The organism is Synechococcus sp. 'PEA 65AY6A-5F PE A', assembly GCF_047462575.1.
In the GTDB taxonomy this organism is placed as follows: Bacteria; Cyanobacteriota; Cyanobacteriia; order Thermostichales; family Thermostichaceae; genus Thermostichus.
The window spans coordinates 1-56,166 of record NZ_JAOALE010000016.1 but is presented as its reverse complement, the minus strand read 5'-3'; the positions used below and the strand labels follow the sequence as shown (position 1 = coordinate 56,166).

Genomic DNA, 56,166 nt, shown 5'->3' with positions numbered 1-56,166 from the left:
CCTGGTTTACCAGTCCGTTGAAGCAGCAACTCCGAGAAGTGATTCTCGGAAGCTCTCGTCTACAGCCCGTCAGGGCTTAGCGGGAGAGGATGTCACGAGCTGCCAAAAGCGGCAGCCGACGACCGCTAGACTGAGATTGTTGCTTTGTTGAAGCTTGCCGATGGGCTTTCTCCTGTCTGCCGAACAAGTGCTTCAGTTCGTCACCAACCAGTGGCAGGATCCCTATGCTGTTTTGGGGCCGCAGCAGATAGAGCAGGGGGAGACGTCCTTCTGGCTGGTGCGGGCCCTGGTGCCCAATGCCAAACAGGTTTGGTTGGTAGAACGCGCCACTGGGCAGGCCTACCCCATGCAGCCGCTGCATCCAGAAACGTTGTTTGAGCTGTGCTTTGCGCCTGGCACGCCGGTTCCAGACTACTTTCTGCGGGCGCAGCGGGTCTGGGATCCGGAGGGCCAGCACTTGGAAGAGTGGGAGGATCCCTATCGCTTTCCCCTGGAGAAGGTCAACCACATCGGTGAGCTGGATCGCTACCTCTTCAACGAGGGCAACCACCACCGCATCTACGAGAAGTTGGGCGCTCATCCCATCAGCGTAGATGGGGTTCAGGGAGTCCACTTTGCCGTCTGGGCTCCCAACGCCCGCAATGTCAGTGTCATTGGCGACTTCAACCACTGGGATGGCCGCCAACACCAGATGAAGCGGCTGGGCGAAAGCGGCATCTGGGCGGTGTTCATCCCTGGTGTTGGGCCAGGAGCCGTCTACAAGTACGAGGTGAAAACTGCCTGGGGGGATATCTACGAAAAGTCAGATCCCTATGGCTTTCAGCAGGAGGTGCGACCCAAAACCGGCTCAATTGTAGCCGACCTCCACACCTATACCTGGCACGACCAGGAGTGGCTGGAAAAGCGGGCTGCCACCGACCCCCTGCGCTCGCCCATCTCGGTGTACGAGGTGCATTTGGGATCCTGGATGCACGCTTCCACGGAAGACCCCCCCGCTGAGGGGCACCTGGTGCCGGTGGAGCAAAAGCCCAACACCCGCTTTCTTACCTACCGGGAGCTGGCGGACAAATTGATCCCCTATGTCAAGGAGCTGGGCTTTACCCACATCGAGCTCTTACCCGTGGCCGAGCACCCCTTCGACGGCTCCTGGGGCTACCAGGTTATTGGCTACTACGCGGTAACCTCCCGCTACGGCTCGCCCCAAGACTTCATGTACTTTGTCGATCGCGCCCACCAGGAAGGGATCGGCGTCATTGTCGATTGGGTGCCGGGGCATTTCCCCAAAGATGGGCATGGGCTGGCCTTTTTTGACGGTACCCACCTCTACGAATATGCCGACCCCCGCAAGGGCGAGCACAAGGGCTGGGGCACTTTGGTTTTCAACTACGGCCGCAACGAGGTGCGCAACTATCTAATAGCCAATGCCCTCTTTTGGTTTGACAAATACCACATCGACGGCCTTCGGGTGGATGCGGTGGCCTCAATGCTCTATCTGGACTACGACCGCAAAGAATGGATCCCCAACTGCTACGGCGGGCGAGAACACCTGGAGGCCATCGACTTTTTTCGCCAGCTCAACACCCTTATTTTCAAGTACTACCCTGGCGTTCTTTCCATTGCCGAGGAATCCACTGCCTGGCCAATGGTAACCTGGCCAACCCATGTGGGTGGTCTGGGCTTTAACCTCAAGTGGAACATGGGCTGGATGCACGACATGCTGGATTATTTCCGCATGGATCCCTGGTTCCGCCAGTTCCATCACAACCTAGTGACTTTCAGCCTCATGTATGCCTTCAGTGAAAATTACATGCTGGCTTTTTCCCACGATGAGGTAGTGCACGGCAAAAGCCACATGTTGGGCAAAATGCCAGGGGATATGTGGCACAAGTTTGCCAGTTTGCGGGCCCTCTACGGCTACATGTTCACTCACCCTGGCAAGAAAACCCTGTTCATGGGCATGGAGTTTGGCCAGTGGAACGAGTGGAATGTTTGGGCAGATCTAGACTGGGAGCTGCTGCAGTATGAGCCCCACGCCAAGCTGCGCCACTACGTAGCCACCCTCAACCATCTATTGCGCTCGCAGCCAGCTCTCTACACTCAAGACACCAAGCCAGAAGGGTTCCGCTGGATTGACTGCAGCGACCATCGGGGCATTATCTCCTTTATCCGATATGGGGAGGATCCCAGGGAGTGGCTAGTGGTAGTCTGTAACTTTACGCCGGTGGTTTGGCCGAATTACCGCATTGGCGTGCCGCAGCGAGGGTTTTACCGGGAACTGCTCAACAGCGACGCGGTAGAGTTCTGGGGTAGCGGGGTTGGCAACCTAGGGGGCAAGTGGACGGATGACTGGCCCTACCACAACCTGCCCTACTCGCTTGAGCTCTGCCTGCCCCCTCTTTCAACCTTGGTGCTGAAGTGGCAGCCGCCCCAGCTGGCGGAGGATTCAGGCGAAAACAAAGCTATGCTGGAGTGAGTACGGCCTTCCCGCCTCATTGCCATGCGAGATCTGCTGCGCGACATCCTTCGAGACTATTCTGGCTTTGTGGAACTGCGCTACCACAGCAAAGTCTTTCGCAGTGTCACGGCGGAAAAGGGGCGCATTGAGCGCACAGCGGTTCGACGGCGCTCAGGTGTGGGGGTGCGGGTGCTAGAAGCCGGCACCTGGGGCTTTGCCGCCACCGGGGATCCCTCGCCAGCAGCCATTCGCAAGGCCATTGCCGAAGCTCAGCAAGCGGCCCGCGCCAGCGCCGACTGCCGCAGGCAGAAGCTGAAGGCTTTGCCCAGCGTATCCCTGGCCCAGGGGGAGTTCTGCGAGCCCGGCGTGGAGGAGGTGGTCAACAAACCCCTGGAGGCCAAGATCCAGTTGGCTCTGGAAACAGAAGCCCAGGCGCGCAAGTCTTCCGCCCGCATCACCTCCGCCAGTTGCACTTACAACGAGATCTACGAGGAAAAAGCCATTGTTACTACGGATGGGGCGGATGTGGCCTTCCGGCTGGTGCGCCCTGAGCTGCGGATCCAGGCGGTGGCCGAGGCGGATGGCCAACTAAGCAGCGGTACTGAGTCCATTGGCGTGACGGGGGGGTGGGATTGCCTTTTTCGGGCGGATCCCTTGCAGATGGCGGAGAAGGCGGCTGCCACAGCCGTCGATCTCCTCTCTGCAGGCTATGCTGAGGGGGGATGGGCCACGGTCATCTTGTCCCCTTCCATCGTGGGGCTGCTGGTGCACGAGGCCATTGGCCACACGGTCGAGGCGGATTTTGTCTTGGCCGGCTCGGTGGCAGCCGGCAAGCTGGGGCAGCGGGTGGCCAGCGAGCTGGTTACTCTCAAGGACTCTGGCCGTTCTGAATTTATGCCGGGGGCAGGGGGAACGCTGCCTGTGGACGATGAGGGCGTCCCCACCCAAACCACCACCATCATCCAGAACGGCATCCTGGTGAGCTACCTGCACAACCGCGAAACGGCTGCCCACTTCGGCGTCGAGCCCACCGGCAATGCCCGCGCCTGGGAGTACGCCGATGAGCCGCTCATCCGCATGCGCAACACCTATCTCGAGCCGGGATCCCAGACATTGGAGGAGATCATCGCCAGCACTCCCGACGGCTACTTCCTGGATGGGGCCAGAAACGGGCAAGCGGACTCCACGGGCGAGTTCATGTTTGGCGTGGAGCGGGCCTACCGCATTCGCAATGGCAAGCTGGCGGAGCTATTGCGGGGAGTCACCATCACCGGCAATGCCTTTGAGGTGTTGCAGTCAGTGGACGCTGTGTCGCGAGATTTCCTTTGGGATCTCGGATCCGGCCACTGTGGCAAGGGCCAGCCAGCCAAGGTGGATGCCGGCGGGCCCTACATTCGCTGCCGTGCCATTGTGGGGGGCCGACAGCCTGCTTAGCCCTCACCCCCAGCCCCTCTCCCAAAGGGAGAGGGGAGTTAGGGAGCAACTCTTAGAACCAGCCGGTCGGCTTCCCACTGCTGGAAGAGGCGGAGGACGTGGCCGGCTCTCTCGCGATGGTCGGCCAAGATCTCGGCGCCGGAACGAGCTTGCTTGGCCAATGGCAGCAGCAGCTCCACCACCTGGTAGCGGCTAGAAGCGATCATCTTGCCCGGGATGCGGGCGATGGGCCAGAAGATGTCCATCTTTTGGGTCACGATCTGGGCCGGATCCACTTTGCCCAGCAGATCCGAAAAGGGGATCTTTTGATCCCAGTAGCGCACCTTGCCGTACTGGAGAAAGAGGGGGTTGAGCTGCCAACGGGAGCTTTGGAAAAACTCGGGAGTAAAGGGATCCCAATGGGCCAACTTTTTGCCCTGGTGGCAGCACCAAAAGAGATTTTGCGTGTGGTAGAGGGGCTCCAGGTACTCGATGACCCGCAGTTGGTCAATGCGGGCAAGGGCCTCGTAGCGGCGGTGGAACTCCGGGTGGGTGGCGGCAATCAAGGGCCTGGCGTTCCAATAGTCCAAGTAGGGGGCGACATCGATAAACTCCAGTCCCGCCTGGGCCACCAGGTCGGGGATCTCGCCAATGTCAAAGGGGATGTCGTTGGCGTGGAAGAAGTTATCGACGATGTTTTCATCTGGTAAGTAGTACTCTTCGTGGGCCTTGGCGTGCCGGGCCAGCAGGGAATTGGGATGGGCTGCCTTTAATAATTGCCGCACAAATTCGATCTTTTCCGGCGTGGCCGGTGGGGTAATCCCCAGCAGCTCCAGAGCGCGGCGAATGCGGTAGAGGTGCCAACGACCAGAACGGTTGTAGAGCATCAGGGCCATTACCCCGTCGGGAGCCAGGCGCGAGGCCAAGTTCTTTAGGGCCTTGACGGGATCGGCGGTGTGGTGGATTACCCCGTAGGAGCTGATCATGTCAAAGCTTCCCTCCGGCCAGGTGGAGGGATCCATGAGATCCCCATAATGCACCGAGCAGTTGCGCAGGCCGTGGTACTTGATCCGCTTCTGGGCAATCTCCAGGGCTGGGCGGCTGAGGTCGATCCCTACCACGGCGCCATATCCGGGGTTGCTGGCGGCGATGACGTGCATCTCCCAACCAGTGCCGCAGCCGGCCACCAAAAACCTGGCCCCAGTGGGCTCTTGCAAGGTGCGGGTGCGGGCATATTGGGCCAAGGTATAGCTGCCCAGGCTGGAAAAGCCCTCAAAGGGCTGGTCGTAAGGAATAGGGGGATAGGGGAAGGTTTCGTACTGGGCTTGCACTGCCCGTGTAATCTCGGCTTCGGTAACCAAGAGGACTTCCTCCTGCGTACTTCCCTCCCAATCCTATGGCTTTCTCAAGGGCTGGAGGGGAAACCTGCTGGCTAGGCCACTGCCAAGCTGTGGGCAGCTCGCCGGTAAGCTTCTTCCAGCGTCTCTGCCAAGGTGGGGTGAACATGCACCAGGCGGGCCAGCTCTTGCACCGTGGCGCGGCGGGCGATGGCCTGGGCTGCCTCGTGGATGAGATCGGCGGCATGCGGCCCAAAAATGTGGGATCCCAGCAAGAGGCCCGTCTCTTTATCAAAGACCAGCTTCACCATGCCCTCAGTCTCGCCAGCAGCAATGGCCTTGGAGTTGCCGCCAAAGTAGGTGCGCACCGTGCCTACGCTATAGCCCTCGGCTTTGGCCTGCGGCTCGGTTAGCCCCACAAAGCCCATCTCCGGATGGGTGAACACCGCCGCCGGGATGCTCAGGTAATCCATGTAGGCAGGGCGGCCACAGATGTTTTCCACCGCCACCCGCCCCTGCGCTGCCGCCGCGTGGGCCAGCATCATCTTGCCCGTCACATCCCCAATGGCCCACAGGTGGGGCAATTCGGTGGCCATGCGGCTATCCACCGGCACAAAGCCGCGCTTGTCCGTAACAACCCCCAGCTCCGCCAGGCCCAGCCCTTCTGAGACCGGGATCCGCCCAGCGGCCACCAGGCAGCCATCCACCTGCAGCGTCTCCCCGTTGGAGAGGTGGATCGTCACCGGCTGGCCGGGGATCACCTGCTTGGCCAGCACGCCCACATAGGTCTGGATCTGGCGGGGTTTAATCAGCACCCGCTGGGCCAGGCGGGCAATGTCGGGGTCAAAGGCCGGCATCAGGGTCTCCAGCGCCTCGATGAGAATAACTTGGGATCCCAGCGCCGTGTAGACGTCGGCAAATTCCTGGCCGATGTAGCCGCTGCCGATGATGGCCAGCCGCTCCGGGATCCACTCCAACCGCACCGCCTCGTCGCTGGTAAACACGGTGCGGCCATCCACCTGGATCCCCGGCGGCACAAAGGGTCGAGAACCCGTGGCCAGGATCACATCCCGCGCCGTGTAGGTCTGGGATCCCTTCTCTTCCTGGACTTCGACCGTTTGTGGCCCCGCCAGCCTGCCCCGCCCCCGCAGGATTGTTACCCCCAGCTTCTCTAGGGAGCGGGTCATGTCGGTGCGGATCTTCTCCACCACCTGGGCAGCATGGGCAGCAATGGCTCCTCGGTCGGCCTGGACGGATCCCACTTGGATGCCCAGCTCAGGGGTGTGTTGCAGTTCCCGCAGGCGTCCGGAGGCGGCCAGGAGAGCTTTGGAGGGGATGCAGCCGCGGTTGATACAGGTGCCGCCCATTTCCGCACCTTCGACGATGGCGGTTTTGAGGCCGGATTCGACGGCATGCAGCGCCGCGCCATGGCCGCCGACGCCAGCACCGATGATGATCAAGTCAAAATCAAAGCTCATGGCGAGACTTGGATAACCGGTGCCTCATTTTCTCATCTTGTTGGCCTTCCCAGGAACCTGGCTGAGAGCATCCAAACCATGAGGTAGCATAGGGTCGCTTGCCCAGTTGACAAGAGGCTGGCGGGGTGGGAACGGGGGATGCGCATGGAACTGCAGGCGTTCATTTTTGATGTGGATGGCACGCTGGCGGATACGGAGCGGGATGGGCACCGCGTGGCTTTCAACGCCGCCTTTGCCGAGGCAGGGTTGGACTGGCACTGGTCGGTGGAGCTCTACGGCCAGCTCCTGGCCATCACCGGCGGCAAAGAGCGCATTCGCCACTTCGTCCAGACCTGCCAGCCGCCCCTGCCTGCCGGCGAAGACCTGACCAGTCTAATAGCCCGGCTGCACCAGGCCAAGACCCGCCACTACACAGCTCTGTTGGCCCAAGGAGGGATCCCTTTGCGCCCCGGCGTCAAGCGCCTCTTACAGGAAGCCAGAGCCGCCGGGATCCGCCTGGCCATCGCCACCACCACCACGCCCGAAAACGTGACGGCCCTTCTGGAGCACACCCTGCCAGAAAGCCTGAGCTGGTTTGAGGTGATCGCTGCCGGCGATATTGTCCCCGCCAAAAAGCCAGCCCCCGACATCTACTGCTACACCCTGGAACAGATGGGGCTGCGCCCCCAGGAGTGCCTGGCCTTTGAAGACTCGGAGAACGGGCTGCGCTCGGCCCAGCAGGCGGGCGTCCCGGCCGTGGTGACAGTAAACAACTATACGCGGGAGCAAGACTTTTCGGGAGCGGCTTTGGTGTTGGATCACCTAGGGGAGCCTGGGCTGCCGTTTCAGGTGTTGGCGGGAAGGGCGGGATCCCACAGCCACTTTACTCTGGAGCTGGCTCGCCAAGTCCACGCTCAAGCCCTCGCCGGACAAGAAAAGTGACCCGAGAGCCCAATCTGCAACAGCGCCTCCGGGAGCACCTGCAGCAAGTAGCTCAGCCCCGCGATCCCGACTGGTCGCCTTTGGGCCATCGGCAGGTGGAGCAGTATGTCCAAAAACAGCTTTCCGAGTGCGGCCCGGTGGAGCCCTTCCCCTTTGAGGCCAATGGCTGCCAGCACCGCAACTGGATCTTGAAATTGCCGGGATCCCAGCCTAGCCGCAGGCCCATTTTAATCGGGGCCCACTTCGACGCCGCGCCTGCTACCCCCGGCGCCGACGACAACGCCAGCGGCGTGGCGGTGTTGCTGGAGTTGGCCCGCCATTTTGCTGCTGACCCTGCCCCTTCTCCTCTGTGGCTGGTGGCCTTCGACCTGGAAGAGCGGGGGATGATAGGCAGCAGGGCCTACGCCCGCTTTCTCAGACAACAGCGCCAGCCCCTGCGGCTGATGCTCTCTCTGGAGATGCTGGGCTACCGGGATCCCACGCCCGGATCCCAGCGCTACCCCGCCGGCCTGGAGCGGCTCTACCCCGACCGGGGAGATTACATCGGTCTCATTGGCAACTGGCCCGCCCTGGGGGATCTGCTTAGGCTGCAGCGCGGTTTTCAGCAGGTGGGGATCCCGTGTTGCTGGCTGCCAGCCGGCCAGCGGGGTTTGTTCCTGCCGGTTACCCGCCTCAGCGACCACTCCCCCTTTTGGGATGCGGGCTACCCTGCGGCTATGGTGACCGACACCGCCTTTTTGCGCAACCCCCACTACCACAAGCTGAGCGACACCCTCGAGACCCTAGATCTTGCCTTTTTGAGTGGGGTCTGCCGCGGCTTGAGGCAGGGTCTTGGATCCCTCTAGGCCGTGAGATCCCTCGATTCCCAACTCCCCTCTCCCTCTGGGAGAGGGGCTGGGGGTGAGGGTGCCTCTGGGAGAGGGGCTGGGGGTGAAGGCCAGCGGCGCGGGGCGCTTGGGCAGGCCTCCTCAGTACGGAGATCGCTCCAGGAGTTTCGCGATCCCTCGACTCCCGCTTGGGCGACAGAGGGAGATAATAGGCGGCATAGGCAAAGAGGGGAAAAGTTTGCCAAAAAACCTCCCTTAGCCTTTTGGGTCAAAACTTTCACAGGAGCCTTTTTCATGAATACCTTCGCCCAAGCCCCCAAAAAGTGCGTCTCTGCCGTTTTCAAAGAAGAAGCCAAAGTCCAAGAGTGCATCCAGCGCCTGCTCAACCGCGGTATCCCCAACGACCGCATCTCCATCATTGGCCGCAACTTTCAAACGGAAGCCAAAATTAGTGGCTTTATCACTCGCAAAGATGTGGTTCTCGATGGCTTGACCAGCGGCGCCATCTACGGATCCCTGTTTGGATCGCTGCTGGGGCTCCTCACGGGGGTAGGGGTGCTGTTTATTCCCTTTTTGGGGGCGGTGGTGGCCGCCGGGCCACTAGGAGCGGCGCTGCTGGGGGCAACCGGTGGCGCTCTCTACGGGGCGCTGGGAGCGGGGCTGGGATCCGCCCTCATTGCCCTGGGCATGCCACAGGAGAAGGCCGCCATCTACCAGACGCGGGTGCAGGCGGGCGAATTCCTGTTGGTGGTGCAGGTGCCGGAGGAAAAAGCGGGCGAAATCTACTTGCTGCTGCAAAGTGCCGGCGGCGAAGAGGTGGCCACTGCCGACTTGAACTTGCCCAGCGAGCCAGAGGGATCCCTGACTCCCGAAACCATCTCCCCCGAGATCCGCGCCGATCTCTCAGAAGAAGCCCAGCAAACCTTTGTGGAAGCCTATAACCAGGCCAAGGCAGAGGGCAGCCCGGTCACCCAGGCGCTGCTCAAGGCTTGGGAAAAGGTCAAACAAGTTTTCACAAGAGACGACAAGGGGATTTTCTCCAGGCGCAAACCCTAGGGGAGTGCTCTCAGGGGCAAGGACAGAGCTAAGTGTTTCTCCCTCGCTCTGGGTTTTCCGATTGCACCTCTAGCCTGAAGGTATCCTAAAAGCCTTAACCTGATTTCGTAGGGGTGAGCTTATGGCTGCGAGCGATTTCAAGGACTACTACCAGATCCTGGGCGTCAGCCGAGATGCCTCTTTAGAGGAGATCAAGCGCGCCTATCGCAAGCTGGCCCGCCAGTATCACCCCGACGTCAACCCCGGCAACAAGGCGGCCGAGGAGCGCTTCAAGCAGATCAACGAAGCCTACGAGGTGCTCTCGGATCCCGACAAGCGGCGGCGCTACGACCAGTTTGGCCAGTACTGGCAACGGGTGGGCAGCGGCGCGGCGGCGGGGCCGGGCATGGAGGGATTTGCCCAGTACGCCAGCTTCGAGGACTTCATCAACGAGCTTCTGGGCCGCATGGGATCCCGCCGCGGCGGCTTCCAGGGCTTCACCACGGGGTTTGGGCCGTTTGTCTCGGTGGATCTGCCAGGGCAAGACGTAGAAGCCACGCTGGGCCTCACCTGGGCAGAGGCCTTCCACGGCACCCAAAAGCGGCTGAGCGTGGATGGCGAAACCCTCACCATCCGCATTCCTCCCGGCGCCAAACCGGGCAGCCGCATCCGCGTCAAGGGTAAAGGCCAATATAGCCCCTTTGGCGGGCCGAGGGGGGATCTCTACCTCACCCTGGAGCTGCCCCCGCACCCCTTCTTCCGCTTCGACGGCGACAACCTGCTCTGCGAGCTGCCCATCACCCCTGACGAGGCGGTTTTGGGCGGCACAGCGGAAGTCCCCACCCCCACCGGTCGGGTGCAACTGAAGATCCCCGCCGGCGTCGATAGCGGCCAGACCCTGCGGCTGCGCGGCCAGGGCTGGCGGGATCCCCAAGGGCAGCGGGGCGACCTGCTGGTGCGGCTGAAGGTTGTCACGCCCAAATCCCTCTCCCCCACTGAGCGGGATCTCTACGAGAAGCTGCGGCAAAATCGGAGCTGGGATCCCCGCGCCTACTTGCAGGAGGTGAGGCTATGAGCTTGGCCATTGTGCGGGTAGAAGAACGGCTCTACACCTTTGAGCAGGCCAGTGAAGTAGCCGGGATCCCGACCCACCTGCTGGAGTGGCTGCTGTTGCAGGGGCTGGTGGAAGCGCAAAGCAGCTACCTCACCCCCCAACAACTGCGGCGCCTGCTGCAGATGATCCGCCTGCATCGGGACTTGGGCCTCAACTGGGTTGGGGCGGCCATGGTTTTGGATATGGCCCAGGAAATTGCCCGCCTCAGGGCGCAGCTACACTACTACCGCGGAGGCTAAGCAGCCCAAGCCTCCATCTCCCTTAAATCCCGCAAGTCAGGAGAACTTCTCTATGGAACAAGTCGTCCGACGCAGCCAAGTGGTGGGCCTGCTGGCCCTGGATAGCAGCACTGCCACGGCCCTGGGCACTGTCGAAGAAATCTGGGTCGATGGACAAGGGCGGGTCTGCTACTTCACCAGCCAGCAGGGCTACACCCCCCTGGAGCAAATCTCTCTCATCGGGCCGGACGCGCTGCTGACCTACTCCACCGTCTTCGCCACTCCGGCAACGCCGCTTAGCTCCCTCTACCGGCGAACCGTGCGTATTGGGGATCAGCCGGTGGGCTGGATCGAGGATTTTCTCTTCGATTGGGAAACCGGAACGATTGCCGCCTACATCCTGGGGGGCAGCATCGCCGAGCCCTGGGGAGGGCGCGCCGTCCTGTTGCCGGAGGATGTAGAGGCCATCGACGTAGATGCCGTGGTGGTCAAGGAAGATGCGCCGCAGCGCCTCAAATCAGAAACTGAGGGCCTAAAGAACTTTTGGAGCGAAAAGTCTCGCCAAGTCAAGCAGCTCATCCAGCGCATGGGGGATCGCCTCAAATCCCTGGTCGGCCCCCAGGATCCGCCGGAGGTGGTGCGCGTCAAGGTCAAGCAAGTGCGGGACGAGCTGGCCAAAGGGGGCAAGTTCGACCTCTCCCTGCTCGATGAGGCGGCAGAGTTTTTGCAGCAAAAATGGACAACCTGGCAGCAGCGCCTTAGCCGCGCCGCCCAGCGCATGCAAGCTGCCCTCCAGGCCGCCTGGGAAAAGCTGACCGAATGATGCTCCAACTCCCCTCTCCCAAAGGGAGAGGGGATGGGGGTGAGGGAATAGCCCTAGCTGACAGAGGGCAGGTTTTTCCGCTAGGATTAAAAATCGCTGTCAATGCTCGGATCAGGTTGCAAGACCCCTAGGGGCACCTGTACGGCAAGGAAAAGGCATGACCTACGCAATTGTGGAAACCAGTGGCAAGCAGCTTTGGGTAGAGCCAGGGCGCTTTTACGACGTCGATCGCCTGCCCGGCACAGAGGAAAACAGCCCCTTGGCCCTGTCCCAGGTGTTGTTAATCAACCACGAGGGACAGGTGACGCTAGGGCATCCGTATGTTCCCGAGGCAGTGGTCAGGGCACGGGTCTTGCAGCACCGCCGCGGCAACAAAATCATCGTCTACAAGATGAGGCCGAAGAAGGGAACCCGCAAAAAGAGAGGACACCGGCAGCCGCTCACCCGCGTGCTGATCGAGTCCATCGAACTCAACGGCACAACCCTGGCCACGGCCCAGTCTGCTCCGCCATCCACTTCTGAGGCGACCACTGACACCACAGGGATCCCAGCGGCGGAGGAATAGATCCTAAACTCAGGATCCCAACTTATCTTTGGCGACGACACAGTTGCAGAGGAGGCGTTATGGCTCACAAGAAAGGAACCGGCAGTACCCGCAACGGTCGCGACTCCAATGCCAAGCGGCTGGGGGTGAAGTGCTTTGGCGGCGAGCTGGTGCACCCTGGCTACATTTTGGTGAGACAGCGGGGCACCAAGTTTCATCCAGGGGTGAACGTGCGCCGCGGCGGCGACGACACCTTGTTTGCGGTGGCCACCGGCATTGTTACCTTTGAGCGCTACGGCAAGTGGCGGAAAAAGGTGAGCGTCTACCCGGTTGAGGCGGCTGCCCAATAGGCAGTGAGCTTCCCGTTCTGGCTGGGCAACTGGGCAAGACAGCTCAACTGGTTCCATTCCTCAGCCTGCAGCTGGGCAAAGGGGGGATCCTGGCTTGGCCCAATCCCAATCCTGTGTGGAGCGCCTGTGAGATCCAGGGCTGTGCGGGTGTACTTGTTTCGGGGAGTGGGGTTGCTCCACCTTATCGCTGGGGTGGCGTACCTCTACTGGCGCATCAGCGAGGGGCTGACCGGTCTGGGATCCCTTCTGTTTTGGGGGGCAGAGCTGTACGTTTGGCTGGCGGCGGTGGGCTTTATCCTCAGCCGCTATCCCCAGGTGCCGCAGGAGGGGGTGCCCGCGCCCGAGGTGCTGCGGCGGGCGTTTTTTCAACTGCCGCGGGTGGACGTGCTGGTGCTGCGCCAGCGGGATTCCGTGGAAGCGACCCGGCAGACGGTGCTCTCGGCCCTGCGCCTGGATTACCCCTGGGAGCGGCTGTTTGTCCATATTGTGGATCGGGTGGAAGATGCGGAGATGGCTAAAGTGGCGCGGGCCATCCCCTGCGAGTACTGGTCTTGCCCAAGCCCCACGACCGATCCCCTAGCCTACATGCTGGGATCCGGCCAGCTCCAGGGAGAATATCTGCTCCTGCTGCATCCCGGCCATTTTGTCGAGCCGGATTTTTTGTGGCAGACGTTGCCCCTGTTTTACGACTTTCCGGAGCGGGCCCCGATTGCCAATGCCACCGGCTTTGTGCAGGCAACGCTGCGCACCCTGGGCCAGCCCAGGGCGGTTCACCCGCTGCAGCAGCTTTTGGCGGTGGGATCCCAGGGCTACCAGGCGGCGCCGCTGCTGGGATCTGGCTGTCTCATTCGGCGGGCAGCTTTGGAGGGGATCCCGCAAATCGACATTCGCCGCCCTGTGCAGTTGGGGTGTCAGATGCACTGCCGCGGCTGGCAGTCCCACCTAGTGCGCCCAGCCCAGGTCACTGGCATTTTGTTGCCGTTGCGCAACCGCCGCGTCGCTCTGCTGGCGGTGTTTTCTGCCCTGCGGGAAAACCCCTTCTGGAGCAAGCCCACCACGCAGCAGCAGCGCTTTCAGTACCTGTGGCTGGCCCTCTGGGCTGCGGGCGGGGTGGCGGAGCTGGCCTATTTGGCGGTGCCCATCCTCTTTCTCTGCACAGGCTGGATGCCGGTGCCGGCCTTTGATAGAGTCTTCTTTGCCTGGTTTCTTCCCTACGCCCTGCTGGGGCGCCTCACCTGGCTGTTGGCTTTTCCCCCGTCGCTGTGGGGAGCGGCGTGGCAGTCGGAGCGGCAGACGGGCAGCCAGTTTTTCCAGTCCATCCAGGCGCTGGTGCAGGCGGTGCGGGGGGTGCCCCCCTACCCCGAACAGCCGTCCCAGCTTTCCCTCGGCCCGCAGGCGCTGGCTATTGTGCTGACGTTGTTGGCCATGGGGGTGGGATCCCTGCGCTTTGCCGGCAACTGGGATCCAACCTGGCCAGAGCTGCTGTTTGGCCTAGTCTGGGCCTTCTACAACCTGATGGTTCTAACGGTGCGCCCGGACGATCACGATTTTGCCGGCTTTGCCTTGCGTAGCCACAACCCGGCAGCGGAAGAAACAACAGATGCGCTCTCCAACTCCTAGGGCTGCCAAGCCAGGCACACCGCAAAGCCAAATCCCCCTATTATTCCGCTGTTGCATGGAGAGCATAGAGAAAATGGCCGGCTGCCCCGGCGGAAGTGGTCAACAGCTATGCTGGAAGAAGGATAGGATAGCTAGATCGGCAGAGGTTGCCCCTGCCTTTCCGGGAGGTGTACGGAGGGGGAGGGGCGATCCCTGGCCGAGCCGCCCTTGTGGTTTGCAGGATTGAGCGTGGTCTTCTAGCTTAAAAACAACACATCTGTGGAGTCAGAAAGACCCCCCCTTCGACTGTTTCCCCTGGGCACGGATCCCCGCCGGCAGGGCTGTGCCTACTGGCTGGAGATGGGATCCCACCGCTTGCTCCTCGATTGCGGTTTGCCTGCTTCCTCCCTCTTCAAGGCCCTGCCAGGGATCCCGGATGCGGTGATCTGCAGCCATGCTCACTTTGACCACCTGCAGGGGCTGCCCGCCTTTTATCGTCGCTACCCGCAGGTGCCTATCTATGCCACTCCCCTGACCGCCCACTTGGCGGGCGGCCTGTGGGAGCGGGGCGTTTGGCCGGGCTACGACCGGGAAATTCGCTTTCCTCCCTTTCGGGCACTGCCCTTTGGCCAGGCACGAGAGATCCTGCCCCATCTGATGCTCACCTTTTTCACAGCCGGGCACCTGCCGGGAGCAGCGGCAACCCTGCTGCAAAATACCCAGACCACTCCGGCCCAAACCTGCGTCTACACCGGCGACTGTTCCCTGGCCTCAACCCGCTTTGCCCCCGGCTTGGATCTCACCGCTTTGCGCCATTGGCAGCCGGACGTGCTGCTCATCGAAGCCTCGCTGGGATCCACTCGCCATCCGCCCCGTCGCCATCTGGAAAACCGCCTGCTGGAGCGTCTGATCAGCGCCTTGGCAGCAGGGCAGACGGTGCTGTTTCCGCTGCCGGTGTTGGGGCTGGGGCAGGAGCTGCTCTTCCTCCTCAAAGCCCACCACCGCTTTACCCAGGCTTCCCAAGAGCTGACCGTGTGGGTGGCGCCGGGGCTGGCGGCAGGCTGCAACCTCTACGAACGCTTGCTCCCCTACCTGCCGGAGCCGGTGCGCAATTTCGCCACCTATCAGCCCTTGTTCTGGGAAGACCGCCTGCAGCCGCGGGTGCAGCCCCTCACGGAGGCGGATCCCCTGCCCCAGGGCCTGTTGCTGTGCGATGCCGATGCCGGGCCTGAAGCCTGGGATCCCATCTGGTCGCGCTTGCTGGCCCAGCCGCAGCGCTCCTGTCTGCTGGTGCGGCTGCCGGAAGTGGAGCTGGCCACCCCCTTTGACCAATGGCCAGCGCCGCTGCGCTCCCGCATCGGAGTGGAGTGGCTGGCTTGGCACAGCCACAACGACGTTGGGCATCTGACCCAGATCGTCCACACCTTTCGCCCCCAACATGTGGTCTTGGTGCACGCCAGCCCCCAGCAGGCGCAGGATCTGGCGGATCTGCCGGAGCTGTGCAACCGTTACCATGTCCACTGCCCCCAACCCGGCCATTGGTTGGAGCTGCCCGACAGCCGCCTGCAAACCCAAGTCAAGCCGTCAGAATTTCCCAGGGATCCCGCCTTGCGCTACGAGGGGGAGGTGGAAGAGATCTGGCAGGAACAGGGCTCGCCCCGCGCCTTGGCCGGCGTACAGGTACGGCTGCCCCCTCAGATTGCCCAGGATCCCCGCTGGGCCGCCTGGGCTGAGACTGGCTTGGTGGAGGCCCGCTGGCAGGGATCCGAACTGGTGTTGCGCGGCCTTTCGCCGCGGGAGCTGATCCGCCCGGCAGGGGCCGCCCCCGCACCAGCAGGAATCGTGCCGCGTCCAAAACAGCCTTCTGCCTCCACCGATAACGGTGGCAGAAAGTGCCAGAACTGCCGCTTTGCCCGCCAGATCTTAACCTCACAAGCCCAAGCCTTTCGCTGCGACCAAGAGCGCTCCCCCCTCTACCGCCTCCGGGTGGATCCGCAAGGAAGCTGTCCCTACCATCAGCCGCTGGAAATCCGCTCTTCCGGTTAGTCAGCCCCCGAAGCCCCAGCAGCCCAAAGGCTAGAATGGGGCCAGTCGCGGTACCCACCATGCTTGAGCAACAACCCTGGGCAGATCGTCGCCAGGGGCTAGTCGGATCCCTGGAGCGCCCTACCACACCCCACCTGCCCGTGGTGCAAATGGTCGGGGTGAACAAAGTCTACCCACTGCCGGAAGGCAGCTTTCAGGCCCTCTACGATATCGACTTGGCGATCGAGGCAGGGGAGTATTGCGCCATCATGGGGCCCTCTGGCTCCGGCAAGTCCACCCTGATGAACCTCATGGGCTGCCTGGATCGGCCCAGCTCAGGGCGCTACTGGCTGGACGGCGTGGAAGTCTCTACTCTGACGGATCGGGAGCTGGCCCGGATTCGCAACCAAAAGATTGGCTTTGTCTTCCAGCAGTTTCACCTCCTGCCCCTCTTGACGGCTCTGGAGAACGTGATGCTGCCCCTGGCCTACGCCGGGATCCCGGAGCCAGAGCAACGCCGGCGGGCCAAGCAAGCTTTAGAACAAGTGGGCTTGGGGAGCAAGCTGCACCAGCGCCCGGCTCAACTCTCCGGCGGCCAGCAGCAGCGGGTGGCCATCGCCCGTGCCATCGTCAACCGGCCACAACTGTTGTTGGCTGACGAGCCTACAGGAGCCCTGGACAGCCGCACCGGCCAGGAAGTGCTCAACCTCTTTGCCGAGCTGCACCGCCAGGGCATTACCCTTGTCGTGGTTACCCATGACCTGGAAGTGGCCCAGGCCGCCCAGCGCATCATCCGCGTTGCCGATGGGCATTTGCTGGTCTAGGCTGCGATCCAACGGGGGCCTATCGGGAACGAGCCGGCTTGCGCTAGCCTAAACGCAACTGAGCGCTCGGCCAGTGAGGATCGGCCCATGAAATTGATCGAAGATATCATCCGATTTTTGGAGACCCGCCTAGAGGAATTCCTCAAAGCCCACCCAGAGATCGAGTTGCAAGCCCTCGACGAGCAGTTGCGCCAGCAGGAAGAAGAAACTCGACGGCTGCGGCAGGAAAGCTTGGCCCAGAAGCAAGCCCTGAGCGAAGCTCTCGCCAAGCTGGGCGAGGAGATCAAGACCTGGCACTTTCGCATCGAAAAAGCCGAGCGGGCCAACCGCCCCGACCTGGCCGAAGGGGCGCGTCGACGGGAAGCCGAGCTTTTGGAGAAAGGAAGCCGGTTGTTCAACCAAGGGAAGGCTCTGGAGGAGAAAATCCAGCAACTGGAAGCTCTGCTGCCGCAAATTGCCCGGCGCCGCCAAGAGGTGAAAACCAAGCTGCAAGAAGTCAAGGCCGCCCAAGCCAAAACTGCCGCCGAGCCGGCTTGGGGCTTCAGCCCCTGGGGAAAACCGTTTGAGGAAGATAAGTTGGAGGAGGAATTTCGCCGGCTGGAGATGCGGCTAGAGGTAGAGAAGGAATTGCATGACATGAAGAAAAAGGTGGGGGAACAGCAGCGGCGGTAGCAGCCTGGCCTGTGTCTAAAAAAACTCTGTTAACCTCGAATCCAGTTGCAACAGCCGAACCAAAATCAAGCTGGGTGGAACCTACGATTTGCGCTCTCGGTCTCAAGAGCCGGAGCGAAATCGTTTCGGCAACTTTCTCGGCCACCGAACGAGAAGGAAAGCCCCTCTTCTCCACCAAGAGTGGTACGCTATTGGGCATGAATGAGCTCTATCTAAATCACCCTACATTTGGTTTGCTCTACGGCCTGTGTCGGGTTAACGAAGGGGAGGCCATCTTCACCACCCTTTATGCCCAAAGGCTGTTTTTTCGGGTCTACTTCAAGCCCCCCGCTGACGACGACCCGTCTGCTGTGGAAGAATTGGTCTTTGATCCGATTAGCCGCAACGAAGCCCGCCAAGTTCTCGAAGAGCAGATGCGCTTGCTGCGCCGCGCCAATCGCAAAGACGAGCTGGAACATCTGCAGTTGGTTTACAAACGCACCTTTTCCTAAGCCGCTCTAGAATTGCGACAGAAAGCGCAGGTCGCTGCTGTAGAACAGCCGGATATCCTGAACGCCGTGCAGGAGCATGGCCACCCGCTCAACGCCGATCCCTGCCGCAAAGCCGGTGTAGCGCTCCGGGTCATAGCCGACCGCCTGAAATACATTGGGATCCACCATGCCGCAGCCAAAAATTTCCAGCCACTTGGAGCCAAAACGCACATCCATCTCGGCAGAAGGCTCCGTGAACGGAAAATAGCTGGGCCGGAAGCGGGTTTCTCGCTGGCCCAACAGGCGAGTGACAAACTCCTTGAGGGTGCCCTTCAGGTCGCAAAAGGTGAGGTTCTGGCCCACCGCCAAGATTTCCATTTGGTGAAACACAGCCGAGTGGGTGGCATCGACACTGTCGCGGCGCATCACTCGCCCGGCATGCACAATGCGCAGGGGCGGCTGGTGTTGCTCCATATAACGCACCTGCACCGAAGAGGTTTGGGTGCGCATCAGATAGCCCTTTTCCAAATAGAGGGTATCCTGCATGTCCCGCGCCGGGTGGTCGGCGGGGGTGTTGAGGGCCTCGAAGTTGTAGTACTCTGTCTCGATCTCCGGGCCGTGGACCACCGTGTAGCCCATCCCCACAAAGATATCGAGCATGCGGTCGATGGTGGCCTGCAAAGGGTGAATCCGCCCTAGAGGCCGGCGCGGCCCCGGCATAGTGACGTCCAGCCGCTCCGCCTCCAGGCGAGCCTGGAGCTGAGCTTCGGCCAGGGCGCGTTTGCGCTCATCCAGCCTAGATTGCAGGGCCTCTTTGAAGGTGTTGGCCAAAGCGCCAATGGCAGGCCGTTCTTCCGGGGGCAGCTTCCCCATGCCCCCCAAGATCTTGGAGAGCTTCCCCTTCTTGCCCAAATAGTCGATGCGGATCTGCTCCAAGGCGTCCAGATCGGCGGCCTGCGCCACCTGGGCAAGCGCCTCACCTTGGAGGGTGAGAAGCTGTTGGCGAAGCGTGTCTCGTTCGTCTTGCATGGGGAAAGTTCATTCGCACATTCGCGTCAGCGTTGCCGAGCAGCCGGCAGACAAGGATCCCTATTGGACATGTAGCGGGCCGCAGTTGCTTTCTCCCAAAGTATCATCTTTCACCGACGGCGCCGAGATTGGCAAGGGATTCTCTTCCCACCTACTGCAGCAGCTCCGCCTGCCAATCGACAACCTTGCGAAAGCGAAAAGGGCCGGCCACAGCTCCCCACACCTGGCGGTGGGTAACCGGATCCATGCCGCGATCGTGGCTGCAAAACTCGTTCTCGCTCAGGTGCAAGGTGGTCTGCAAATAGGTGGTTTGACCGTTGCGCACCACGCAACAGCGGCAACCCGGCTCCGTCACGCCGACAAAAAGGGATCCCTGCCTCTTCACCTGCACATCACACCCCGGCAGGTAGGCCAGATCGGCAGCGCTCAGTTGGCTGAGTTGCTCCGCCCTCCCCCGAGCACACCCCCGCCACCGCTGCGGCTGCAGAGGACGGTAGTTGCGGATCACGATCCCGTCCCCCACTTGAGTGAGTTCCACCACTGCCTGACGATAGGGCTCCTCCAAATGGCCGCTGTAAGCCTGCTCCACATAAAAGCCGATTCCCCCCAGCACAGCAGTTGGCAAGGGGCGATAGGCCACCCGGATCGAGGCAAAAAAAGGTGGGTTCTCCCAGGCTTGCTCTTGGTTGCTGAAGTCTCCCGCCAGCCAACGTGCCATCTGCAACAGCTCAGGGGAAGAGGTGGACTCCAAGCAGTTCGACATAACCACGCATCCAGAAATACCGTAGGGACTTATACCGAAAATCCCAGGCGGTCGATGAAAACCTGCTCAGATTTTCCCCTAACCTCTGCTCTGCCGAGGAGGTTCCACAAATGTTAAATTATGTATCCTTTATGAGAAGGTTTGCGTGGATACTGAAGCGGGCTTGCCTCTTGGCCGAAAGCCACAATCACGGTTTATATTTTTCTTCATGTCGTAAAGCTGTGTAAAGTAACATTTTTTTCTGTAAAAACTAAGGCCCTGAAGGATGGAGAGAAGAGGGCGGGATTGCCCGTCTAGATGAGGATCCAAGACTTTTTGCGGCAAGTAAAGTCCCTTTACATTTTTTGATTCAATTGCTCCCTGTCCTCGCGATAGAAAAAGACTGGAAACAAGGCGAGCCAGATTTTCCTCATCTGTCCAGTTCAGGTTGTCGGCAGTGGAGGATCTTTAAGAAGCGGGATCCGTTGACATGTGTCGGCAAGCGGCTTCGCCTGCGAGGCCGTTTGACTGGAGGTGGGTCGAGGATTAGCTTGCCCATCTTGTTTCTACGGGCTTTGATCCCGTGGGCAGGTCTGTTGGGACAAGGAGCTGTGCCAACGGTGCCGGTCGGCATCAGGGATCGGGGCATTGCTGCATTCCTGGCTGGCGGGAGCTTCCACTTCCGCGGCAGGGAGTGACGATTCATAACCTCTTTTGCTTTCGCTAGGAGATTTAAAGCCATGAACGATGTATTTGGCAAAGTTGTTGCGCAAGCTGATTCCAAAGGCGCTTTCTTGGGAGAAAACGAGTTTGCGGCTCTGCAGCAGGTGATTGCCGAGGGGAACAAGCGCTTGGACGCCGTGAACCGCCTCACCAGCAACGCTTCTAAAATTGTGACCGATGCCATCCGTCAGTTGTTTGCCGAGGAGCCCAATTTGAACGCTCCCGGCGGCCCTGCTTATCCCAGCCGCAACGTGGCCGCCTGTATGCGGGATATGGATATCATCCTCCGCTACATCACCTATGCGGTGGCAGCCGCCGACCCCAGCGTGCTGGACGAGCGCTGCTTGAACGGCTTGCGGGAAACCTATCAGGCGCTGGGCACCCCTGGCAGCTCTGTGGCCAACGGCATTCAAAAAATGAAAAAAGCTGCGGTGGCGGTGGTGAGCGATCCCAACGGCATCACCCGGGGTGATTGCAGCGCTTTGATCGCCGAAATCGAGTCCTACTTCGATCGCGCCGCTGCTGCCGTGGTCTGATAGGGCCGGAATCTCCATCGCTTTGCCTGGAACAGTCGGATCCTAGGGTGAAGGCCGCCGTGGAGTTCAACTCGGGTTGGCCTGGGATCCCTGAGAAGACAACCTTTTTTGCAGTCATTTTGCAGTTAAGCCGCTTTTGCAGTGTTGGATTTTTGCGTTGAGCTTAAGTAAAGGAGCGTTTTGAATCATGCAAACCCCTATTGTCGATGCCATTGCTACCGCGGATAGCCAGGGGCGCTATCTGAGCAACAGCGAGTTGCAGGCCATCAACGGCCGTTTTCAGCGGGCTGCCGCCAGCATGGAAGCTGCCCGTGTCCTGAGCAGCCGTGCCGAAGAGCTGGTGCGCGGCGCCACCGAGGCCGTCTATGCCAAGTTCCCCTATACCACTCAGCCTGGGGGACAATGCCACACCCAAGCGGGCAAAGACAAGTGCGCCCGCGACGTGCGCCACTACCTGCGCTACATCACCTACTGCTTGGTAGCCGGTGGCACCGGCCCGTTGGACGAGTATCAGTTGGCCGGGATCCGCGAGATCAACGCCGCTTTTGAACTCTCCCCCAGTTGGTTTATCGAAGCGCTACGCTACATCAAAGCCAACCATGGCCTGACGGGGCAAGCGGCCACCGAAGCCAACACCTACATCGACTACGCCATCAACGCGCTCAGCTAGGTTCTGCAGCTTGGGATCCCCCAAAAAGGTGGCCAGCCCGGCGCTTGAGGGGGATAGCGAAGAAAGGTTGTCGAGGGCAACGGTGGCGAGAAAGGGATCCCTTTGGCCGGTTGGGTCTGAGGATCTCTCCCCCAGAGGGAAAAGCGCCGCTGTTGCTCTCGCTTCAACCCCATATTTGTGCTGCTGAGGGTTGTTGAGTTGAGAGGTGAACCCAAGCAGCCTTTTCAAGCTTTTTTCAAAGTTAATCCAGCCAGTTTCATCATGAGGAATTAACATGAGTGGAATCACAGCGGCAAGCCGAATGGGGATCCGGGGCATTACAGAGACGACTCCCTTAGAATTGCGCCCTAATGCCAGCCAGGATCAGCTCAATGCGATCCTGCGGGCCATCTATCGCCAGGTGCTGGGCAACGATCACCTGTTTGGCGCAGACAGGAAGGAGCTGGCCAGTGCGGAATCGCTGCTACGGCGGGGCAGCCTGACGGTGCGGGAGTTTGTGCGCTTAATCGCCAAGTCCGAAGCCTACAAGAGGCGGTTTTTGTACCCTAACTCCCAGACCCGCGCCATCGAGCTCAACTTCAAGCACCTGCTGGGGCGAGCTCCCACCAGCCCTAAGGATATTGCCCGACACCTGGACATCTACCACGCTGGGGGCCACAGCGCGGAGATCGATTCCTACATCGACAGCCCAGAATACCTGGAAGCCTTTGGCGACAACATCGTCCCCTATCCGCGCGGGTTTGAATATCGCAAGGCCCATACCACCCGCGACTTCACCAACCTTTTTGCCCTCTACGGGGGCTACGCCAACAACGACCGTTCCCAGGGGCGCAGGCCGCGCTTGATGGTACCCCTCGCCACCGGCTTTACCCCGGCCATCCGCCGCATCGGGGTGCGGGGGCTGCTGCCCCCCAGCCCCATTACCAAACACTTGGGGCCGCCAACGGGCCAGTCCGATCGCATGTTCTGCATTGAGGTGACGCGGCTGCTTAACCCGCCCTCGGCCCTGGCCACCTCCAGCCGGGTGCGCAAATCCAACCAGCAGATCTTTGTCTCTGCCGATCAGCTCTCGGCGACGATGCAGCGGCTGCTCAAGTCGGGCGCCAAGATCGTCAGCGTCCGCAGCGCTTGAGGCCTCTGCAGGCGCTCTGGCCTGTTGATGCTATGACCACGGCTGTTCCTTCAGATCTCCCTCCGGCCGCCGACCTCACCCCCGCTGGCCAGATCGCCAAGCTGCGCCATGGGGATCCGGGGGAACGTTACTACGCGGCTTGGTGGCTGGGGCGCATGCGCATCCCCGAAGGGATCCCGGCCCTGATCGAAGCCTTGGCCGATGAGACAGATCGCACCACGCAGGGGGGATATCCGCTGCGGCGCAACGCCGCCCGTGCCCTGGGCAAGGTGGCCTCCCCTGCTGGGATCCCGGCTCTGAAAGAGGCTTTACGCTGCTCCGATGGCCAAGTGGTGGCAGCAGCAGCCCAGGCGCTGGTGGAGATCGCCCTAGCCAATAATCTGGATCGGGATCCCAGGCAAGCCGAAGAGCTGGGAGTGGCGTTGCTCGAAGGGCTGCGCTGGGTGGAGCAGGGTCTGCAAACAGAAGCGCCTGCCGCCTTGGAGGCTTTGATCGAGGCGCTTGGACAGTTGCAGGTGGCTGCCGCCCTGGGGCAGATCCGCCCTTACCTAGAGCACCCCTCAATTCGCCTCCAATGCGCGGCAGCGCGGGCCTGTTACCGGCTGACAGGGGATCCCACTTTTGTCCAACCGCTACTGTCGGTGTTGAGCCACCCCAACATCCATCTGCGGCGGGCTGCCCTGCTGGATCTGGGGGCCAGCGGCTATCTGCCGGCGGCCCAAGCCATGGCAGCGGCAGCGGTGGAGGCCAATATCAAGCTGCTCGCCCTCAAGCAGTTGGTGGAGCTGAACCTCAGACGGGGAAAAGAGGCCGGCACCGACCTGCACCAGGTGCTACGGCTAATCGACGAGCTGCTCTAATTCTCTGGATAGGGAGACGACCTCGACCCAAAGTTGACACCCAACTGCTTATTTTGTTAATTTCGATACAGAATAAAATTGGGTTTTACCCTCTGAGCTGCGCCGAGGAAGCCGAAGCTGTTGTCTAACGGCTCTCAACAAGCTGGCTCAGGGGCGTCGCTTTCTTCCTCAGCTCTTTAAAGATCGCCGCAGTCTATTTGGGGGAGTCTTCCTATGCAACTGACCTACCGGGGCATTGCCCACGACTTTGTCCCTTCTGCCCCCGCAACCTGCCAGCGGCAGGAGGTGCCAACGCGCTACCGGGGCCTGGCGTGGAGCTGGCCAGCCCAATCGGCAGTTGTGTCGCTGCCACAGTTTTCTGCCTTGAGGTATCGAGGCCTTGTCCTCAATCCGGCGGCGAAGGCAGCGAGCAGGGTGCCGGCGGCTATTTCCCCGCGCAAGGACTTTATAACCTTGGTCGAAGAAACCCATCGGCAAAACCTGCTGCGGCGACTACAAGAGCGCATTCGCGCTGCCCAGGCCCGCGGCGACGAGCATCTGTTGCGGCAACTGGAGCAGGAGCGACAACTGCTGGCCTGAGCTCTGCCTTGCCCTCCCTCCAGAGGTCGGGAGAATCCGGGATAATGGTGCTGCCCTATGCCGAAGCGAGGGGGGTAGCGGCTGTGAGCCTGTGGGTGAATCCTGGGAAGATTAGGGCATCCCGACAGTTGCCCATTGCCAAGGCGGCGGTGGGGAGCTAGGGGTATGAAAGAGTCTGCCCCGCGAATCCCATCCGCCGCGTCTTCTCCACCCCGTTCCTTGCTCTCGGTAGCAGGGCTGGTGGCAGGGGCCACGCTGCTCAGCAAGGGCATGGGGTTTATCCGTCAGGCCCTAATCGCGGCAGTCTACGGCTCGGGGACAGAGTACAGCGCCTTTAGCATAGCCTATGTCCTGCCTGGCTTTTTGTTGATCTTGCTGGGCGGGATCAACGGCCCCTTTCACAGCGCCATCGTCAGCGTGCTCAAAAAGCAGCAGCCGGGAAGAGAGGATCCGGCCCGTTGGCTAGAGTCCATTTCTACCTTGGTGGGCTGCCTGCTCTTAGCGGTGACGTTGGGCCTCTGGTGGGGAGCCGACTGGGTGGTGCGCCTGAGCGCACCAGGGGCCAGCCCCGAAGTGCATGCTCTTGCCGCCGAGCAGTTGCGGATCATGGCGCCGCTGGCCTTGCTCTCGGGCTGGATTGGCATTGGCTTTGGGGCGCTGAATGCGGCCGAGCACTACCTCTTGCCCGCCCTTAGCCCGTTGATCTCCAGCTTGTCAGTCATTGGGATCCTGCTCGCGTTGGGATGGACGGGGATCCCGACGTTGCTGGCCTGGGGGGTGCTCATCGGGGCCATCGCCCAGTGGTTGGCGCAGGTGCCGCTGCAGCAGCGGCTGGGGCTGGGGCGGCTGCGGCTGCGCTTTGAGTGGGGATCCCCGCCGGTGCGGGCGGTGGGCCTGCTGCTGTTGCCGGCGGTGATCTCCTCCGGCATGATCCACATCAATGTCTATGTGGATCTCTTTTTTGCCTCCTTCGTGCCCGGGGATCGCACCATCGGCAACTTGGGCTATGCCCAGCTTTTGGTGCAAACCCCCCTGGGGATCCTCTCCAACATGGTGCTGGTGCCCCTGATGCCTCTCTACGCCCAGCTGGCGGGGGATGGATCCCGCTGGCCGGAGCTGCGCCAGCGTATCCGCCAAGGGCTGATGGTGACGGCCATCCTCACCCTGCCCCTGGCGATGGTGCTGGTGGCCCTGGCCGAACCTATCGTTCAAGTAGCCTACCAGCGCGGTCGCTTTACGCCGGAGGTGACCCAGGAGGTGGCGGCCCTGCTGATGGCTTATGGGCTGGGGATGACCTGTTACCTGCTGCGGGATGTGCTGGTGCGTATCTTCTACGCCCTGGAGGATGGGGCTACGCCCCTGCACATCAGCGGCCTGGCCATCGGCCTCAACGCCCTGCTGGACTTCCTGTTTTTGCCAACCTTTGGAGCACCGGGCATTGCCTTGGCCACGGCAGGCGTTAACCTGATGGCTCTGATTGGGCTGGGGATCCGCCTCCACCAGCGCTTGCCGGAGATCCCCTGGCAGGAGATGGGGCAGGCCCTGCTGCCGTTGCTGGGGATCACCGCCTTGGCCGGGGGCCTCAGCCATTGGCTGTGGACGCAACTGCGCTCCCACGAGATTCTCGGCTCTTCTCTAATCACCGCCGCCCTCTGGGCCGGTCTGGCCGCCGGCATCGGTCTCAGCTTGTTTGCGGCAGGGGCCCTGTATCTGCGGATCCCGGAAGTGAACTGGCTGGCAGCCCAGATCCAGACGCGCCTGAGCAAGATTGCCAGCCAGCGATCTCCATCCAGATCCTAGGCAGGCCCGACTAGCTGATGGCTTCGAGGTAGTCTCGCACTCGGTTGCGCCGCTTCGGCTGCCGCAGCTTTTGCAGGGCTTTGGCCTCGATTTGCCGTACCCGCTCCCGCGACAGATCCAAGGCGCGGCCAATTTCCGCCAGCGAGTAGGTGCGCCCATCCCCCAACCCAAAGCGCATGCGGATCACATCCCGCTCGCGGCTGGTGAGATCTGCCAGCAACTGCTGTAGATCGCGATGCAGGGCCTCCCGCATCATCGTCTCTTCGGGGGAGATGTCGTCGGTTTCCAGCAGATCCCCCAGCTCAGTGTCCTTGTCTTTGCCCACCTTGGTTTCCAGAGAAACCGAGCGCGGCACCCGCACCAGCAGCTCCCTGACCTGGGGCACCGTCATCTCCAGCTCGGAAGCAATATCCTCAATGGTGGGGGTACGGCCTTTCTCCTGGGAAAGCTTGCGCTGGGCTTTTTTGATCTTGTTCAGCTTCTCGGTGATGTGAACGGGCAAGCGGATAGTGCGGCTCTGGGTGGCGATGGCGCGGGTGATGCCCTGCCGGATCCACCAGTAGGCGTAGGTGCTGAAGCGATAGCCCTTCTTGGGATCGAACTTCTCCACCGCTCGCTCCAGGCCCAGCGTGCCCTCTTGGATCAAGTCCAGCAGCTCCAGGCCGCGATTTTGATATTTTTTCGCCACCGACACCACCAGGCGCAGGTTAGCTTTGATCATGTGCTCTTTGGCGCGCTTGCCAATTCGCTGGATCTGCTGTAGCTTCTCGGGGGTGAGGTTGGCCCATTCGGGGTACTGGTTGGCCCTAGCTGCCCACTCGGCCAGAGTTGGCTCCCGTCCCAACTCTTTCTGCAGGCGCAGGCGCACATCCAAAAGCTTCATGTAGTCTTGGACTCTTTGGGCCAGAGCCACCTCCTCATCGCGACCCAGGAGGGGAACACGACCGATCTCCTGCAAATAAAGGCGCACCAGATCGGTGGAGCGGCGAGCTGGCTCCTCTTCTGCAAACTCGCTCTCGGCCAGATCTACCTCTGCTTCCTCAGCGGGATCGAGGAGATCGCCATCCAACAAAATGTCGTTGAGCTCAGGTTCGTAGTTAGACATGTAAGGTATTGCTGAAACAGCGACAGAGGCAGGCAAACCAAAAGGGCAGGACTGGGAGGAAATCTCTAAGGCTGGTGTCTCCCTGGAGCGGTTGCTTTGCGCCGTCATCGCTCGAGTGGGGCAGGCACCCTCCTCCTCAACCCTCGCTGCAGAGCTCTGCCCTCTTAAAGGAGGCTACCCTGGAAAGGGAGAGAGACAAGAGTCAGTAAAGCAGAAGCCTCTTATCATAACTTAATTATAGTTGCACTTCCCAGCCGAGAGGCACGAGATCCGGCGTAGCCTCCCCTCCTCTTGAACTGCCACTGAGGTTGCTGAAAAGCGCACTGCCCTCCGAGGGGTTTTTTGCCCATGCGAGCTACAAAGCGATAGAGGTGGCAACTCGGTTTTTCTTTGGAGGAGGGGGCGGCCAGCTCCTCTGAGAAGTCTAAACTGGTCAGCAGGCGTGTAAACTAGCATTCCATGAACTGCTTTCTTGCCAAGTCTCCTTCTTTCTGGTCAGGAGAGAAAGCCCCGATCGCAGTTGCGCCGCCCATCAACTTTGGCTCTCTATCCGAGGCACGTGCGGCAGTAGCCGCCTCTTCTTCCTTGCAAGGGGAGACAATTTCAACGCTACTGCTTACGGTCTTGCTGGCCATCGGCCTGTTCTTTTTTCTGCGAGCCTCTGGCAAAGACCGCGTCGAAGCTCGTCTCTATTTTAGCAGTCGCAACCTGGAAGAAATGGGATCCCTTCTCCGAAAGCACCTGGAGGGGCGCGCCTATCGCTTGCAATCTGCTGACCCGGAGGGGATCGCCACCTTTGTGGGTCAGGCGCGGGCCAGTGTGGGGTTGGCTGTTTTTTTGACGGGGCTGGCGGGGGCAGGGCTGGCCTGTTTGGCCCTGGTGCTGCAGATGCTGCAGCCGGCTTGGGGAGCCTGGCCTTGGACGCTGCTGCTGGCCTCTCCTTGGGCGGGCTGGTACTACTGGCGGCGCAGCCACCGCCCGCAGCAGATCCGCCTGAAGCTGCAAGAGGCCGCTCCGCCCCCCGGATCCCACCTCTGGGTGGAGGGGCAGCGGGAGGAGCTGGAGGTGCTGGCCGCCACCTTGGGGCTGGAAGAACGGGATCCGGAGCGAGGATAGACCTAGAGCTCCTCGGGGTAGAGGGAGGTCGGGATCAGGGATAGTTGATCCCCAGCCTTGGCATCGCAGTCGGGTATCCCGCGGGAATTGGATTCTTGCTTGAACCGCTTCTTGGGGCTGTTTGAAGAAGGGCGGCTTTTCCCCTGGCTGCGCAGGCCGAGGCCGATGCGGCTGTGTTGTTCCACCAGGGCCAGCACCTGTTTGGCCCGCTCGATCACTGGCTGGGGCAGGCCGGCCATGCGCCCCACCTCGATGCCGTAGGAGCGGTCGGCTCCGCCAGGTTGCACCTGGTGCAAAAAGATGATGCGATCCCGGAGCTCGTTGACCACCACCTGGAAGTTGGCCACGTTGGGCAGCAGGGTTTCCAGTTGGTTGAGCTCGTGGTAGTGGGTGGCAAAGATCGTGCGGGCGCGCACCTGGGTGGCCAGGTACTCGGCTACGGCCCAGGCGATAGAAAGGCCGTCGAAGGTGGCGGTGCCGCGGCCAATCTCGTCCAGAAGCACCAGGGAGCGCTCGCCGGCGTGGTTGAGGATGTTGGCCGTCTCGTTCATCTCCACCATGAAGGTGGACTGTCCCGTGGCCAGGTCATCGACGGCGCCGATGCGGGTAAACACGCGGTCGCACAGGCCCAGCTCCGCCCGCCGCGCCGGGACAAAGCTGCCCATCTGGGCCAGGATCTGGATCAGCCCAATCTGCCGCAAGTAGGTGGACTTGCCGGACATGTTGGGGCCGGTGAGGACGATGAGATCCGGGCCGTGGGGGGATCCCAGGCGCACCGAGTTGGGGACAAATAGGCCCTGGGGCAACGATTTCTCCACCACGGGGTGGCGCCCCTCTTCGATGATCAGGCGGCGATCGGCGGTGATCACGGGACGGGTGTAGCCCTGCTGCACGGCCACCTCGGCCAGGCCAAAGAGAGCATCGACAGCAGCCAGGGTCTGGGCCACCTGGCGGATGGCGGCAGCTTGGGATCCCGCCTCCTGGCGCAGTTGTACAAACAGCTCGTACTCCCGCTGGTTGATCTCGGTTTGGGCGGTGAGGATGCGGGCCTCTTTTTCTTTGAGCTCAGGGGTGATGAAGCGCTCTTCGTTGGTTAGCGTCTGCTTGCGGATGTACTCCTTGGGCACCTGCTGGGCCTTGGCGCGGCTGATGCTGAGGTAATAGCCAAAGGCCTTGTTGAAGCCCACTTTGAGGGTGGGGATGCCGGTGCGCTCGCGCTCGGTTTTCTCCAACTGGGCAATCCAGTGGCGGTCTTGCTCCACCTGCTGCCGCAGCCTGTCCAGCTCCGGATCGACGCCGGGCCGGATTAGCCCCCCTTCGGTGAGCACAGGGGGAGGGGAGGGCAGGAGGGTGTGCTCGATGCGGCGGCCCAGGTCAACCAGGGCGGGATCCACCTGCTGCAAGCTCTGCAGGAGAGGGGTCTTGGCTTCGGCCACCAGCTCCGCCAGTTGGGGCAGTTTGCCCAAGGAGGATCCCAGGGCCACCAGCTCGCGCGGGTTGGCGGTGCCGGAGGCGACGCGGTTGGCCAAGCGCTCCAGGTCATAGAGAGAGTCCAGCAGGGATCCCAGGCGGGTGCGCAGGGAGGGGCTTTCCAAGAGCTCCTGGATGGTGTCTTGGCGGAGGCGGATTTGCTCTGGATCTCGCAAAGGCTGCAACAGCCAGCGGCGTAGGGTGCGTCCCCCCATGGCGGTGCGGCTGCGATCCAGCACCCAGAGCAGGGATCCGACAAAGGCCCCCTCGCGGATGGTCTGGGTCAGCTCCAGGTTGCGACGGGTTTGGGTGTCCAATATCAGGTAGTCGGTGAGCTGGTAGGTGCGGGGCGGGCGCAGGAGCGGATGGCCCCCCTGAGGGGAAGGCTGCACCAGGTTTTTTTGAGTTTCTTCCAGGTAGTGGAGCAATCCTCCCGCCGCCCGAATGGCCAGGGGCAGCCCCTCGCAGCCCAAGCCCTCCAAGGAGCGCAGGCCGTAGGTCTGCAGCAGGTTTTCCCGCGCCGTGGCCAGCTCAAAGGGTTCGGCTGGCCGCAGGGTATAGGTGTACTGGCCGGGCAGGCCCAGGGGGGCTTGGGGATCCCCGGGCCGCATCAGGCCCAGGCCCAGCCCCTCTTCGGTGGGCAGCAGGATCTCCGCCGGCTGCAGCCGCGCCAGCTCCTGTTCTAGCTGCTCTTGCCCCTCGCCCTGGCAGACCCAGAACTCGCCGGTGGAAATGTCGGCATAGGCCAGGCCCCAGACCGTTTGCTTGGAGCCTCTCAGGCGGACAATGGCCGCCAGGTAGTTATTTTGCCGCGCCTGCAGCAGCTCCTCTTCGATGACGGTGCCGGGTGTGATCACCCGCGTCACTTCCCGCCGCACCAGGCCTTTGGCTTGATCCGCCGGCTCCATCTGGTCGCAGACGGCCAGGGCGTAGCCTTTGGCCACCAACTGGGCGGCATAGCGGTCGAAAGCATGGTAAGGGATCCCGCACATGGGCACCCGGCCAATGGCCCCTGCCTCTCGCCCGGTGAGCACCAGCTCCAGCTCCCGCGACACCAGTTGCGCGTCCTGGAAAAACATCTCGTAGAAATCCCCCAGGCGGTAGAGCAGAATGGCGTGCGGGTATTGCCGCTTCAGCTCCACGTAGTGCTGCATCATGGGGGTGAGCAGGGCGGGATCCACCTGCAGGGCATCCCAAGTGGTCTCAGCAGAAGAAGCCATGGCACCAATGCTTGCAAGAGGGGGCCAAATTCAGGGTCCATCCAACCCAAGCTAACCGGCTTGGGCCATTCTATTTGATTTGAGATCTTCCTCCCTCTCCCTCCGGAAGAGAGGAGATTACCAAGCGGCGCCATAAAGCCCCGCCCTTTAGGTCAGGGATATAAGGCGCAGATTGTTTTATCTGATAAGACCCAGAATAAAATAGATTCATGTTAGTCAGGGAAGCCAAACTCCTCAACGGGACGCCAAAGCAGTATCAAGCTTTGGACGAAGCCATCCGCACCGCACAGTTTGTGCGCAACAAATGCCTGCGCCATTGGATGGACAATCGGGGGGTAGGGAAGAAGCATCTGTATGCTTTCTGCAAAGACTTGGCGAAGGAGTTCCCATTTGCGAATAAGCTCAACTCTGCTGCTCGGCAGGCGAGTGCGGAGCGAGCATGGCTATCGATTTCCAACTTCTACAGACGGTGCAAGCAGGGCGAAAAGAAGAAAGGCTATCCCCAGTTCAAGAAGCATTGCCGGTCTGTGGAATACAAGCAATCGGGCTGGAAGTTATCTGATGATGGCCTGTCTATCACCTTCACGGACGGGTTTGGAGCAGGGACCTTTGCGCTGTACTGCAATGGAGAAGCAAGACAGGATATCCTGAGCTCCAAAATCAACCGTGTGCGGGTGATCCGAAGAGCAGATGGTTACTATGCCCAGTTCTGTCTGGATGTAGACCGCAAGGAGCAAGGACAATACACAGGCAATGTTATCGGTATTGATCTTGGGCTCAAGCATTTCTACACCGACCAGAACGGCAATACCGTGAATTGCCCGAAGTTTTTGCGCCGCAGCGAGAAGCGGCTAAAAAGGCATCAACGCAAGTTGAGCAGGATGTTCGCAAAAGGGAGAAAACCGCAATCAAACAACTACCACAAACAGAAGAACCGAGTAGGTAGGATTGACCTCAAAGTCCAGCGCCAGCGTAGAGACTGGGCGATTAAGCTAGCCCGGTGCGTAGTGATGTCTAACGACATCGTGGTGTATGAGGACTTGCCGGTGAAGAACTTGGTCAAAAATCGTCATCTTGCCAAATCGATCCAAGATGCTAGCTGGTCGCTATTCACTCACTGGCTAGACTACTACGGCAAGGTGTGGGGCAAGGCAATCGTAGCAGTGCCGCCTCAATACACCACGCAGGATTGTAGTGGTTGTGGGCATAGAGTGGTTAAGACTCTGTCTACGCGAACTCATATTTGCCCCAAGTGTCTGCTTGTGCTGGATAGGGATCAGAATGCAGCTCTGAATATCCTGAAGAAGGGGCTAAGCCTTTTGGGGCTCAGCATCTTTAAGTTAAGCGTCTTAGGGTTGAAATGGCAAAACGGTACCTTAGGGCATAAGGGAACCGCTGCCCCCCGCCCCCCTGTGTCCCCCCGTATACGGGGGGATGTAGGGGGGCCTGGGGGTCGGGAACGCTTGGGGAGAGATGCACCGCTGCTGTAGAGGGGCAACCCGATACGGTAAGTGCGCCCGTAGAACCAAGAACAAGAATCCCCTGCCTTTAGGTAGGGGAGTATGTCAAGGACTTCCCATTCCACGGCTGCTGGGAATGACCCTACCCGGGGCAGTCGGATCCCTGGCAGGTTAGGCCTGAGTAGGTTGGGTGTTGCCCGATCTCACGCCAAAGGGTTGGCACTCAAGGGGGGGACGCGGGCAGAAGCTTATTAGAACTGACTTGCAATAACCCAGAAAGCCTGTTATTCTGGCAGCTACGTCTTTATTGAATCTAAGTCTCAACAAGCTGGAAAGCTTGGCGGGGTTGGGCTCGCTGCTCTGGCGAGCCGGTCGGAGCTGTCTTGCGGCTCTCCCCCTCTCAAAAGTCCTGAGGTTTGCGATGTTGGCCAATCAAGGGCGTCTGTCATCAGGAGTTGACTCGGAGACACGCTGGGGGCAGGCCAGGCGGATCCTCTCGCCGGTCGGCTTGGCGGTTTTGCTACTGAGTGTCATCCTCTTGCTGCTTTGGATCTCGATTGCCTTGGGATCCGTTCCCATGACTTTTGCGGAGCTGTGGCAGGCCCTGTGGGGGCAAGGGGATCCAGTCCGGCAGACCATTGTCTGGCAGTTGCGGCTGCCGCGGGCACTTTTGGCCCAGTTGCTGGGGGCGGCCTTGGGGATGGCGGGGGCCCTGCTGCAGGGGATGTTGGGCAATGGGCTGGCGGATCCCTACCTGCTGGGCATCTCGGCGGGGGCGGGCCTGGCGGCGGTGGGGCTGCTCACCTGGGGGGAGTGGACGGCTTGGGTGCCCTTGGCGGCTTGGGTGGGCGGGGTGCTGACCACGGTGTTGGTGTATGGCCTGGCGCGCACCCGCTCCGGGCTGGCGGTGGAGCGGCTGATCTTGGCGGGGGTGGCCGTCAGCGCGCTCTTTGGGGCCATTAGCTCCACCTTGTTGTTGATGGCCGATGAGCGGGTGCAGGTGGCCCTGACGTGGTTGATCGGCAGCCTGAGCGGGCGGGGCTGGCCGGAGGTGCGGGTGGCCGGGGTGTACATCCTGGTCGGGCTGGGGCTGGGCTGGGCGCAGGCGCGGGCTTTGAACCTGCTGGGCCTGGGAGAAGAGATGGCGGTGAGCTTGGGGATCCCGTTGGCGCGGACGCGGGTGGCCATCGGCCTGGTGGCAGCTTTGTTGGCGGCGGCAGCCGTCAGCGTGGGGGGGTTGATCGGCTTTGTGGGGTTGGTGGTGCCCCACATGGTGCGCCAGGGGGTGGGATCGGATCACCGCTGGCTGTTGCCCCTTTCGGCCCTCGGGGGGGCAGCTCTGTTGAGCGGCGCCGATCTCCTCACCCGGCTGGGGGCTGTGGAGCTGCCGGTGGGGATCGTCACGGCGTTGATGGGGGCGCCGTTTTTCGGCTGGCTGCTGCGGCAGCAGGGGGCAGAGCGATGAGGGAGGGCCGGCCAATTTTGCAGGCCGAGGGGCTGAGCGGGGGCTATGGCTCGCGGCAGGTGATCCATCAGGTGAGCTTCAGCCTGCAGGCGGGGGAATGGCTGAGCATTGTCGGCCCCAATGGCTCCGGCAAATCGACGTTGCTGCGGCTGCTGAGCCGAGTGTTGATCCCGCAGGCGGGGCGTGTGTACCTGAACGGTTGGGATCTGCACACCCAGCTCAGCCCGCAACAGGTGGCCCGGCAGTTGGCCCTTTTGCCCCAGCAGCCGCGGATCCCGGCAGGGCTGACGGTGTGGCAATTGGTGAGCTTGGGGCGTTCTCCTCACCAGCCCTGGTGGGTGTGGCAGTTGCCGCGGGCAGATCGGCAGCGGGTGGAATGGGCGCTGGCGCAGACGGGACTGGGATCCCTGGCCCTGAGGCGGGTGGAGACGCTCTCCGGCGGCGAGCGGCAGCGGGCTTTCCTGGCGCTGGCCCTGGTGCAGGAGCCGCAGGTGCTGCTGTTGGACGAGCCCACCACGTTTTTGGATCTGCGCCACCAACTGGAGCTGCTGGAGCTGTTGCGACGGCTGCAGCAGGAGCAAGGGCTGACGGTGATTACCGTGCTGCACGACCTGAACCTGGCCATTCGCTACAGCCGGCGGGTGGCCCTGCTGGGATCCGGCCAGTTGCAGGCCCTGGGATCCCCGCAGGCGGTCTTGACCCCCAGCAGGGTGCAGGAGGTGTTTGGCCTGGAGGTGGAGTGGATGCCAACGCCGGTGGGGCCGCAGCTTTGCCCCCTGCGCAGCGCAGACCCAGCAAGGCCCCTCTGGCTGGGAGGAAAGGGTGTTGAGGCGAAGGTTTGACTTGGTTTTTTGTGGGTTTTTGGGAGAGTGAAACGTTATGCGAGTAACCGGTTGGGGCTGGAAGGCGGTGAGCTTGGGGCTGGGCCTGGGGCTGAGTTGGGGATCCCTGGCCCAGGCGCAACCCGCGGCTCGGATCCCTGAGACTCCTTTGCTGGCCCAGGCCACCCCTCGGGGAGCCACCACCATCCAGGAGCAGATTCGCGAGCTAGAAGCCCAGATCGAAGCTGCCCGCCGGCGGGGGGATCAGGCGGAGGTGGAGCGGCTGCAAGCGGATCTGCAAGTGCTGCGGCAGGGCACCCCCGTCTTCAACCTGCAGCAGGTTACGGTCACCGGCACCCGCACCGAGCGCACCCTGGCCGACTCCCCGGCCACCATCACCGTCATCGACCGGGAGCGCCTGCGGCAGGAGCTTATCCAGAACATCCAGGATCTGGTGCGCTACGAGCCGGGGGTGAGCGTGCGGCGAAATGTCCGCTATGGCCTGCAGGACTTCAACATCCGCGGCCTCGACGCCAACCGGGTGCTGATCCAGGTGGACGGGATCCGGCAGCCGGAGCGGTTTTCCTTCGGCCCCTTCAACATCGGGCGGGACACCTTTGAGCTGGAAACCCTGAAGACGGTGGAGATCATCCGCGGCCCCGCTTCCACCCTCTACGGCAGCGATGCCTTGGGGGGCGTGGTAACCTACACTACTCTAGACCCGGCGGATCTGCTGGGGGAACGGGACAGCCATGTGGGCCTCTCCAGCCAGTACGACAGCAAAAACCAAGGCTTTGTCAACACCCTCAGCTTGGCGGGCCGGCAGGGGAACTTGGAAGCCCTGCTCATCTACACCCGCCGCGACGCCAGGGAGCCGGATATCAAAGCGGATCCCAGCTTTAAAGATCGACAAACGGTGGATGGGGACAACGTTTTGGCCAAGCTGGTTTACCGCTTCAGCCCCTTGGAAAGCCTCACCCTGACCGGCGAGTACTTCAACAGCCGCACCACCACCACGTTCTCGCGGCGCAACCTGGATCCCGGCATCAGCTTATTTAGGGAAACCATCGACACCGAGCGCAGCCGCCTCAGTTTGGAGTATCGCTACGCCAACCCTGAGAATCCCGCTTTTGAGTTGGCCACCGCCCAGATTTACTACCAGCCCGCCCGCACCCGCGAGCCCAGCGTGGAAGAGCGCACCATCACCGTGCAGGGCCGACCCGTACCTGTGCGGCGAGATACCTTCAACGAGCTGGTCAGCAACATTTTAGGAGCCAGCCTGCAGGCCCAAAGCCGCTTCCAAACCGGGGATCTCTCCCACCGCCTGGTGTATGGCATGGAGATTTCCACCACCCGCAACGAACGACCCCGCAACCGTTTTCAGACCAACCTGCAAACCGGAGCGGTAACCCAAAACATTCCCCCAGACACCTTTCCCACCAAAGATTTTCCCGACTCGGACACCGTCCGTTTTGGGCTGTATGTGCAGGATGAGATCGATTTCGGCGGCGGCAACTTGACGTTGATCCCCGGCATCCGCTACGACACCTACAACCTCACCCCCAGTCCCGATGAAGCTTTCCTCAAAAGTGGGTCAGAAGCGGCCAGCCTCTTTGCCGATGCCGTTTCCCCCAAGCTGGGCCTGGTGTGGAGGATAAACCCCAACCTTACCTTTACGGCCCAGTACAACACCGGCTTTCGGGCCCCCCAATACAACGAGATCAACAGCGGCTTCACCAACTTGGTCAGCCCCTTCTTTCGCTATCGCACCCTCTCCAACCCCGACTTGCGCCCGGAAACCAGCCAGGGTTTTGAAGTGGGTTTGCGAGGGATCTACCCGCAGGCCAGCTTCAGTTTGGCCGCCTACTACAACACCTACAACGACTTTATCGAGGCGTTCCGGCGGGTGGGATCTGAGCCCTCGCCCCCCGGCCCCCCCGGCAGCCCGCCGCCCCCGCCGGTCATCCTCTTCCAGAGCCAAAACGTCAGCCGCGCCCGCATCTACGGCGTGGAAGCGACAGGGCAATATTTCTTCAGCCCCGACCTAACCGGCTGGAGCCTAAACGGCAGCTTTGCCTGGGCGGTGGGGGACAATCTTACAGAAAACAAGCCCCTGCTTTCGATTGAGCCGCTGACGGCGGTGCTGGGGCTGCACTACGACGATCCCAGCCAGGTGTGGGGGGCGAGGCTGGTGGCCACGCTGGTGGCGGATCCGCGGGATCCGCAGCGGGAGGTGGTGCAAACCAACCCCAACGCTCCCCCGCAGATTCCCTTTGTGCCCAGCGGCTATACGGTGGTGGATCTGCTGGGCTACTACAACCTGGACGACAACTGGCAGCTCAATTTCGGGGTGTTCAACCTCTTCGACGAGAAGTATTTTCTGTACTCCGAGACCCGCACCCTCTTTGTCGGCCCTGAGGTGGAGCGGCGGGCTCAGCCGGGGCGCCATGTGGCCCTCAGCTTCTCCAGCCGCTTCTAGGACTCCCCGCCAGCCGTGCCCATCGAGATAGCCCCGAGCCATGCTCGCCGAACCCCCCACTCACACCAACCGGGGATCCGCTTCTTCGGGGAGGGGATCCCACCCTCGGCTTTTGTGGCGCCTGCAGATGGGGTATTGGCAGCAGGCAGGCATGGCCTACGGGGTGGGTCTGGCCTGGCTGGAGCTGGGGCTGTGGGCAATGGGGCGGCGCCAAAGATCTGGAGGACTGCGTTGGATCGGCTGGGGGGAGAAGCTACTTAGGGAGGCGCTGCTGGCGGGCTATTGCTCCCTTGCCCTCTCAGTTGCCTGCGCCTCGCTGGAGGATCTCCCTGAGTTGCCTGGGCAAAGTCGGGAGCCCCGCCCGCTGCGCTGGGAGACTTTGCTCTCGCTGCTTCTGCATCTGCTGGGGCTGCTGGGATGGGTTGGGTGGGGATTTCGACCTCTGCTGGAGCCCGAAGTGCGGATCCCGGTCACGCTGTGGCTGGAGGATCCGCTGCCGCCGCAGCTTGCGGCAGAGGCAGATTCGGCCTTGCCCAAGCCGGCAGGGGAGCCGAGCGACCCGGCCCCGGAATCACCTCCCGCGGATAACCCACCCCCACCGGCTCCTGCGCCTCAGGAGAGAGTAGAGACCACGGCCGTTCCCAAGTCTGAGCTGGCTTTGCAAACGCCGCCCCCCACCCCTACGCCTGTTCCCACAGCAAAGCCGGAGCCGACCCCTCCACCCACGCCGATGGCCGCACCAACCCCTCCTCCGCCCTCCCCAACACCGACGGTCACCCCCTCACCACAGCAGCCCCCTCCAACTCCGGTGGCTACCCCCACGGCTGCACCTGTGGCCGACAGGCCGCCCCCCGTGGCTGCTACGAGCGCTCCCATTCCCCGCTTCACCCCCCTCATCCAAGGGATCCGTTCGGGTGGCGGGGGCACTGCTTCCCCCGGCGGGAGCGAGGGATCTGGATCCAGCGCTCCTGGGACGGGTGGCCTCGGTGGATCCCAAGCGCAGGGTTCTGCGCCGACAGCGGCAGAAGGGGCCGGGGAGGCATCCTCCCCCACCTCCTCGCCCGCAGCAGTGGCTGCCAGGCCGGACATCCTGGCCCGCCCCATCCCGGGGCGCAACCCGCCGCCGCAGTACCCTCCCCAAGCCCGCCGCCTCAACCAGCAGGGGCAAGTGCTGTTGCGGGTCAAGGTGGATGCCCAAGGGCAGGTGCAGCAGGTGGAAATTGTCTCTTCCAGCGGCTTCCCGGCCCTGGACAGGGCCGCACAAGAGGCGGTGCAACGCTGGCAATTTAGCCCCGCCTTGAGGAACAACACCCCGATTGAGTCGTGGGTAACGGTGCCGATTCAGTTCACCCTCAATTGACTGTTTTGGAACTGTTTTGGAGATCGTCCATGCCGTCTTGTCTTTCTCGCCGTCAACTCCTTGTCTTGGGCCTGGCCAGCCTGGGGGTTTGGGGAATGGGTCGCTTGGCCCGCGCCCAAAGCCAGATCCCGCCAGCTCCGGTTCGGCGAGTGGCCAGCCTCACCACCTTGACAGCCGATATTCTCTATCGCCTGGCTCCGGACAAGCTGGTGGGGATCCCGTCCGGGCGCTTGTTGGAGGCGGATCCCCGCTTTCAGGGCATAACTCGGCTGGGGCTGGGCAACCAACCTAACCTGGAGCAAATCGTGGCCCTGCAACCGGACTGGGTGGTGGGGGCCAGTGGCTTTCACACGGCTTTGGCAGAACGATTGCAGGCATTGGGGATCCCCACCTATCTCACGCAGGTGGACAGTTGGGCTGCCCTGGAAGCAACCATCGCCACTCTGGCTGCTGCCTTGGGGGCGGATCCGGATCCCTTGCTGCGGGAGTACGGATCGCTTTTGCCCCAGGAGCTGCCCCCAGTTCGCCCCAAAACCCTGCTTTTGGTGGGCACCCAGCCGATTCTCTCTCCCAACCGGCAAAGCTGGGCCGGGGATCTGCTGGAGCGCTTTGGCGCCGATAACCTGACGGCTGCCCTGCAAAGCCAAGGGCAATTTCGCGGCTATGTCACCCTTGCGGCAGAGCGCATCCTGGAAGCCAACCCCGAGGTTTTGTTGGTGGTCAACCCGGAGGCGGCGGATCCCTTGGCCTTTTTCCGTTCCCGCCCCTTTTGGAATCAACTGCAAGCTGTTCAAACCCAGAGGGTCTATGGATTTGACTACTACGGCTTGGTCAACCCCGGCACCCTGGAGAAGATTAGAGCGGCCTGCGAGCAGTTGGCCCGGATTTTTTCGGAGGGCTGACCCAAGGGAACGCGGGAGATAGCCTTCCTGTTTGAAATATCTTGAAATATCTTTCTAGTCCAAGCTGTAGCGGGTGAGGCGCTGCACCTAGTCGGGGGTGAGGCCCAGCTCTTGGGCAATCTGGGCGGCCACCCGATCCGGATCCAGCTCCGGAAATTCAAATTCCAGCTTGCGCAAATGGGGATTGGTGGTCGTCACCTCCACCTTGGTGTAGCCGCGGCGGCGGCGGATCTCCGCTTGGATGGAGAGAATATCCAGAGTTAGAATGGCCTGCTGCTGGCTGCGAATGGCCAAAGGCTGGACCTGCGGGCGGGGACGGCTCAGCACTTGGCCGGTCACCCATTCTCCGCCCACCCCAAACAGGATCCCGGCCAGGGGCAAGGCCAGCCAGAAGTCGGCCCCCAGGCTGGGCTCACGTGACTGAAGAAGCTTGAACGGGTTGGCCATGGTTTGAGGGATCCGGGAGATGGCTTTTCTCCGCCATCCTAGCCTGGCAGAGTGGGATCGGTGGGTAGCAAGCGGGACATGCGAATTTTGTTGGTGGAAGACGACCTGGAGCAGTTGGAGCCTTTGCAGGCTGCTCTGGCCAAGTGCGGCCATGTGGTGGACTGCGCCAGCGAAGGGGAGACGGCTGCCTGGCTGATGGAGGAGAAAGCCTATGATCTCCTCATCTTGGATTGGATGCTGCCGGGGATCAGCGGGATCCAACTCTGTCAGCAGTACCGCCGCTCGGGGGGATGCGCACCGGTGCTGATGTTAACCGCCAAGGATGCCACGTCGGACATCGTACAGGGGTTGGATGCGGGGGCAGACGACTACCTGGTCAAGCCGGTGGATCTGATAGAGCTGCTGGCGCGGGTGCGGGCGTTGGGGCGCCGTTCCCCCCAATGGCAAGGCGACAGCCTCAGCCTCGGATCCCTGCAGTTGCACCTGGCCAGCCTCACCCTGGAGCGGCAGGGGCGGCAAGTGCAGCTTTCGGGCAAAGAGTTTCAGTTGATGGAGTACCTGATGCGCCACCCCCACCAGGTGCTCAGTCGGGGCCAGATCGAGCAGGCGGTGTGGGAGTGGGGCTGTGAGCCGGAAAGCAATGCCGTGGCGGCGCTGGTGCGGCGGTTGCGGTTACGGTTAAAGGAGGTGGAGGCCCAGGATTGGCTGGAGTCGGTGTACGGCCAGGGGTACCGGCTGCGCATCCCCTCCCCGGAAGCAGACCCATAGAAGCAGTTCCCTAGAGGTGGCATGGAGGCCAAAAGAGCCGGGCCAAAGCATTCTCTCCCGCGGCTGGGCTGGGACTGGGTTTCTCTGAGGCCAACTTTTCAGCAGCACCTGAGCCAGAAGGCCGCGACAAAAGAGGCGGAATTGTTTCAGCACAGCCGCCGTCGCTTGGCCCGCAGCTTTGCCGGTGTGATGGGCGGGATCCTGCTGGTGTTTGCCGCCGTCTTCTACCGCTTGGAAGTGGAGCATGCCTCTAACCCCCAAAACCCTGAACTTTGCTGAATTTACTGAGCTTTAGGCGGTTTGGCAAAAGTCATTGAGAGGGATATAGTAGACCAAGTTTCCCCCTGATCCTTGAGTCCACCGCAACGGTTGCCGGGAAGTGAAGGGGGAAAGCGCTCGGGGGGTATTCCTCAGGGCTTTGCGGGATACCGCCTTCCTGCTCAGAGATAAGCAGGATGCGATCGCTTCTCTCCTAAACCATGTTCAGGAGAGTTCAGCGTGAATGTATCAGAACCAGTTGCAGGCTTTTGACGAGGAGCTGCAGGTTCAGGCCGGGATCATGGCGGCAGCCATTAAGTACGAGCTGCGCCAGGGGCAGTGGCGGTTGGTGTTGAACGAGGTGCCCTTTTTGGGGGGGAAAACCCAACCCCTCGACCATCACTTGGCCTATGTGCGCTGGTTCGATCCTGCTCCCGGCACCGGAAGGGAAAGCTTGGGATCCCTGCGCCAGTACACGGGATCCCGGCCTCCTCTGGAGCTGTTTGACTTGGATGGCCCGCCTCACCATCTCCAACTGGGTTTCCAAACGGTGGAAGGAGAGAGCGGCTTACTGTTGCGCCAGCTCACGCTGCCGGTGCAGCAGGAGGAAAAGCTACTGGGCTACTTGCAACTGGCGGTGCCCCTGGAACCGCTGCAACTTACCCTGGGTCGCTTGCGCTGGGGGTTGGGGATCGGGATCCCGCTGACGCTGGCGTTGATCGGCGGGGCCGGCTGGATCTTGGGGGGGCTGGCGATGCAGCCGATTCGTCGCTCCTACGAGCAGTTGCAACGCTTCACTGCCGATGCTTCCCACGAGTTGCGCGCCCCCCTGGCCGCCCTGATGAGCAATGCCCAGATGGCTCTGCTTGCCCCGGAACAAGCTCAACCTCGCCTGGAAAAGGTGGTGAGCAGCGCCCGCCGCCTCAGTGAGTTAATCGATACGCTGCTGCAGTTGGCCCGCCAGCAGGGATCCCTGCCTTTGGAGGATCTGCCCCTGGTGGACTTGCGGGAGCTGGTGCAGGAGCTGGGCGAACAATACCGGCCCCAAGCGGAGTCCCTGGGGCTGCGCTGGCAATGCGACCTGCCGGGGCCTGCCGGGAAATGGCTGGTGCGGGGGGAGGCGGCCCTGCTGCGGCAGGCGGTGGAAAACCTGCTGCGCAATGCCCTGCAGTACACCCCCGCCGGCGGCACGGTGCAGGTGAGCCTGGAAAGCCGGCCTCCCTGGGTTAGCATCCACGTGAAGGATACAGGCATCGGCATCCCTCCTGAGCACCTGCCCCACCTGTGCGAGCGGTTTTACCGGGTGGACACGGCCCGCGCCCGCCATACGGGGGGATTTGGGCTGGGCCTGGCCTTGGCCCACCAGATCGTTACCGCCCATCGGGGATCCCTGCGGGTGGCCAGCCGGGTGGGGGAGGGGTCGGTGTTTACGGTGGAGCTGCCCTTGTCATCTTCACGTCATTTTCTTTCGCCATTCTCAAGATAAGCCGCAAGGGAAAGCCCCCAGAACTCCGCCCAAAGAGCGCGAACGGGCCAACCCCAAACCGGCTTGTCCTGTCGATTGGAGTTTGTAACCATGACGATGCGTGCTTCCTTCACCCGTACCCTCGGCTGTTCCCTACCGATTTTGGTGCTCCTCACTCCCCTGGTGCTGGGATCCCCGGCGCAAGCCCAGCGGGGCCGGCCTTCGGCTCCTGGAACTGCAGCCCCCGTGCCAATGCAGCCGAGTTGGCAGAGCCCGCGGGAGCTGGAGCGAGTCAACCACGACCTGGCCAAAGCGCAGCGGGACCTGGCGGAAGCCAGCTTCTTCGCCCAGCGGGGATCCTCTCCGGAAGCGGCCCGTCTTCTGGAGCTGAGCCGCCAGAGCTTTGCCGAGGCCCAGAAGGCTCTGCAAGGGGGGAATGTCTTTGCCGCCCGCGAGCAGGCCAAGGCGGCGGAAAACCTGGCCAAAGCCGCCAAAGCTCTGTACGAAGCGGAGCTAGGCTTTGGGGGCCCTCCTGGCCGTTCCTTCTTCGAAGCCCCCCTCCGCGCCCAAGAGTCCCTCAGCCGGTTGCAAGCGGAGATGACCTTCGCCAACATCACCTCCGGCCCTGTAGCCGAGCTGCAGCAGCAAGCCCAACAGTTGTTGGGCAGGGTCAATGCCGATCCCGCTAGCTACACCTTCGCCGACTACAGCCGCAGCAAAGCCGCCTTCCACTCGGCCCGCGCCGCCTTGCACCTGTTGGCGGCTGAGCGCCTGAGCGGTCTGGGATCCCTGAGCAGCTTCTGAGTGGGTCTGCTGACCCCGAGGCAGTTGCGTTAGAGTAAAAGCCCCCGCCGCGGGGGCTGTTCTTCTGCCCAGAAATCCAGAGCCAAGAGCGCACGGCTGTCGAGTGTACCTGCGTTTTCTGCACCTGTGGCACTTTCGCAACTACCGGGATCAAAAGATCTCCTTCGAGGCGCCCAAGACCATCCTGGTGGGGGAGAACGCCCAGGGCAAGACCAACCTCTTGGAGGCGGTGGAGCTCTTGGCCACCCTGCGCTCGCGGCGGGCCGGTCGGGATCGGGAGTTGGTGCAGCAGGGGGCAGAGAAGGCCCGGATCGCCGCCACGGTGGAGCGGCTGGGGGTGGCCCACGAGCTGGCGATGGAGCTGCGCAGCCAAGGGGGGCGATCCCTAAGGGTTAACGGCCAGGGGCTACGGCGACAATCGGACTTTTTGGGGCAGGTGAGTGCCGTGGTGTTCTCCAGCCTGGATCTGGAGCTGGTGCGGGGCGCTCCGGAGACGCGGCGCCATTGGTTGGACGGGGTGTTGCTTCAACTGGAGCCGGCTTACCTGGGCCTGGTGGAGCAGTATCGTCAGATCCTCAAGCAGCGCAATGCCCTCTTGAAGCAGGATCCCTTGGCTGCGGGCGACAAAGTACCTCAGATGGCCTTTTGGGACGCGCAACTGGCCACCCTTGGCAGCCGCATCCTGCGCCGCCGCGCCCGGCTGTTGCAGCGGCTAGAACCCCTGGCCGCCCGCTGGCACCAGGCCATCAGCGGCGGACGGGAGACCCTCAGCCTCACCTACCGCCCGCAGGTGCCCCTGCCGGATCCCCAGGCCGATCCCAAGGTGGTTCAAGCCCAATTTTTGGCCGCGATCCGCGCCAAGGCTGCTGCCGAACAGGCCCTGGGCACCTCTCTGGTTGGCCCCCACCGAGACGAGGTGGAGCTGGGCATCGACGGAGTTGCCGCCCGCGCCTATGGATCCCAGGGGCAGCAGCGCACCTTGGTCTTGGCCCTCAAATTGGCGGAGCTGGAACTGATCGAGCAGGTGAAGGGGGATCCGCCCCTGCTGCTGCTGGACGACGTGCTGGCAGAGCTGGATCTGCACCGCCAAAACCAGCTCTTGGAGGCGATTCAAGAACGGGTGCAGACTTTGGTTACCACCACCCACCTGGGATCCTTCGACGCCGCTTGGCTCCAAGGGGCGCAAATCCTGCAAGTGCACCAGGGGCAGATTGCTCCCTCCCCCGCCTCGCTCCCCTTGGCTTAAAGCAGGCCAATCCCATACCATACTCCCCTCTCCCTCTGGGAGAGGGGCCGGGGGTGAGGGCTCAGGGCCGCCCGCGATCCAGGCTGCGATACTGGATGGCCTCGGCGAGGTGGGTGGGGGCGATGGCCTCGGCACCCTCCAGGTCGGCGATGGTGCGGGCCACCTTGAGGATGCGGTCGCTCCCCCGCGCAGACAGGCCCAGCTTTTGGATGGCGCTCTCCAAGAGTTTGCGACAGGGCTCGGACAGGGCACACCACTGGCGCAGGTGGCGGGGTTGCATCTGGGCGTTGCAGTGGATCCCTGGCTCGTTTTGGAAGCGCTGCCGTTGGCGCTGCCGCGCCTGTTCCACCCGCTGCCGCACCGCTTGGGAAGATTCGCCGCCCTGGAGGCGGACAATTTCTTCTGGCTTGAGGCGGTTGACCCGCACCTGCAAGTCGATGCGATCCAACAGCGGCCCGGAGAGCTTGGACCAGTAGCGCTCCCGCTGCTGCGGCGTACAGGTGCAGGGCTGAACGGGATCTCCATAGAAACCGCAGGGGCAAGGGTTGGTGGAGGCCACCAGGGTGGTTTGGGCGGGAAACTCCAGAGAAACGCGGGCGCGGGAGATGGTGACCTTGCCATCTTCCAAAGGCTGGCGCAGCACCTCCAACACCTCCCGCCGGAATTCCGTCAGTTCATCCAGGTACAGGACACCGTGGTGAGCAAGGGAGATCTCGCCAGGCTTGGGGTAGGGGCCACCACCCACCAGCGCCACCGCCGAAGCCGAGTGGTGGGGAGCCCGAAAGGGCCGCTGCGTAATCAGGGGAGTCTGGCGCCCCAGGTGGAGATTTTGCCGCAACAGGCCGGCTGCCGAGTAGATGCGGGTAATTTCCAACATCTCTTCCCACTGCAGCCGCGGCAAAATGCCGGGCAGACGACGCGCCAGCATGGTCTTGCCCGCTCCCGGGCTGCCCACCAGCAACAGGTTGTGGCCGCCGGCCGCCGCGATCTCCAGGGCCCGTCGGGCGTGCTCTTGCCCCTTGACATCGGCCAAATCCAGCAGGGGTTCCGTTTCGGTGGGCAGCATCTGCTCCCGCTGGATCCGCACCGGCTCAACTCCCTGGGGGTTTTGCAGCCAGCTCACCACTGCCGCCAAAGAGGGCAGCCCATACACCTGGATCCCTTGCACCAGCGCCCCTTCCGGGCCGTTTTCTCGGGGCACCACCAGGCGGCGGATCCCCATCTCGGCGGCGCTGGCGGCGATGGGCAAAACTCCCGCCACAGGACGCAGGGTGCCATCCAGGGCCAATTCCCCCAGCAGCAGGGTGTTGGCCAGCGCTTCCCGCTCAACTACTCCTGCGGCTGCCAGGATGCCGATGGCAATGGGCAGATCGAAGCTGGGGCCCTCTTTGCGCAGATCGGCGGGGGCCAAGTTGACGATGATCCGCCGCTGGGGCAGGGCAAAGCCGGAGTTCTTGATGGCCGCCCGTACCCGCTCTTTGGCCTCCTGAACGGCTGTATCGGGCAGCCCCACCAGGGTAATCTGGGGCAAGCCACCGCCCACATCCACCTCTACCGTGACCCCCACGGCCTTGAGTCCCACCAGGGCAGCAGCAGTGACCTGAGCAAACACTCCAGTTGCCTCCCCGAGGAAAGTCTTTAGCTTAATCCTGGCAGAAGTTTTGGCTTCTGCCCTGGCCAGGGATCCCTGCGCTCTGGCTGCAGGGGCTTGGGGAGAATGTCACAATCGTTTCAGGCTTTCCCTGCCCCTCAAAAGGGGGCACTCCCCTCAGCCGACAAGGCAATGGAGGGAGGGCCCTCATCGCTAGGAGGCTATCCCAGTGGTCTTTCCTACTTCCGACCCTCCCTTTGACCATTTTTCTGGCCCCGGGGAAGAGCCCATCCCAGCGTGGGATGAGCTGGAAGAGCAGGTACAGCAGTTTGCCCGCTGCTACCGAGGGCAAGTGGCCCAGCTCAGCCCACCAGAGCTGGGAAAGGCGCTGCAAGTCTTGTTGCAGCTAACACAAGCCCTGGCAGCTCACCTTGCAGAGGGCAGGGAAGGGATCCCGGCTACCCCTGTTCAGGCCCCAAGCTGGCGGGATCTGGAACGGGCTATCTCCCTGCAAAGCCACTTGCTCTTTTTCCCCCTGGAGCTGCAGTCCCTGTTGGCTGTCTCTCCCGACGAGCCTGCCGCCGAGTTGCCGCCCGAGCCAGAGGAGCGGCGCTTGGATCTTTTGGCTGCTGCCTGTGCCGATCCAGGGCTGCGCCCCTTTCGCCAGTTTCTGTGTGGCCTCCTCCAGCAGCGAGGTCACCAGCAGGCGGAGCCTCTGGAACGTCTACTCCACCAGCAGCGCCTGGCCGGACGCTTGGCCTGGCGGCAGTTGTGGCAAGTCACCCTTAGCTCCCCCGCTCTCCCCCAACAGCAGTCGACTGAAACCCTTGCCCACCTGCAGAGCCTGCAAACCCACCCCAGCGCTGAGATCCGCTGGGCGGCCTACCAGCGGTTGGGCCAACACCTAGAAGCCCATGCAGAGCTAGGGGGATTTATTCTCAGCGTCCTCATCCGCGACCACCTCTGGGAAGCCCAGTGGCGGGGCTACGATTCTGCCGCCGAGCTTTACCTGGCTCGCCATGGCCTCGGCCAGCCCTTTTGGGAGCAGCTGCTGGACGGGATCCGCGATCGCTTCGACCTGTTCCAGCGCTACTACCGCCTAAAAAGCCGCGCCCTGGGCCGTTCCATCCGTACCTGCGACCTCTATGCGCCCTGGGGGGATCCGGCTCCTCCCCTCACCGCCGCCGAGGCTACCTCCCTGGTCTGGGCGGCCCTGCAAGAGTTCTGCCCCGACTGTGCAGCCCAGGCCAAACCCTGGTTACCGGAAATCCGCTCCAACTTGGAAGCACCCGCCGGCAAGCCAGAGACGCCATCGTTAGGGGGTGAACCCCTCGCCTTGCTGCTGCAAGCCCTTGAAGCCCTCAGCCGGCGGCTCCGGCCTGAGGGGCCTCGGGTTTGGCTGGATCTGGAGGAGCTGCAAGGAACTGTCCAGCCCTCCTGGGAAATTCGGGTGCACACCGCGTTTTTACAGCAGATGCTGCTCGACTACCTGCTGGAGGGGGCGCGGGGCACGCCGGCGCCACCTCGTCTCCGCGATCGGGGAAGCGGGCCGGAGGCCTTGCGCTCCGGCAGCCTTACCTTGGCCCAGGCCCTGTTGATTCACCACCTGGAGGCGCAGTTGCAAGCCGTGTTCTACCAGAGCTTGATTGCGCGGCTGGAGCTGCTCCTCTACCGGTCGGAGATCTCGCAAGGCGACACCGCTCCACTGGCCCCATCCGAGGCTGGCCCTACCTACTGGGTCGGCGAAGAGTGGCTGAAGCTGAGCCAGGAGCTGTGCGGCGATGCGGTGGAGCTGTTGCCGGAAGAGCAGTTCCGCTGGGTGGGGATGCCGGAGCTGTTTCTGCGCCCCTTCAGCGCCCCTCAGGTCAGCCTGGCCAGCCTGGTTGCCCTGGCCTGTTACCGCCAGTATCATCTGTCTCCGCGGACCTTTTTGCCCAGCTACCTGAATTGGCTGGCCAGCCCGCCCGGATCCCTAAGCTGGGCAGAATCGGCCCAGCTGCTCCAGGTGGAGCTAAGCGACCCAGAGGCAGTGTTGCAGGGGTTGGAGGAACTGGAGCATTGGATCGAGGTGCTGGAAGAGCTGCTGGAAGAGGATCAAAACTAGGGGACTGCGGCCAGCTGACCTTTGGCGTAGCGAGAAGGAGACAGCCGCGCCATCAACTGCCACGGCCGCAAGCGCGGCTCCGTCACTGAGGTGCTGGTCTTGTCAAAATAGCTGGCCCTGGCTACTCAATCACCACATTCTTGGGCGCGCCGTTCACCTCGGGGCGCCCCTGGTTGAAATTGGCCAAAAAGGTATCCGGATCCTTGAGGCTGAAGACCAGCTTTTTGCAGGGTACTTGCAGCCCCAGCGGCCCCAGCAGAGGGATGAAGAGGGTCTTTTCCTGCAGCAGCGGAATGGCAACCACCCCCTGGGTGCTGGTTACCGCGCCCACCAACCCCTGGAAATCGGTGCGCACACCCAGGCCGTAGAACCAGGGCCAGGAGAAGCGCTCCCCTCGTCCCAACTCGCTTAGAGAAAAGGTTTCGTTGAACAAGTTGCCCACCCGCACCATTAACTTGTCCTGCAGCAGATCGACGTATGCCGACTCGCTGCCCACCCCAAACAGAGCCAGCGGCAAACTTGCCAGGGGATTGGAGTCGATGGCCATGTAGTAGCGCATGAGAAATCTCCGAGTCACAAACAGAAAGACCAGGTAAGCCGCGGCTCCCAGCCCTGCTAATTATAAAAAATCTTCCCCGCTGCCGAACGGACAAAAAGGCATTCCATCTGCCCTTAAGCTAAGTGGGTATGATGGGTTGCGTTCTTTCGGCAAGCCACTGGCCAGCGAGGAAAACAGGATGGATTTGCGCGCCTTCATCCGCTTGGTGCCCGATTTTCCCAAACCCGGGATCCTCTTTCGCGACATAACCCCCCTGCTGCGGGATCCAGCAGGCTTTCGGGCGGCAATTGAACAGTTGGCTGCCGGTACTGCCACTATGGGATCCCTGGACTATGTGGTGGGCATTGAGTCGCGGGGGTTTATTCTGGGGGCTGCTTTGGCTCAGCATTTGGGGTTGGGATTTGTCCCGGTTCGCAAACCCGGCAAGTTGCCACCGCCGGTGCTTAGCCAAAGCTATAGTCTAGAGTACGGCCAAGACCAGCTGCAACTCCATGCCCACGCCCTGCGCCCCGGCGACCGGGTGGTGATCGTGGATGATGTCATCGCCACCGGGGGCACTGCTGCCGCCACCGCTCAGTTGGTGGCCCAGAGCGGCGCTGAGGTGGGAGGGTTTGCCTTTCTAATTGAGCTGGCTTTCTTGTCGGGCCGCAAGCTCCTGCCCCCTGAGATCCCCACCCATGTGGTGATGGTGGACGAATCCAACTAGGGGATCCACACCTCACCGCAGGCGCAGCGGCTGGCGGACGGCCACCTCTGTTGCTTTGGCTTTGGGCAGGGGTTGGGTCAAGTGGCTGAGCTGAGCCTGGGCCTGCAGCTGCTCCTCAATCCAGTCGGCCAGCTCCCGCATGTAGAGGGCCACATGGAGGGCGTGGTCGCGCCGCACTGGCTCCACCCCCTTTTCGGCGAGGCGGGCCAGGATAACCGGATCGCTGAGCTCTTCCAGGGCAGCAAAGTCCTCTGGCCGGTCAAACCCCAGCTCTGCCATCTTCTCAAACACATACCCCAGCCGCAGGCCCGTGGCCTGGCACCGGGCTTGCCAGGGATCCCTCAGGACAAAGGCAGCGGTGTGATAGGCTGTTTGGGCAATGGTGCGCCAAGTGCCGCGGTGGATGTGTAGGCTAAGCTGCTGCTGATTCCAGCCCAGGGCTTCTCGCACCAGCAGGCCGCAATTGCAGCGGGTACTATCCCGCCAGCAGTACTCGCGATCCCAAAAGCCCCAGTGCTGGGCCTGCAAGCGATCGGCGGTGCGGCGCAAAAGGGCCGCCAGCTCCGGTGTAGGACGCATCATCAAGGCGGCAGAGGAGATCCCTTCCAGTCTAGGCAGGCGGGCGGCTGGGAACAACCCAGGCTTAATCCTTTTTTGAATTAACTGAATCTGTTGCTTGAACCTGGGTATCTTCAGCAGCCAAAGACCGTTGCCGCTGACGGTGGCGTTGCCAGGCCCCCCAGCTTACTCCCGCCAACAGCAGCGAGGCCCCGCCCAGATAAGTACCCCCTGCCGGCAGGCCGGCCAGGGCCAAGGCCAGGGATCCCCCCCAGAGGGTCATGGCGTAGATCAAGAGTACTGAATGCCGCTGCGACAGGCCGGCTTTGAGCAGGCGATGGTGCAAGTGGCCCTTGTCGGGATGAAAGGGGGACTTGCCTCTAGCCAGCCGCTTGAGGATCACGGCAGACATATCCAAAATCGGCACGGCCAGGATAAAAAACGGCAGGGCCACCGCCAGCGTGGTTACCCCCTTGGCCACCCCAATGACCCCGATCCCGGCCAGGGTAAAGCCCAGAAAGTAGGCTCCCCCATCTCCCATGAAGATCTGGGCCGGGTTGAAGTTGTAGCGCAAAAAGCCCAGGCAGGCCCCGGCCAAGGCTGCCGCCAGCATGGCCGCCGCCGGCCGATCCAGGAGCAGCGTTACCATCAGCATCACGACTGCTGCGATCCCCGACACGCCTGCCGCCAAGCCATCCAGGCCGTCCATGAAGTTGATGGCGTTGGCCATCCCCACCAGCCACAGCAGGGTAACCAGCAGGCTCAGCCATACCGGAAAGGGCCAGATGCCGATCCCCGGTAGGTTAATGAACTCGATGCGCACCCCCACTCCCCAGGCGGCGGCAGCCACCCCAAACTGCATCGCCAGGCGGGAAAAGGGCGACAACTGGAACAGATCGTCGGCCAGGCCGATCAAAAAAAACAAAACGCCGCCAATGGTTACCCCCCAGATCTCGTACTCCTGCTCGGTGCGCAAGCCGGCGAAGGCTCCGGCTCCCCAGAGCAAGAGTAGTGCCACCAGGTTGCCAAAAAAGATAGAGACCCCCCCTAGGCGCACCATCGGCTGCCGGTGGATCTTGCGCTCATCGGGAAAATCCAACTGGCCGCTGCGGATCCCGACCGCCTTCACCACCGGGGTTGCCCAGAGAACCACACAGGCAGCAGCCAAAAAGGCAACCAAGTAAGGCATGGCAAGCCGTAGCGAGGAGGGGGGTTATCCCAAGTGGGGGTAGAGCGGAAAACGGCGGCAGAGCTCGGCCACTCGCCGGCGACAGGCTTCGAGCACACCCGGATCCCCTGGCTGGAACAGGCAGTCAGCGATAATTTCCCCAATTTCCTCAAATTCTGCCGGCCCCAGGCCGCGGGTGGTCAAGGCCGGGGATCCCAGGCGCAGGCCGCTGGCCACAGAGGGCGGCTGCGGGTCAAAGGGGATGGTGTTTTTGTTGGCAGTAATGTGGATCTCTTCCATCAGGCGATCCGCCCGCTTGCCTGTCATCACTGGATCAGCAGCCCCGTTTTTCTCCAGCACTGCCGAGACCGAGCGCAGATCCAGCAACACCAGGTGGTTGTCGGTGCCCCCTGAAACCAGCCGGATGCCCCGCCGCTGCAGCGTTGCCGCCAGCGCCTGGGCATTGGCAATGACCTGGGCTGAGTACTGGGCAAAGCTGGGCTGCAGGGCTTCTCCAAAGGCCACCGCCTTGCCGGCAATGACATGCTCCAAAGGCCCCCCTTGGCTGCCGGGGAACACCGCCTTGTCCAGCTTTTTGCCCAATTCCGGGTCGCGGGTGAGGATCAGCCCGCCGCGTGGCCCCCGCAGCGTCTTGTGGGTGGTGGTGGTGACCACATCGCAGATAGGTACCGGGTTGGGGTGGTGGCCGGTGGCCACCAGGCCGGCAATGTGGGCGATATCGGCCATTAGATAGGCCCCCACCTCGTCGGCAATGGCGCGGAAAGCGGCAAAGTCAATGATCCGCGGATAGGCCGAGTAGCCGCAGATAATGAGCTTAGGCCGGTGCTGCCGGGCCAGATCCCGCACCTGGTCGAAGTCAATCCGCTCCGTCTGGGGATCCACACCATAGTGCACCACGCGGAACCACTTGCCGGAGACGTTCACTGGCGAGCCGTGGGTGAGGTGGCCGCCGTGGGCCAGATCCATGCCCATGATCGTGTCTCCCGGCTGCAGCAGGGCCAGGAAAACGGCAAAATTGGCCTGGGCGCCGGAGTGGGGCTGCACGTTGGCGTGGGCCGCTCCAAAGAGTTGCTTGGCGCGGTCGATGGCCAGTTGTTCGATCTCGTCGATAAACTCGCAGCCGCCGTAGTAGCGCTTGCCGGGCAGCCCCTCTGCATACTTGTTGGTCAGCACCGAGCCCTGGGCGGCCAGGACAGCCGGCGAGGTGAAGTTCTCGCTGGCAATCATCTCCAGGTGATCCCGCTGCCGGTTGAGCTCCTGCTGGATGAGGCGGTAGACGACGGGATCCGTTTCCGCCAAAATCGCCAGGTTGTCCCGGGGAGTGGTCAAGCTTTGCGGAGCGGCTACCATGGTGACGCCAAGAGCGAACGTTGCAAAGAAAAAGATCCAGAATTGCCCCGCTGTCGCGACAGCGTTGCGGAGCAACATCGTAACACGATTGGGGCCGGGCTGGGGGATCCCGCAGCGGCCAAACCCAGAGCCAAAGGCCGCTTTGTAAAGAATATTTTTAGGCCCCAGGTCTGGTCACCAGCCGGGGTAAAGTGAGGAGCAGGTTCACAGCACTGGGTTTTAGGGAGTTGGCTATGACCGACGCGCAAGTTTTCACCATCCTGGCCATTGCCCTGGTGCCGGCCGTGATGGCCGCGCTCCTGGGATCCGCCTTGGCCCGCAGCTAGTTTCCATCTGGAATAAGGTTGCTCTGGATCCCTGGGCCTGTCCTACAGAGCGAGCCCTTTTGAGTTGAGGCGCAGAGGCCGCGCCTGGGGCTCTTTGCCATTGGCTAAAGTTGGATTAGAGAGACTACCGGCAGCCGACCCAGAAGCAACTTGAGCCAGGTGGATCTACAGCGGCTTCAGCGCGCCCTTTCTCTAGAGGCGGAGTTGGGATTTACCGACCTGCGGGGGCGAGAGCAGACCTTCTCCCAGTTTTTGCAGAGCGTGTTTGGCCAGGATCCCCCTGCGGGTTGGACGCTGGATGGAGAGGAGCGACGGCGGTGGAAAGAACTGGGATCCCGCTATCGCCTCTACCCCCAGTTGGAGCTGGCGGAGCGGCAGCACCTGGTGGCGGAAACCCGCCGCTGGCTGGATCGGCTGCGTCGTCAGCAAGAGCAAGCCCAATCTGGCCCACCCAGCCCTGCTTTGCCCCCGCCCAAGGGCCTCAGCTTGGAGCAGCCGCTGCAATTTCTCAAGGGCATTGGCCCCAAGTCGGCGGAGAAGCTGGCACAACTGGGCCTGCACACTGTGCGCGATGCCCTCTACTACTTCCCACGGGATCACCTGGACTATTCCCGCCGGGTGCTCATCCGCCAGGCCAAGGTGGGGGAGACCGTTACCCTGGTGGGGACGGTGAAAAGCTGCAGTTGCTTTACCAGCCCCAAAAACCCCTTGCTGACCATCTTGAACCTCAAGATTGCCGACAAAAGTGGCATAGTCACCCTCAGCCGCTTCTACAGCGGGCGGCAATTTGCCCAGCGCAGTTGGCAGGCGGCCCTGGAGCGGCAGTACCCCAAGGGGGCAGTGGTGGCGGCCAGCGGCCTGGTGAAAAAGGGCCGCTTGGGCCTGACGCTGGACAACCCGCAACTGGAGGTGCTGGGGGGAGAGGGCGAGGATCCGGAGAGATTGGGCAAGATTCTACCCGTTTACCCCCTTTCAGAAGGGATCCCCGCCGATCTGGTGCGCAAGGCCGTCCAGCTCGCCCTGCCGGCAGCTGCCTTGGTGGAGGATCCCTTGCCGGAGCCCCTGAAGCGGCAGTTGCAGCTGTTGGACTTGCCCCTTGCCCTGCAGCAGATCCACTTTCCCAAGACGCAAGAGCTGCTGGCCCAGGCCCGGCGGCGGCTGGTGTTCGATGAGTTCTTCTACCTGCAACTTAGCCTCTTGCAGCGGCGGCAGCGCTACCGCGCCCGGGCCCAAGCTGTCCCCCGCTACCAGCCGGCCAGAGGAGAGCTCTTGGACCGCTTCTACCAAATCCTGCCCTTCCAGCTGACCGCTGCCCAGCAGCGGGCCATTGACGAGATCCTGGCGGATCTGCGGGATCCCTTGCCCATGAACCGCCTGCTGCAGGGGGATGTGGGATCCGGCAAAACTGTGGTGGCGGTGGCGGCCTTGCTGGCGGCGATTCAATCCGGCTGGCAGGCGGCCCTCATGGCCCCCACCGAGGTCTTGGCCGAGCAGCACTACCGCAAGCTGGTGGAGTGGCTGAGCCAACTGCAAGTGCCCGTTGAACTCTTGACCGGCTCCACACCCCCCGCCAAGCGGCGCGAGATCCTGCGGCAGTTGCAAACCGGGGAGCTGCCCCTGGTAGTCGGCACCCATGCCCTCATCCAGCCGGCGGTGCAGTTTCGCAACCTGGGCTTGGTGGTTATCGACGAGCAGCACCGCTTTGGCGTCGAACAGCGGGCTGCCCTGCAACAGAAAGGGGATCACCCCGATGTCCTGACCATGACGGCCACCCCCATCCCCCGCACCCTTACCCTGGCCCTGCACGGGGATCTGGACGTAACCCAGATTGACGAGCTGCCCCCGGGGCGCAAGCCGGTGCATACGGTGGTGGCTCGACCCGGGGATCGCCTGCAGGTGGTGCGGCTGATGGAGCGGGAAATTGCCCAGGGACGGCAGGCCTACGTGGTGCTGCCCCTGATTGAGGAGTCGGAGAAGCTGGATCTCAAGTCAGCCATTGAAGAGCACCAGCGCCTGCAGGAGAAGGTCTTCCCCCAGTTCCGGGTGGGCCTGCTGCACGGGCGCCTAACTAGCAGCGAGAAAGAGGCTGTCATCGAAGCCTTTCGCCGGCGGGAGCTGGATATCCTCGTCTCCACCACAGTGGTGGAGGTGGGCGTGGATGTGCCCAACGCCTCGGTGATGCTGGTGGAGCATGCCGAGCGCTTTGGCCTCTCCCAGCTCCACCAACTGCGGGGGCGGGTGGGGCGGGGATCCGACCAGGCCTACTGCATTCTAATGACGGGATCCCAAAGCGAAGAGGCCCTGCGCCGGCTAAAAGTCCTGGAGCAGTCCCACGATGGCTTTTTCATTGCCGAGATGGACCTGCGCTTCCGCGGCCCTGGGGAGGTGATGGGCACCCGCCAGTCGGGGCTGCCCGACTTTGCCCTGGCCAGCCTCATGGACGACCAAGAGGTGCTGCAGTTGGCCCGCCAGGCGGCCGAGCAGCTCATTGCCCAAGACCCGGAGCTGCAGCAGTGGCCCCGCCTGCGCCGCATACTGGAAGAACGCCAGGCCCGCCTGTTGGGGCCGGCTTTGTTGACGTGACATACTCCCGTCCCTCACCCTAAAGCGCTCCGCGCCGCTGACGCGAACGGGTAGAGGGCGGGCTTCTCGGTGACTCCTGCTACCGCATAGGACGTTTTCCGAGCTTTAAGAACAGGATGCCCCACCGCTCTGGATTTGATTACCCTTGCCGAGTTGTGGTCCCGTGACAGCCTTAGCCCACAGTAGGGGCAATCGTGCCACCTTTCGTGGAGTTTTTTGGGAACCACCTGACCACACCCGGAACACTCTTGACTTGTGCCGTTTGGATTCACTGCAATCGTTAACAGCCCAGCTCTTTCAGCCTTGACCTTAAGGATTTGCAGGAATTGTCCCCACCCGGCATCATAAATAGACTTGGCTAGTCTGGTTCTAGCCAGACCCCCAATAGTAAGCGCCTCATGAGCAATGTGCTTCCCCCTACTTAACAACTCCTTTGCCGTCTTGTAGTGAAAATCTTTGCGCTGGTTGGCTACCTTCTGGTGCGCTTTGGACAACCTCTTTACCGCTTTCTTGTAGCGGTTTGACCCTTTCTTTTTCCGGGATACGGCCCTTTGCAACCGCCTCAGCTTCTTCTCCGTCCGGCGATACAGCCTGTTAAGGGCTCAAGGGGTACAATAGCAGCACTTAGCAAACCAACT

At 62.2% G+C, this 56,166-nt stretch carries 50 protein-coding genes; 37 read left to right on the top strand and 13 right to left on the bottom strand.

Going from position 1 to position 56,166, the window contains the following annotated elements; all coding sequences use genetic code 11:
• Positions 1-160: 160 nt before the first annotated feature.
• On the top strand, positions 161-2,473 hold the full coding sequence (glgB, locus tag GG26_RS07255) for a 1,4-alpha-glucan branching protein GlgB (protein ID WP_414389651.1): 2,313 nt from the start codon (positions 161-163) through the stop codon (positions 2,471-2,473).
• A gap of 24 nt (positions 2,474-2,497) precedes the next feature.
• On the top strand, positions 2,498-3,889 hold the full coding sequence (locus GG26_RS07250) for a TldD/PmbA family protein (RefSeq protein ID WP_414389648.1): 1,392 nt from the start codon (positions 2,498-2,500) through the stop codon (positions 3,887-3,889).
• Positions 3,890-3,927: 38 nt separating this feature from the next.
• Here GG26_RS07250 and GG26_RS07245 read toward each other — a convergent pair whose 3' ends face one another.
• Positions 3,928-5,229: a class I SAM-dependent methyltransferase gene (locus GG26_RS07245; RefSeq protein WP_414389645.1), complete on the bottom strand. Its 1,302-nt coding sequence runs from the start codon at positions 5,227-5,229 to the stop codon at positions 3,928-3,930.
• A gap of 71 nt (positions 5,230-5,300) precedes the next feature.
• Positions 5,301-6,683, bottom strand: a complete 1,383-nt coding sequence (lpdA, locus tag GG26_RS07240) for a dihydrolipoyl dehydrogenase (protein WP_414389643.1) — start codon at positions 6,681-6,683, stop codon at positions 5,301-5,303.
• A gap of 144 nt (positions 6,684-6,827) precedes the next feature.
• On the opposite strand from lpdA, the gene GG26_RS07235 reads away from it, so the two are divergent.
• The 13 genes from GG26_RS07235 to GG26_RS07175 all read left to right on the top strand — a co-directional run bounded on the left by GG26_RS07235 (position 6,828) and on the right by GG26_RS07175 (position 18,126).
• The gene (locus tag GG26_RS07235; protein ID WP_011430872.1) at positions 6,828-7,604 is read left to right on the top strand and encodes an HAD family hydrolase; all 777 of its coding nucleotides are present in this window, start codon (positions 6,828-6,830) and stop codon (positions 7,602-7,604) included.
• The gene (locus GG26_RS07230) at positions 7,601-8,449 is read left to right on the top strand and encodes a M28 family peptidase (RefSeq protein ID WP_414389640.1); all 849 of its coding nucleotides are present in this window, start codon (positions 7,601-7,603) and stop codon (positions 8,447-8,449) included. Before GG26_RS07235 ends, GG26_RS07230 begins: the two co-directional genes overlap by 4 nt.
• Positions 8,450-8,725: 276 nt before the next feature.
• Positions 8,726-9,487, top strand: coding sequence for a ChaB family protein (locus GG26_RS07225; RefSeq protein WP_011430870.1), 762 nt, complete (start codon positions 8,726-8,728; stop codon positions 9,485-9,487).
• 121 nt (positions 9,488-9,608) lie between these two features.
• Positions 9,609-10,541, top strand: a complete 933-nt coding sequence (locus GG26_RS07220; RefSeq protein WP_011430869.1) for a DnaJ C-terminal domain-containing protein — start codon at positions 9,609-9,611, stop codon at positions 10,539-10,541.
• Positions 10,538-10,819, top strand: a complete 282-nt coding sequence (locus GG26_RS07215; RefSeq protein ID WP_011430868.1) for a chaperone modulator CbpM — start codon at positions 10,538-10,540, stop codon at positions 10,817-10,819. The genes GG26_RS07220 and GG26_RS07215 overlap by 4 nt, the downstream gene beginning before the upstream one ends.
• Before the next feature lie 52 nt (positions 10,820-10,871).
• Positions 10,872-11,621, top strand: coding sequence for a photosystem reaction center subunit H (locus tag GG26_RS07210; protein ID WP_011430867.1), 750 nt, complete (start codon positions 10,872-10,874; stop codon positions 11,619-11,621).
• A gap of 157 nt (positions 11,622-11,778) precedes the next feature.
• Positions 11,779-12,186, top strand: a complete 408-nt coding sequence (gene rplU / locus GG26_RS07205; RefSeq protein WP_011430866.1) for a 50S ribosomal protein L21 — start codon at positions 11,779-11,781, stop codon at positions 12,184-12,186.
• A gap of 59 nt (positions 12,187-12,245) precedes the next feature.
• Positions 12,246-12,515, top strand: coding sequence for a 50S ribosomal protein L27 (gene rpmA, locus GG26_RS07200; protein WP_011430865.1), 270 nt, complete (start codon positions 12,246-12,248; stop codon positions 12,513-12,515).
• 126 nt (positions 12,516-12,641) lie between these two features.
• Positions 12,642-14,135, top strand: coding sequence for a cellulose synthase (locus GG26_RS07195; RefSeq protein WP_099813010.1), 1,494 nt, complete (start codon positions 12,642-12,644; stop codon positions 14,133-14,135).
• Between the two features lie 258 nt (positions 14,136-14,393).
• On the top strand, positions 14,394-16,160 hold the full coding sequence (locus tag GG26_RS07190; RefSeq protein ID WP_414389633.1) for an MBL fold metallo-hydrolase: 1,767 nt from the start codon (positions 14,394-14,396) through the stop codon (positions 16,158-16,160).
• Positions 16,161-16,219: 59 nt separating this feature from the next.
• Complete coding sequence (locus GG26_RS07185) at positions 16,220-16,963, top strand: ABC transporter ATP-binding protein (protein ID WP_011430862.1); 744 nt, start codon at positions 16,220-16,222, stop codon at positions 16,961-16,963.
• A gap of 87 nt (positions 16,964-17,050) precedes the next feature.
• On the top strand, positions 17,051-17,635 hold the full coding sequence (locus GG26_RS07180) for a TIGR04376 family protein (RefSeq protein WP_011430861.1): 585 nt from the start codon (positions 17,051-17,053) through the stop codon (positions 17,633-17,635).
• 197 nt (positions 17,636-17,832) lie between these two features.
• Entirely contained in the window at positions 17,833-18,126 is a 294-nt protein-coding gene (locus GG26_RS07175; protein WP_011430860.1) for a PipX family protein, read from the top strand.
• Between the two features lie 6 nt (positions 18,127-18,132).
• Here the strand turns inward: GG26_RS07175 and pheS are convergent, their stop codons facing one another.
• Together pheS and GG26_RS07165 are read right to left on the bottom strand one after the other, a co-directional pair.
• A complete protein-coding gene (pheS, locus tag GG26_RS07170) occupies positions 18,133-19,134 on the bottom strand; it encodes a phenylalanine--tRNA ligase subunit alpha (RefSeq protein WP_099813013.1) in 1,002 nt (333 codons plus the stop codon).
• A 151-nt stretch (positions 19,135-19,285) separates the two neighbouring features.
• On the bottom strand, positions 19,286-19,897 hold the full coding sequence (locus GG26_RS07165) for a chromophore lyase CpcT/CpeT (RefSeq protein ID WP_414389628.1): 612 nt from the start codon (positions 19,895-19,897) through the stop codon (positions 19,286-19,288).
• Between the two features lie 719 nt (positions 19,898-20,616).
• Between GG26_RS07165 and GG26_RS07160 the strand changes: the two genes are divergently transcribed.
• From GG26_RS07160 to murJ, 6 genes are all read left to right on the top strand, one after another.
• Positions 20,617-21,135, top strand: a complete 519-nt coding sequence (locus GG26_RS07160) for a phycocyanin subunit beta (protein ID WP_011430857.1) — start codon at positions 20,617-20,619, stop codon at positions 21,133-21,135.
• A gap of 187 nt (positions 21,136-21,322) precedes the next feature.
• On the top strand, positions 21,323-21,805 hold the full coding sequence (locus GG26_RS07155) for a phycocyanin subunit alpha (protein WP_011430856.1): 483 nt from the start codon (positions 21,323-21,325) through the stop codon (positions 21,803-21,805).
• A gap of 274 nt (positions 21,806-22,079) precedes the next feature.
• Positions 22,080-22,937: a phycobilisome rod-core linker polypeptide gene (locus GG26_RS07150; RefSeq protein WP_011430855.1), complete on the top strand. Its 858-nt coding sequence runs from the start codon at positions 22,080-22,082 to the stop codon at positions 22,935-22,937.
• Positions 22,938-22,969: 32 nt separating this feature from the next.
• Positions 22,970-23,797: a HEAT repeat domain-containing protein gene (locus GG26_RS07145; protein ID WP_099813014.1), complete on the top strand. Its 828-nt coding sequence runs from the start codon at positions 22,970-22,972 to the stop codon at positions 23,795-23,797.
• A 213-nt stretch (positions 23,798-24,010) separates the two neighbouring features.
• The gene (locus GG26_RS07140) at positions 24,011-24,376 is read left to right on the top strand and encodes a DUF4278 domain-containing protein (protein WP_011430853.1); all 366 of its coding nucleotides are present in this window, start codon (positions 24,011-24,013) and stop codon (positions 24,374-24,376) included.
• A gap of 165 nt (positions 24,377-24,541) precedes the next feature.
• Positions 24,542-26,176, top strand: a complete 1,635-nt coding sequence (gene murJ / locus GG26_RS07135; protein WP_011430852.1) for a murein biosynthesis integral membrane protein MurJ — start codon at positions 24,542-24,544, stop codon at positions 26,174-26,176.
• Positions 26,177-26,186: 10 nt separating this feature from the next.
• Here murJ and sigC read toward each other — a convergent pair whose 3' ends face one another.
• Positions 26,187-27,290, bottom strand: coding sequence for an RNA polymerase sigma factor SigC (gene sigC, locus GG26_RS07130; RefSeq protein WP_041439130.1), 1,104 nt, complete (start codon positions 27,288-27,290; stop codon positions 26,187-26,189).
• 450 nt (positions 27,291-27,740) lie between these two features.
• On the opposite strand from sigC, the gene GG26_RS07125 reads away from it, so the two are divergent.
• Positions 27,741-28,397, top strand: coding sequence for a cofactor assembly of complex C subunit B (locus tag GG26_RS07125; protein WP_099813015.1), 657 nt, complete (start codon positions 27,741-27,743; stop codon positions 28,395-28,397).
• A gap of 2 nt (positions 28,398-28,399) precedes the next feature.
• Here GG26_RS07125 and mutS read toward each other — a convergent pair whose 3' ends face one another.
• Positions 28,400-31,087 (bottom strand): DNA mismatch repair protein MutS, encoded by a 2,688-nt coding sequence (gene mutS, locus GG26_RS07120; RefSeq protein ID WP_414389621.1) that lies wholly within the window; start codon positions 31,085-31,087, stop codon positions 28,400-28,402.
• 209 nt (positions 31,088-31,296) lie between these two features.
• Between mutS and GG26_RS07115 the strand changes: the two genes are divergently transcribed.
• The 6 genes from GG26_RS07115 to GG26_RS07090 all read left to right on the top strand — a co-directional run bounded on the left by GG26_RS07115 (position 31,297) and on the right by GG26_RS07090 (position 39,574).
• Positions 31,297-32,577 carry an RNA-guided endonuclease InsQ/TnpB family protein gene (locus GG26_RS07115; RefSeq protein WP_011430848.1) on the top strand — a complete coding sequence of 427 codons (1,281 nt, stop codon included), beginning with the start codon at positions 31,297-31,299 and terminating at the stop codon, positions 32,575-32,577.
• Positions 32,578-32,968: 391 nt separating this feature from the next.
• A complete protein-coding gene (locus GG26_RS07110; RefSeq protein WP_011430847.1) occupies positions 32,969-34,012 on the top strand; it encodes a FecCD family ABC transporter permease in 1,044 nt (347 codons plus the stop codon).
• Entirely contained in the window at positions 34,009-34,854 is an 846-nt protein-coding gene (locus GG26_RS07105) for an ABC transporter ATP-binding protein (RefSeq protein ID WP_011430846.1), read from the top strand. The genes GG26_RS07110 and GG26_RS07105 overlap by 4 nt, the downstream gene beginning before the upstream one ends.
• A gap of 37 nt (positions 34,855-34,891) precedes the next feature.
• Complete coding sequence (locus GG26_RS07100; RefSeq protein ID WP_099813016.1) at positions 34,892-37,312, top strand: TonB-dependent hemoglobin/transferrin/lactoferrin family receptor; 2,421 nt, start codon at positions 34,892-34,894, stop codon at positions 37,310-37,312.
• A 40-nt stretch (positions 37,313-37,352) separates the two neighbouring features.
• Positions 37,353-38,672, top strand: coding sequence for an energy transducer TonB (locus GG26_RS07095; RefSeq protein WP_011430844.1), 1,320 nt, complete (start codon positions 37,353-37,355; stop codon positions 38,670-38,672).
• Between the two features lie 29 nt (positions 38,673-38,701).
• Positions 38,702-39,574 carry an ABC transporter substrate-binding protein gene (locus GG26_RS07090; protein WP_099813017.1) on the top strand — a complete coding sequence of 291 codons (873 nt, stop codon included), beginning with the start codon at positions 38,702-38,704 and terminating at the stop codon, positions 39,572-39,574.
• Between the two features lie 87 nt (positions 39,575-39,661).
• Here GG26_RS07090 and GG26_RS07085 read toward each other — a convergent pair whose 3' ends face one another.
• On the bottom strand, positions 39,662-40,021 hold the full coding sequence (locus GG26_RS07085; protein WP_414389615.1) for a hypothetical protein: 360 nt from the start codon (positions 40,019-40,021) through the stop codon (positions 39,662-39,664).
• A 78-nt stretch (positions 40,022-40,099) separates the two neighbouring features.
• Here GG26_RS07085 and rppA point away from each other — a divergent pair, with 78 nt between their 5' ends.
• The 5 genes from rppA to recF all read left to right on the top strand — a co-directional run bounded on the left by rppA (position 40,100) and on the right by recF (position 44,562).
• Positions 40,100-40,789 carry a two-component system response regulator RppA gene (gene rppA / locus GG26_RS07080; protein ID WP_414389613.1) on the top strand — a complete coding sequence of 230 codons (690 nt, stop codon included), beginning with the start codon at positions 40,100-40,102 and terminating at the stop codon, positions 40,787-40,789.
• A gap of 21 nt (positions 40,790-40,810) precedes the next feature.
• Positions 40,811-41,068: a hypothetical protein gene (locus GG26_RS07075; RefSeq protein WP_011430840.1), complete on the top strand. Its 258-nt coding sequence runs from the start codon at positions 40,811-40,813 to the stop codon at positions 41,066-41,068.
• 223 nt (positions 41,069-41,291) lie between these two features.
• A complete protein-coding gene (locus GG26_RS07070; protein ID WP_414389610.1) occupies positions 41,292-42,533 on the top strand; it encodes a sensor histidine kinase in 1,242 nt (413 codons plus the stop codon).
• Between the two features lie 90 nt (positions 42,534-42,623).
• A complete protein-coding gene (locus GG26_RS07065) occupies positions 42,624-43,316 on the top strand; it encodes a DNA-binding protein (RefSeq protein ID WP_099813019.1) in 693 nt (230 codons plus the stop codon).
• Between the two features lie 103 nt (positions 43,317-43,419).
• Positions 43,420-44,562 carry a DNA replication/repair protein RecF gene (recF, locus tag GG26_RS07060; RefSeq protein ID WP_414389607.1) on the top strand — a complete coding sequence of 381 codons (1,143 nt, stop codon included), beginning with the start codon at positions 43,420-43,422 and terminating at the stop codon, positions 44,560-44,562.
• 61 nt (positions 44,563-44,623) lie between these two features.
• Here the strand turns inward: recF and GG26_RS07055 are convergent, their stop codons facing one another.
• Positions 44,624-46,174 carry a YifB family Mg chelatase-like AAA ATPase gene (locus GG26_RS07055; protein ID WP_011430837.1) on the bottom strand — a complete coding sequence of 517 codons (1,551 nt, stop codon included), beginning with the start codon at positions 46,172-46,174 and terminating at the stop codon, positions 44,624-44,626.
• A gap of 208 nt (positions 46,175-46,382) precedes the next feature.
• Between GG26_RS07055 and GG26_RS07050 the strand changes: the two genes are divergently transcribed.
• A complete protein-coding gene (locus tag GG26_RS07050; RefSeq protein WP_099813020.1) occupies positions 46,383-48,257 on the top strand; it encodes a peptidase M3 in 1,875 nt (624 codons plus the stop codon).
• 121 nt (positions 48,258-48,378) lie between these two features.
• Here the strand turns inward: GG26_RS07050 and GG26_RS07045 are convergent, their stop codons facing one another.
• On the bottom strand, positions 48,379-48,834 hold the full coding sequence (locus GG26_RS07045) for a hypothetical protein (RefSeq protein WP_414389603.1): 456 nt from the start codon (positions 48,832-48,834) through the stop codon (positions 48,379-48,381).
• Positions 48,835-48,994: 160 nt separating this feature from the next.
• On the opposite strand from GG26_RS07045, the gene GG26_RS07040 reads away from it, so the two are divergent.
• Positions 48,995-49,522 carry an adenine phosphoribosyltransferase gene (locus tag GG26_RS07040; protein WP_011430834.1) on the top strand — a complete coding sequence of 176 codons (528 nt, stop codon included), beginning with the start codon at positions 48,995-48,997 and terminating at the stop codon, positions 49,520-49,522.
• A 12-nt stretch (positions 49,523-49,534) separates the two neighbouring features.
• Here GG26_RS07040 and GG26_RS07035 read toward each other — a convergent pair whose 3' ends face one another.
• The 3 genes from GG26_RS07035 to glyA form a co-directional block, all read right to left on the bottom strand.
• The gene (locus GG26_RS07035; RefSeq protein WP_414389600.1) at positions 49,535-50,104 is read right to left on the bottom strand and encodes a hypothetical protein; all 570 of its coding nucleotides are present in this window, start codon (positions 50,102-50,104) and stop codon (positions 49,535-49,537) included.
• Between the two features lie 61 nt (positions 50,105-50,165).
• Complete coding sequence (locus tag GG26_RS07030; protein ID WP_240527843.1) at positions 50,166-51,269, bottom strand: glycosyltransferase family 4 protein; 1,104 nt, start codon at positions 51,267-51,269, stop codon at positions 50,166-50,168.
• A 24-nt stretch (positions 51,270-51,293) separates the two neighbouring features.
• Positions 51,294-52,619 carry a serine hydroxymethyltransferase gene (gene glyA, locus GG26_RS07025; RefSeq protein ID WP_049749769.1) on the bottom strand — a complete coding sequence of 442 codons (1,326 nt, stop codon included), beginning with the start codon at positions 52,617-52,619 and terminating at the stop codon, positions 51,294-51,296.
• Positions 52,620-52,852: 233 nt separating this feature from the next.
• Here glyA and psaM point away from each other — a divergent pair, with 233 nt between their 5' ends.
• On the top strand, positions 52,853-52,945 hold the full coding sequence (gene psaM / locus GG26_RS07020) for a photosystem I reaction center subunit XII (RefSeq protein WP_041438450.1): 93 nt from the start codon (positions 52,853-52,855) through the stop codon (positions 52,943-52,945).
• A 159-nt stretch (positions 52,946-53,104) separates the two neighbouring features.
• Positions 53,105-55,528, top strand: coding sequence for an ATP-dependent DNA helicase RecG (recG, locus tag GG26_RS07015; RefSeq protein WP_414389654.1), 2,424 nt, complete (start codon positions 53,105-53,107; stop codon positions 55,526-55,528).
• A gap of 14 nt (positions 55,529-55,542) precedes the next feature.
• On the opposite strand, the gene GG26_RS07010 is transcribed toward recG, so the two are convergent.
• Positions 55,543-56,118, bottom strand: coding sequence for an RNA-guided endonuclease InsQ/TnpB family protein (locus GG26_RS07010; RefSeq protein ID WP_228375518.1), 576 nt, complete (start codon positions 56,116-56,118; stop codon positions 55,543-55,545).
• Positions 56,119-56,166: the final 48 nt, after the last annotated feature.

What these genes read in the sequence shown, in the direction of transcription:
- glgB (WP_414389651.1), top strand. Translation starts at nt 161, where the DNA reads ATGGGCTTTCTCCTGTCTGCCGAACAAGTGCTTCAGTTCGTCACCAAC.
- GG26_RS07250 (WP_414389648.1), top strand. Translation starts at nt 2,498, where the DNA reads ATGCGAGATCTGCTGCGCGACATCCTTCGAGACTATTCTGGCTTTGTG.
- lpdA (WP_414389643.1), bottom strand. Translation starts at nt 6,683, where the DNA reads ATGAGCTTTGATTTTGACTTGATCATCATCGGTGCTGGCGTCGGCGGC.
- GG26_RS07235 (WP_011430872.1), top strand. Translation starts at nt 6,828, where the DNA reads ATGGAACTGCAGGCGTTCATTTTTGATGTGGATGGCACGCTGGCGGAT.
- GG26_RS07225 (WP_011430870.1), top strand. Translation starts at nt 8,726, where the DNA reads ATGAATACCTTCGCCCAAGCCCCCAAAAAGTGCGTCTCTGCCGTTTTC.
- GG26_RS07220 (WP_011430869.1), top strand. Translation starts at nt 9,609, where the DNA reads ATGGCTGCGAGCGATTTCAAGGACTACTACCAGATCCTGGGCGTCAGC.
- GG26_RS07215 (WP_011430868.1), top strand. Translation starts at nt 10,538, where the DNA reads ATGAGCTTGGCCATTGTGCGGGTAGAAGAACGGCTCTACACCTTTGAG.
- GG26_RS07210 (WP_011430867.1), top strand. Translation starts at nt 10,872, where the DNA reads ATGGAACAAGTCGTCCGACGCAGCCAAGTGGTGGGCCTGCTGGCCCTG.
- rplU (WP_011430866.1), top strand. Translation starts at nt 11,779, where the DNA reads ATGACCTACGCAATTGTGGAAACCAGTGGCAAGCAGCTTTGGGTAGAG.
- rpmA (WP_011430865.1), top strand. Translation starts at nt 12,246, where the DNA reads ATGGCTCACAAGAAAGGAACCGGCAGTACCCGCAACGGTCGCGACTCC.
- GG26_RS07185 (WP_011430862.1), top strand. Translation starts at nt 16,220, where the DNA reads ATGCTTGAGCAACAACCCTGGGCAGATCGTCGCCAGGGGCTAGTCGGA.
- GG26_RS07180 (WP_011430861.1), top strand. Translation starts at nt 17,051, where the DNA reads ATGAAATTGATCGAAGATATCATCCGATTTTTGGAGACCCGCCTAGAG.
- GG26_RS07175 (WP_011430860.1), top strand. Translation starts at nt 17,833, where the DNA reads ATGAATGAGCTCTATCTAAATCACCCTACATTTGGTTTGCTCTACGGC.
- pheS (WP_099813013.1), bottom strand. Translation starts at nt 19,134, where the DNA reads ATGCAAGACGAACGAGACACGCTTCGCCAACAGCTTCTCACCCTCCAA.
- GG26_RS07165 (WP_414389628.1), bottom strand. Translation starts at nt 19,897, where the DNA reads ATGTCGAACTGCTTGGAGTCCACCTCTTCCCCTGAGCTGTTGCAGATG.
- GG26_RS07160 (WP_011430857.1), top strand. Translation starts at nt 20,617, where the DNA reads ATGAACGATGTATTTGGCAAAGTTGTTGCGCAAGCTGATTCCAAAGGC.
- GG26_RS07155 (WP_011430856.1), top strand. Translation starts at nt 21,323, where the DNA reads ATGCAAACCCCTATTGTCGATGCCATTGCTACCGCGGATAGCCAGGGG.
- GG26_RS07150 (WP_011430855.1), top strand. Translation starts at nt 22,080, where the DNA reads ATGAGTGGAATCACAGCGGCAAGCCGAATGGGGATCCGGGGCATTACA.
- GG26_RS07145 (WP_099813014.1), top strand. Translation starts at nt 22,970, where the DNA reads ATGACCACGGCTGTTCCTTCAGATCTCCCTCCGGCCGCCGACCTCACC.
- GG26_RS07140 (WP_011430853.1), top strand. Translation starts at nt 24,011, where the DNA reads ATGCAACTGACCTACCGGGGCATTGCCCACGACTTTGTCCCTTCTGCC.
- murJ (WP_011430852.1), top strand. Translation starts at nt 24,542, where the DNA reads ATGAAAGAGTCTGCCCCGCGAATCCCATCCGCCGCGTCTTCTCCACCC.
- GG26_RS07125 (WP_099813015.1), top strand. Translation starts at nt 27,741, where the DNA reads ATGAACTGCTTTCTTGCCAAGTCTCCTTCTTTCTGGTCAGGAGAGAAA.
- mutS (WP_414389621.1), bottom strand. Translation starts at nt 31,087, where the DNA reads ATGGCTTCTTCTGCTGAGACCACTTGGGATGCCCTGCAGGTGGATCCC.
- GG26_RS07115 (WP_011430848.1), top strand. Translation starts at nt 31,297, where the DNA reads ATGTTAGTCAGGGAAGCCAAACTCCTCAACGGGACGCCAAAGCAGTAT.
- GG26_RS07110 (WP_011430847.1), top strand. Translation starts at nt 32,969, where the DNA reads ATGTTGGCCAATCAAGGGCGTCTGTCATCAGGAGTTGACTCGGAGACA.
- GG26_RS07105 (WP_011430846.1), top strand. Translation starts at nt 34,009, where the DNA reads ATGAGGGAGGGCCGGCCAATTTTGCAGGCCGAGGGGCTGAGCGGGGGC.
- GG26_RS07100 (WP_099813016.1), top strand. Translation starts at nt 34,892, where the DNA reads ATGCGAGTAACCGGTTGGGGCTGGAAGGCGGTGAGCTTGGGGCTGGGC.
- GG26_RS07095 (WP_011430844.1), top strand. Translation starts at nt 37,353, where the DNA reads ATGCTCGCCGAACCCCCCACTCACACCAACCGGGGATCCGCTTCTTCG.
- GG26_RS07090 (WP_099813017.1), top strand. Translation starts at nt 38,702, where the DNA reads ATGCCGTCTTGTCTTTCTCGCCGTCAACTCCTTGTCTTGGGCCTGGCC.
- GG26_RS07085 (WP_414389615.1), bottom strand. Translation starts at nt 40,021, where the DNA reads ATGGCCAACCCGTTCAAGCTTCTTCAGTCACGTGAGCCCAGCCTGGGG.
- rppA (WP_414389613.1), top strand. Translation starts at nt 40,100, where the DNA reads ATGCGAATTTTGTTGGTGGAAGACGACCTGGAGCAGTTGGAGCCTTTG.
- GG26_RS07075 (WP_011430840.1), top strand. Translation starts at nt 40,811, where the DNA reads ATGGAGGCCAAAAGAGCCGGGCCAAAGCATTCTCTCCCGCGGCTGGGC.
- GG26_RS07070 (WP_414389610.1), top strand. Translation starts at nt 41,292, where the DNA reads ATGTATCAGAACCAGTTGCAGGCTTTTGACGAGGAGCTGCAGGTTCAG.
- GG26_RS07065 (WP_099813019.1), top strand. Translation starts at nt 42,624, where the DNA reads ATGACGATGCGTGCTTCCTTCACCCGTACCCTCGGCTGTTCCCTACCG.
- GG26_RS07040 (WP_011430834.1), top strand. Translation starts at nt 48,995, where the DNA reads ATGGATTTGCGCGCCTTCATCCGCTTGGTGCCCGATTTTCCCAAACCC.
- GG26_RS07035 (WP_414389600.1), bottom strand. Translation starts at nt 50,104, where the DNA reads ATGATGCGTCCTACACCGGAGCTGGCGGCCCTTTTGCGCCGCACCGCC.
- GG26_RS07030 (WP_240527843.1), bottom strand. Translation starts at nt 51,269, where the DNA reads ATGCCTTACTTGGTTGCCTTTTTGGCTGCTGCCTGTGTGGTTCTCTGG.
- glyA (WP_049749769.1), bottom strand. Translation starts at nt 52,619, where the DNA reads ATGGTAGCCGCTCCGCAAAGCTTGACCACTCCCCGGGACAACCTGGCG.
- psaM (WP_041438450.1), top strand. Translation starts at nt 52,853, where the DNA reads ATGACCGACGCGCAAGTTTTCACCATCCTGGCCATTGCCCTGGTGCCG.